The 57,671-nt window shown below is 52.8% G+C and carries 46 protein-coding genes and 2 pseudogenes (2 of these 48 cut by a window edge); 29 read left to right on the top strand and 19 right to left on the bottom strand.

The features are described from left to right. A protein-coding gene (gene ftsY / locus ABIC79_RS22730) for a signal recognition particle-docking protein FtsY (protein ID WP_126125260.1) crosses the window boundary here: on the bottom strand, window positions 1-431 show its beginning. 1,051 nt of this gene lie to the left of the window's left edge; only the first 431 of its 1,482 coding nucleotides appear in the window; its start codon is at window positions 429-431; its stop codon lies off the left edge, out of view. Window positions 432-657: 226 nt separating this feature from the next. Here ftsY and rsmD point away from each other — a divergent pair, with 226 nt between their 5' ends. From rsmD to ABIC79_RS22750, 4 genes are all read left to right on the top strand, one after another. Then, complete coding sequence (gene rsmD / locus ABIC79_RS22735) at window positions 658-1,269, top strand: 16S rRNA (guanine(966)-N(2))-methyltransferase (protein WP_354568580.1); 612 nt, start codon at window positions 658-660, stop codon at window positions 1,267-1,269. Window position 1,270: 1 nt separating this feature from the next. Beyond that, window positions 1,271-1,549, top strand: coding sequence for a DUF1145 family protein (locus ABIC79_RS22740; protein ID WP_013577475.1), 279 nt, complete (start codon window positions 1,271-1,273; stop codon window positions 1,547-1,549). Window positions 1,550-1,758: 209 nt separating this feature from the next. Continuing rightward, complete coding sequence (locus tag ABIC79_RS22745; protein WP_013577476.1) at window positions 1,759-2,385, top strand: lysoplasmalogenase; 627 nt, start codon at window positions 1,759-1,761, stop codon at window positions 2,383-2,385. Between the two features lie 112 nt (window positions 2,386-2,497). Further along, entirely contained in the window at window positions 2,498-4,852 is a 2,355-nt protein-coding gene (locus ABIC79_RS22750) for a zinc/cadmium/mercury/lead-transporting ATPase (RefSeq protein ID WP_119262175.1), read from the top strand. An 18-nt stretch (window positions 4,853-4,870) separates the two neighbouring features. On the opposite strand, the gene tusA is transcribed toward ABIC79_RS22750, so the two are convergent. Continuing rightward, the gene (tusA, locus tag ABIC79_RS22755; RefSeq protein WP_013577478.1) at window positions 4,871-5,131 is read right to left on the bottom strand and encodes a sulfurtransferase TusA; all 261 of its coding nucleotides are present in this window, start codon (window positions 5,129-5,131) and stop codon (window positions 4,871-4,873) included. 238 nt (window positions 5,132-5,369) lie between these two features. On the opposite strand from tusA, the gene ABIC79_RS22760 reads away from it, so the two are divergent. From ABIC79_RS22760 to glpT, 3 genes are all read left to right on the top strand, one after another. Further along, window positions 5,370-6,041: a 7-cyano-7-deazaguanine/7-aminomethyl-7-deazaguanine transporter gene (locus tag ABIC79_RS22760; protein ID WP_013577479.1), complete on the top strand. Its 672-nt coding sequence runs from the start codon at window positions 5,370-5,372 to the stop codon at window positions 6,039-6,041. A 125-nt stretch (window positions 6,042-6,166) separates the two neighbouring features. Next, entirely contained in the window at window positions 6,167-6,733 is a 567-nt protein-coding gene (locus tag ABIC79_RS22765) for a DcrB family lipoprotein (RefSeq protein WP_013577480.1), read from the top strand. Between the two features lie 238 nt (window positions 6,734-6,971). Further along, complete coding sequence (glpT, locus tag ABIC79_RS22770) at window positions 6,972-8,324, top strand: glycerol-3-phosphate transporter (protein WP_013577484.1); 1,353 nt, start codon at window positions 6,972-6,974, stop codon at window positions 8,322-8,324. 49 nt (window positions 8,325-8,373) lie between these two features. Here glpT and ABIC79_RS22775 read toward each other — a convergent pair whose 3' ends face one another. From ABIC79_RS22775 to ABIC79_RS22785, 3 genes are read right to left on the bottom strand one after another with little or no spacing between them, the layout of a single operon-like run. Then, the gene (locus tag ABIC79_RS22775) at window positions 8,374-9,450 is read right to left on the bottom strand and encodes an ABC transporter ATP-binding protein (RefSeq protein ID WP_037035413.1); all 1,077 of its coding nucleotides are present in this window, start codon (window positions 9,448-9,450) and stop codon (window positions 8,374-8,376) included. A 32-nt stretch (window positions 9,451-9,482) separates the two neighbouring features. Then, on the bottom strand, window positions 9,483-10,847 hold the full coding sequence (locus tag ABIC79_RS22780) for a phosphohexomutase domain-containing protein (protein WP_354568585.1): 1,365 nt from the start codon (window positions 10,845-10,847) through the stop codon (window positions 9,483-9,485). A 54-nt stretch (window positions 10,848-10,901) separates the two neighbouring features. Then, complete coding sequence (locus ABIC79_RS22785; RefSeq protein ID WP_121020194.1) at window positions 10,902-11,936, bottom strand: LacI family DNA-binding transcriptional regulator; 1,035 nt, start codon at window positions 11,934-11,936, stop codon at window positions 10,902-10,904. A gap of 267 nt (window positions 11,937-12,203) precedes the next feature. Between ABIC79_RS22785 and ABIC79_RS22790 the strand changes: the two genes are divergently transcribed. The 14 genes and pseudogenes from ABIC79_RS22790 to ABIC79_RS22855 form a co-directional block, all read left to right on the top strand. Continuing rightward, on the top strand, window positions 12,204-13,466 hold the full coding sequence (locus ABIC79_RS22790) for an ABC transporter substrate-binding protein (RefSeq protein ID WP_112197608.1): 1,263 nt from the start codon (window positions 12,204-12,206) through the stop codon (window positions 13,464-13,466). 3 nt (window positions 13,467-13,469) lie between these two features. Further along, window positions 13,470-14,339, top strand: a complete 870-nt coding sequence (locus ABIC79_RS22795) for a carbohydrate ABC transporter permease (RefSeq protein ID WP_112197617.1) — start codon at window positions 13,470-13,472, stop codon at window positions 14,337-14,339. A gap of 53 nt (window positions 14,340-14,392) precedes the next feature. Next, the gene (locus tag ABIC79_RS22800) at window positions 14,393-15,217 is read left to right on the top strand and encodes a carbohydrate ABC transporter permease (RefSeq protein WP_041673250.1); all 825 of its coding nucleotides are present in this window, start codon (window positions 14,393-14,395) and stop codon (window positions 15,215-15,217) included. 12 nt (window positions 15,218-15,229) lie between these two features. Then, window positions 15,230-16,780, top strand: a complete 1,551-nt coding sequence (locus tag ABIC79_RS22805) for an alpha-amylase family glycosyl hydrolase (protein ID WP_241917276.1) — start codon at window positions 15,230-15,232, stop codon at window positions 16,778-16,780. After that, window positions 16,767-17,828, top strand: a complete 1,062-nt coding sequence (locus ABIC79_RS22810; protein ID WP_112197615.1) for a glycoside hydrolase family 130 protein — start codon at window positions 16,767-16,769, stop codon at window positions 17,826-17,828. Before ABIC79_RS22805 ends, ABIC79_RS22810 begins: the two co-directional genes overlap by 14 nt. Continuing rightward, window positions 17,825-18,739 carry a DUF1861 family protein gene (locus ABIC79_RS22815; protein WP_314523704.1) on the top strand — a complete coding sequence of 305 codons (915 nt, stop codon included), beginning with the start codon at window positions 17,825-17,827 and terminating at the stop codon, window positions 18,737-18,739. The genes ABIC79_RS22810 and ABIC79_RS22815 overlap by 4 nt, the downstream gene beginning before the upstream one ends. 218 nt (window positions 18,740-18,957) lie before the next feature. After that, a complete protein-coding gene (locus tag ABIC79_RS22820) occupies window positions 18,958-20,589 on the top strand; it encodes a ShlB/FhaC/HecB family hemolysin secretion/activation protein (protein ID WP_354568588.1) in 1,632 nt (543 codons plus the stop codon). 12 nt (window positions 20,590-20,601) lie between these two features. Further along, the gene (locus tag ABIC79_RS22825; RefSeq protein WP_354568590.1) at window positions 20,602-29,178 is read left to right on the top strand and encodes a hemagglutinin repeat-containing protein; all 8,577 of its coding nucleotides are present in this window, start codon (window positions 20,602-20,604) and stop codon (window positions 29,176-29,178) included. Beyond that, a complete protein-coding gene (locus ABIC79_RS22830) occupies window positions 29,178-29,438 on the top strand; it encodes a hypothetical protein (protein WP_121020197.1) in 261 nt (86 codons plus the stop codon). Before ABIC79_RS22825 ends, ABIC79_RS22830 begins: the two co-directional genes overlap by 1 nt. Before the next feature lie 73 nt (window positions 29,439-29,511). Then, window positions 29,512-31,170, top strand: a pseudogene (locus ABIC79_RS22835) (VENN motif pre-toxin domain-containing protein); the annotation flags it as partial. Continuing rightward, window positions 31,170-31,436, top strand: coding sequence for a hypothetical protein (locus ABIC79_RS22840; protein WP_112152633.1), 267 nt, complete (start codon window positions 31,170-31,172; stop codon window positions 31,434-31,436). The pseudogene ABIC79_RS22835 and the gene ABIC79_RS22840, both read left to right, overlap by 1 nt. Before the next feature lie 73 nt (window positions 31,437-31,509). Beyond that, window positions 31,510-32,493, top strand: a complete 984-nt coding sequence (locus tag ABIC79_RS22845) for a VENN motif pre-toxin domain-containing protein (RefSeq protein WP_240433016.1) — start codon at window positions 31,510-31,512, stop codon at window positions 32,491-32,493. Between the two features lie 298 nt (window positions 32,494-32,791). Continuing rightward, window positions 32,792-33,382: a hypothetical protein gene (locus tag ABIC79_RS22850; protein WP_112152634.1), complete on the top strand. Its 591-nt coding sequence runs from the start codon at window positions 32,792-32,794 to the stop codon at window positions 33,380-33,382. 107 nt (window positions 33,383-33,489) lie between these two features. Then, window positions 33,490-34,308: pseudogene (locus tag ABIC79_RS22855) on the top strand (hemagglutinin repeat-containing protein); the annotation flags it as partial. Window positions 34,309-34,374: 66 nt separating this feature from the next. Here the strand turns inward: ABIC79_RS22855 and yigL are convergent. After that, entirely contained in the window at window positions 34,375-35,184 is an 810-nt protein-coding gene (yigL, locus tag ABIC79_RS22860; RefSeq protein WP_013577502.1) for a sugar/pyridoxal phosphate phosphatase YigL, read from the bottom strand. A 48-nt stretch (window positions 35,185-35,232) separates the two neighbouring features. Then, window positions 35,233-36,225 carry a lysophospholipase L2 gene (pldB, locus tag ABIC79_RS22865; RefSeq protein ID WP_119262181.1) on the bottom strand — a complete coding sequence of 331 codons (993 nt, stop codon included), beginning with the start codon at window positions 36,223-36,225 and terminating at the stop codon, window positions 35,233-35,235. Between the two features lie 122 nt (window positions 36,226-36,347). Between pldB and rhtB the strand changes: the two genes are divergently transcribed. Further along, the gene (rhtB, locus tag ABIC79_RS22870; protein WP_013577504.1) at window positions 36,348-36,968 is read left to right on the top strand and encodes a homoserine/homoserine lactone efflux protein; all 621 of its coding nucleotides are present in this window, start codon (window positions 36,348-36,350) and stop codon (window positions 36,966-36,968) included. A 64-nt stretch (window positions 36,969-37,032) separates the two neighbouring features. Here the strand turns inward: rhtB and rhtC are convergent, their stop codons facing one another. The 3 genes from rhtC to pldA all read right to left on the bottom strand — a co-directional run bounded on the left by rhtC (window position 37,033) and on the right by pldA (window position 40,527). Continuing rightward, a complete protein-coding gene (gene rhtC / locus ABIC79_RS22875) occupies window positions 37,033-37,650 on the bottom strand; it encodes a threonine export protein RhtC (protein WP_013577505.1) in 618 nt (205 codons plus the stop codon). Window positions 37,651-37,687: 37 nt separating this feature from the next. Continuing rightward, window positions 37,688-39,520 carry an ATP-dependent DNA helicase RecQ gene (gene recQ / locus ABIC79_RS22880; RefSeq protein ID WP_013577506.1) on the bottom strand — a complete coding sequence of 611 codons (1,833 nt, stop codon included), beginning with the start codon at window positions 39,518-39,520 and terminating at the stop codon, window positions 37,688-37,690. 128 nt (window positions 39,521-39,648) lie between these two features. Beyond that, the gene (gene pldA, locus ABIC79_RS22885; RefSeq protein WP_013577507.1) at window positions 39,649-40,527 is read right to left on the bottom strand and encodes a phospholipase A; all 879 of its coding nucleotides are present in this window, start codon (window positions 40,525-40,527) and stop codon (window positions 39,649-39,651) included. Window positions 40,528-40,781: 254 nt separating this feature from the next. Here pldA and ABIC79_RS22890 point away from each other — a divergent pair, with 254 nt between their 5' ends. After that, window positions 40,782-41,264 (top strand): thioesterase family protein, encoded by a 483-nt coding sequence (locus ABIC79_RS22890; RefSeq protein ID WP_013577509.1) that lies wholly within the window; start codon window positions 40,782-40,784, stop codon window positions 41,262-41,264. Between the two features lie 48 nt (window positions 41,265-41,312). After that, window positions 41,313-42,227 (top strand): EamA family transporter RarD, encoded by a 915-nt coding sequence (gene rarD / locus ABIC79_RS22895; RefSeq protein ID WP_112197604.1) that lies wholly within the window; start codon window positions 41,313-41,315, stop codon window positions 42,225-42,227. Here rarD and ABIC79_RS22900 read toward each other — a convergent pair. After that, window positions 42,192-43,259, bottom strand: coding sequence for an AbrB family transcriptional regulator (locus ABIC79_RS22900; protein ID WP_013577511.1), 1,068 nt, complete (start codon window positions 43,257-43,259; stop codon window positions 42,192-42,194). The two genes, rarD and ABIC79_RS22900, sit on opposite strands and share 36 nt — an antisense overlap. A gap of 6 nt (window positions 43,260-43,265) precedes the next feature. Continuing rightward, window positions 43,266-44,216: a magnesium/cobalt transporter CorA gene (gene corA, locus ABIC79_RS22905; protein WP_013577512.1), complete on the bottom strand. Its 951-nt coding sequence runs from the start codon at window positions 44,214-44,216 to the stop codon at window positions 43,266-43,268. Window positions 44,217-44,635: 419 nt separating this feature from the next. Here corA and ABIC79_RS22910 point away from each other — a divergent pair, with 419 nt between their 5' ends. Then, on the top strand, window positions 44,636-45,112 hold the full coding sequence (locus ABIC79_RS22910) for a WbuC family cupin fold metalloprotein (protein WP_112197603.1): 477 nt from the start codon (window positions 44,636-44,638) through the stop codon (window positions 45,110-45,112). A gap of 142 nt (window positions 45,113-45,254) precedes the next feature. Here ABIC79_RS22910 and uvrD read toward each other — a convergent pair whose 3' ends face one another. The 7 genes from uvrD to ABIC79_RS22945 all read right to left on the bottom strand — a co-directional run bounded on the left by uvrD (window position 45,255) and on the right by ABIC79_RS22945 (window position 53,680). Next, window positions 45,255-47,417 (bottom strand): DNA helicase II, encoded by a 2,163-nt coding sequence (gene uvrD / locus ABIC79_RS22915; RefSeq protein ID WP_013577514.1) that lies wholly within the window; start codon window positions 47,415-47,417, stop codon window positions 45,255-45,257. A gap of 96 nt (window positions 47,418-47,513) precedes the next feature. After that, complete coding sequence (gene yigB, locus ABIC79_RS22920) at window positions 47,514-48,230, bottom strand: 5-amino-6-(5-phospho-D-ribitylamino)uracil phosphatase YigB (RefSeq protein WP_037035464.1); 717 nt, start codon at window positions 48,228-48,230, stop codon at window positions 47,514-47,516. After that, complete coding sequence (gene xerC, locus ABIC79_RS22925; RefSeq protein WP_112152373.1) at window positions 48,230-49,141, bottom strand: tyrosine recombinase XerC; 912 nt, start codon at window positions 49,139-49,141, stop codon at window positions 48,230-48,232. Before xerC ends, yigB begins: the two co-directional genes overlap by 1 nt. Continuing rightward, a complete protein-coding gene (locus ABIC79_RS22930) occupies window positions 49,138-49,842 on the bottom strand; it encodes a DUF484 domain-containing protein (protein WP_013577517.1) in 705 nt (234 codons plus the stop codon). Before ABIC79_RS22930 ends, xerC begins: the two co-directional genes overlap by 4 nt. Then, the gene (dapF, locus tag ABIC79_RS22935; RefSeq protein WP_013577518.1) at window positions 49,839-50,663 is read right to left on the bottom strand and encodes a diaminopimelate epimerase; all 825 of its coding nucleotides are present in this window, start codon (window positions 50,661-50,663) and stop codon (window positions 49,839-49,841) included. The genes ABIC79_RS22930 and dapF overlap by 4 nt, the downstream gene beginning before the upstream one ends. Window positions 50,664-50,759: 96 nt before the next feature. After that, window positions 50,760-50,963 carry an LPS translocon maturation chaperone LptM gene (gene lptM, locus ABIC79_RS22940; protein ID WP_013577519.1) on the bottom strand — a complete coding sequence of 68 codons (204 nt, stop codon included), beginning with the start codon at window positions 50,961-50,963 and terminating at the stop codon, window positions 50,760-50,762. A 158-nt stretch (window positions 50,964-51,121) separates the two neighbouring features. Continuing rightward, complete coding sequence (locus tag ABIC79_RS22945; protein ID WP_013577520.1) at window positions 51,122-53,680, bottom strand: class I adenylate cyclase; 2,559 nt, start codon at window positions 53,678-53,680, stop codon at window positions 51,122-51,124. 327 nt (window positions 53,681-54,007) lie between these two features. Between ABIC79_RS22945 and hemC the strand changes: the two genes are divergently transcribed. The 4 genes in view from hemC to hemY are tightly spaced (at most 13 nt apart) and all read left to right on the top strand, a layout consistent with a single transcriptional unit that may run on beyond the window. Further along, window positions 54,008-54,949: a hydroxymethylbilane synthase gene (gene hemC / locus ABIC79_RS22950; protein ID WP_013577521.1), complete on the top strand. Its 942-nt coding sequence runs from the start codon at window positions 54,008-54,010 to the stop codon at window positions 54,947-54,949. Next, window positions 54,946-55,695 carry a uroporphyrinogen-III synthase gene (gene hemD, locus ABIC79_RS22955; RefSeq protein WP_037035461.1) on the top strand — a complete coding sequence of 250 codons (750 nt, stop codon included), beginning with the start codon at window positions 54,946-54,948 and terminating at the stop codon, window positions 55,693-55,695. Before hemC ends, hemD begins: the two co-directional genes overlap by 4 nt. A 13-nt stretch (window positions 55,696-55,708) precedes the next feature. Next, window positions 55,709-56,860, top strand: coding sequence for a uroporphyrinogen-III C-methyltransferase (hemX, locus tag ABIC79_RS22960; protein WP_121020200.1), 1,152 nt, complete (start codon window positions 55,709-55,711; stop codon window positions 56,858-56,860). A gap of 3 nt (window positions 56,861-56,863) precedes the next feature. Then, window positions 56,864-57,671, top strand: the 5' portion of a protein-coding gene (gene hemY, locus ABIC79_RS22965) for a protoheme IX biogenesis protein HemY (RefSeq protein ID WP_013577524.1). 389 nt of this gene lie beyond the right edge of the window; only the first 808 of its 1,197 coding nucleotides appear in the window; it begins with the start codon at window positions 56,864-56,866; its stop codon lies off the right edge, out of view.

Consider the following 57,671-nt stretch of genomic DNA (forward strand, 5'->3'; position numbering starts at 1 on the left):
ATTTCTTCTGCCGATTCAACAAATTCGTCTTCAGCGATATCTTCAACAACGGCAGGCTGCGCGGCAACCTGCTCAGTGATGTGAACAATTTCTTCTGCCAGTTCAGCGGCGGCCTGCTCGCGAACCGGTTCAGGTTTGTCTTCCAGCTCAGGCTCTGTCAGCGGTTCGGGTACAATTTCCGGTTCCGGCTCAACAAATGGCTCGGGTTCAATTTCAGGCTCAGGTTGAACGTGTGCGGCCGGTTCAGTTTCAGTTTCTGCTTCAACTTCAGGTTCTGTAACAGCCTCGCGAGCTACCGGGACTGCCGGTTCTTCCGTCAGTTGTTCTTCGACAACCGGCTGTTCTTCGCGTGTTTCTTCCTTCTGCTGCTCTTCTTCCTGACGGCCACGACCGAACCAGGAGAAGAAACCGCGTTTTTTATCTTTTGCCATTTTACAACTTCACTCCTCGCCGTTAATGACTGGCGAACGGATTATTAATAGGGTTATGGTCAGGCAGTCTATCACTTTCCCCTGCGGGCAACACGCCCGCGTATTGAATTCCGCTGGTTTTTCAATCGACAATGTTAAACATTTGCCCATTGCCCGCACACCGGTAGAATAGCCCTCCAAACGATAGGCAACGAAGCCCGACGGCTTTGGATGACACAAGCGAACTATGGCAAAGAAACCCAACACGCCCGCCGCAGGCCAGATCCGAATTATTGGCGGACAATGGCGCGGACGCAAACTTCCGGTCCCTCACAGCCCGGGGCTGCGCCCGACTACCGATCGCGTGCGCGAAACGCTGTTTAACTGGCTTGCGCCAGTTTTACAGGGCGCACATTGTCTGGACTGTTTTGCAGGCAGCGGCGCACTCGGTCTGGAAGCCTTGTCACGTTATGCGGCCAGCGCGACATTGCTGGAGTTTGAGCGCCCGGTTGCGCAACAGTTAGAGAAAAACCTGGCGCTGCTAAACGCCAGTGATGCGAAAGTATTTAACGTCAATGCCCTGAAATGGCTGGCAAAAGCCGGAAGCGCCTTTGATGTGGTTTTCCTCGATCCGCCTTTCCGCAAAGGCATTCTGCAAGACACCCTGAACCTGCTGGAGCAAAACCAGTGGCTGGCCGATGAAGCCTGGATTTATGTCGAAACAGAAGCCGAACATGACACGCTGGATGTGCCTGCCCGCTGGCGCTTACACCGTGAGAAAGTCGCCGGACAAGTTGCTTATCGTCTTTATCATCGCGATGTGACGCCTGAAACCGGCTCACCAGAACAGGAGCAGTAAGATGTTGATCAATATTGGTCGGTTGTTGATGTTATGTATTTGGGCGTTTCTGGCGTTTAACCTGATCCACCCGTTCCCGAAGCCGATCAAATACTTTTTAGACGTGGCAATTGTCTTCATGTTCTTTATGCATGGCCTGCAGGTGATGCTGCTTAAAGCCACGCAGGGCAAGGAAAAGGACACCATCGGGCCGTGGCTGCAAACCCGCATCTTCCTGTTCGGCGTCTTCGAACTGATGGCGTGGCAGAAAAAACAGCCTCCGTTGCCAGCCAAAAAGTAATCCCCGCTTTTACGGCGCGCCCTGCGCCGTAAATTCCCCCTATCCTAAACCAACATTCATCAGACCCGCCGTTACGGGGATTTCTGATTGTCGCCGCCATGCTCTCTCTCCTACACTGAAAGCAAGTTCAGGAAAACAGGATGTGTTTTCCCGCAAGCAGACCCTGACATCGGTTTTATGTTCTGTTCTGAAATATAAAAGGATAAACAATGAGTTGGCCATTCCTCGCTGTATTTTTCTCTGGCTGGTTGTTCGTTGACGCCAGCTATCGTGGCCCGCGCTGGCAGCGCTGGGTCTTTAAACCCGTCACCTTACTATTACTGCTGTTGCTGGCCTGGCAGGCGCCGACACTCAACGTTTACAGCTATCTGATCTTACTGGGTCTGGCGGCGACACTGGTGGCAGACAGCCTTTTACTGCTGCCTGAAGAACGCTTCATGTACGCCATCGGTGCCTTCTTCCTGTCGCATCTGCTGTATACGCTGAGTTTCGCCAGCCAGATGACCATCACCTTCTTCTGGCCGCTGCCGCTGACGTTACTGATCATCGGGGCGATACTTCTCGCAGTGATCTGGACACGGCTGGCGGAGCTGCGATGGCCAGTGACCACTTACATCGCCATGACCCTGCTGATGGTCTGGCTGGCTGGCGAACAGTATTTTGCCCGCAGTACCGACATGGCGTTTTCGCTGTTCTGCGGCGCAGCGCTGTTACTGCTGGGGAATATTTTCTGGCTGCTCAGCCGATACCGCTTCACCTTCCGCGCCGCCGACGCGCTGGTTGCCGCCTGTTATTTCGGCGGGCACTTCCTGATAGTCCGGTCGTTATACCTGTAATATCCCACAGCGGAACCGTTCTGGTTCCGCTGATAAAATACTTGTTGACCTTAGAGCCGACTCCAACGTTTACACTGGGGGTAATTCCACTCGGTTTCGAACCGGAGGCTTTATGATCCCACTGCAAAAAAACAACACCTGTCGCTGCGGATGTCAGGGCAAACATACCCCTGCACTGCGTATCAACAAAATTGGCGCTATTGCGCAGCCCGGCACACATCCGGCTGGCTGCTGTAGCGAAAAACCCCCGCTGGCGGTTTCCGCCTGCTCCACCACTGACAGCTGCTGTGCGCCAAAAACAGGTGAGCACTCACATACATCGGACGATGGCAACGCCGAAGGTTCGCCGGGCGAAGACGAACCCGCCTCACCGCTTTCCGGCAGTCAGCAATACAGCTGGAAAGTACAAGGTATGGACTGCCCTGCCTGTGCCCGAAAAATTGAAAAAGCCGTTTCAGGTATTGATGGTATCAGCCACGCTAAAGTGCTGTTCGCTACTGAAAAGCTGGTGATTGATGCAGGTTTTGATATCACCCAACACGTGCAAAATGCCGTTACCGCCGCAGGTTTTACCCTGCAATCGCTCGACAAACCGCAGGAAAAACCCACCGCCGAACCTTCCCGTTTGCAGGAAGCGCTGCCGCTGATCGCTCTTTCGGTTCTGATGCTACTGAGCTGGGTGCTCGATCATTTCAACCCGCAGATGGGTAACATCGCGTTTATCGCCACGACACTGGTCGGGCTCTGGCCGGTACTGCGTCAGGCGATTCGCCAGACCCGCGCCGGTTCGCCATTCGCCATCGAAACGCTGATGAGTATCGCCGCGATCGGCGCACTCTTTATCGGTGCGACAGCCGAAGCCGCCATGGTTCTGTTGCTGTTTATGGTGGGCGAACGCCTTGAGGCTTTTGCCTCCAGCCGGGCACGCAGCGGCGTAAAAGCGCTGATGGCGCTGATCCCGGATACCGCTGTACGCATTGTGAATGGCAAATCTGAAACCGTGCCGGTCAGCAGCTTGCGTCCCGGCGATATCATTGAAATCGCAGCAGGTGCACGCCTGCCTGCCGACGCTGTTTTACAAAGCGCCGCCAGTTTCGACGAAAGCGCGCTGACCGGCGAATCAGTTCCGGTGGATCATCTGGCCGGTGAAAAAGTGCCTGCAGGCAGCCTGTGCGTTGACCGGCTGGCACGCCTCGAAGTGGCTTCCGCGCCGGGCAACAGCGCCATTGACCGCATCCTGCAACTGATTGAAGAAGCCGATGAACGCCGTGCGCCGATCGAGCGTTTCCTCGATACTTTCAGCCGCTATTACACGCCGGTCATTATGCTGATGTCGTTGCTGGTGATTATCGTGCCGCCACTGGCGATGGGGCTATCGTGGGAAACCTGGATTTACCGCGGGCTGACGCTGCTGCTGATTGGCTGTCCGTGTGCGCTGGTGATTTCGACGCCAGCAGCGATTACGTCCGGGCTGGCAGCGGCCACGCGTCAGGGTGCATTGATCAAAGGCGGTGCAGCGCTGGAACAGCTGGCGCTGATTCAAACCGTTGCCCTGGATAAAACCGGTACGCTGACCGAAGGCAAACCTGAAGTTACCGACGTTTTACTGCTGAACGGCGCCAGCGAAGGCGAAGTATTAAGTCTGGCATCAGCGGTGGAAGAAGGTTCGCATCACCCGCTGGCGCAGGCGATTTTGGCCCGTGCAAAAACCAGTAATCCGCTACCGCTCACGGCGCAGGATCGCCGCGCGCTGGCCGGTTCCGGCGTGGAAGGCCTCGTTTCAGGCCGCAAAATTCAGGTGCTGGCACCGAAAAGTGTGGCTGAAAACAGCCTGACAACTGAAACCCTTGCGCAAATTACTGACTGGGAATCCAGCGGAAAAACCGTGGTGGTGGTGTTGCAGGAAGAAAACGCGATCGGGCTGATTGCCATGCAGGATCGTCTGCGGGATGACGCGGCCGAGGCATTGCAGAAACTCAAAGCGCTCGGCGTGTCGGCGGTCATGCTGACCGGCGACAATCCGCGGGCGGCGAAAACCATCGCTGACCGGCTCGGCATTGATTTCCGTGCGGGCTTACTGCCTGCGGATAAAGTCTCAGCGGTCACCGCGCTGAATGCACTGAAACCGGTAGCCATGGTCGGTGACGGCATTAACGATGCGCCCGCCATGAAAGCCGCGACTATCGGTATTGCGATGGGAAGCGGAACGGACGTCGCGCTGGAAACGGCGGATGCGGCACTGACGCATAACCGCCTGAGCGGGCTGGCGCAGATGATCAGCCTTTCGCGTGCTACACGGGCGAATATCCGTCAGAACATCACGATTGCGCTGGGGCTGAAAGCGATTTTCCTGGTCACCACGTTGATGGGATTGACCGGATTGTGGCTGGCGGTGCTGGCGGATTCCGGCGCAACGGCGCTGGTGACCGCCAATGCGTTAAGGCTGTTGCGCAATAAATCGAAATAAACAACACGGGCTGAGCCATCAGCCCTGTTTTTCTGCCAACCCTTTGCACAGCAAATAGCGGTACGGCACGCTTTCGGTATCCGACGCCAGCAGCGTATGTTCCATAAAACGGCAGAAACCGGGAATATCGCGGGTCGTTGCCGGATCATCAGCGATGATCAATAACGTCTCGCCGTCTTGCATGGTGCGTACCGCTTTACGAACCATCATCACTGGCTCCGGGCAACGCAGACCCAACGCATCAAGCTGATGGTCAGGATTGATAAAGGGGTCGGTCATTTCGTGTCTCAACATCTACATACGTGAATGGGCGGTTGTTTGGCAAAGGCGGATAGTTTAACCCGCTGGTTTTCTGGCGCAACAAACACGGCTCATTGCGCTAAAATTAACCGGTAGACCTGTTGCGCAAACGGTGCGCAAACAGGTACTATGCGCGCCGCACGCCATTACGGGTGCGAAAGTAAAAATTTTCTTGGGTTCCCTCACCCCAATTTATTCATAAAAAAAGGTCACATATATGTACTCTTTTACTGCTCAGCAGCGGTTTTCCGCGCTGATATGGCTTTCGCTATTCCACATCGCCATCATCACCTCCAGTAACTATCTGGTTCAGTTACCCGTTTCCATTTTTGGTTTCCATACCACCTGGGGCGCGTTCACTTTCCCGTTTATTTTTCTGGCTACCGATCTGACCGTCCGTATATTTGGCGCGCCGCTGGCACGACGGATTATACTTTCCGTGATGGTGCCTGCACTGGCCATTTCCTATGTCATCTCGGCGTTATTCTTTGAAGCGCAATGGCAAGGCGTGGAAGCGCTCAGCAGCCTGAATATCATGGTCGCGCGTATCGCCACCGCCAGTTTTATGGCGTATGTGCTGGGGCAAATTCTTGACGTTCATGTGTTTAACCGCCTGCGCCAGAACCGCCGCTGGTGGATAGCACCGGTCGCCTCGATGTTCCTCGGCAATATCAGCGATACCCTGTCCTTCTTCTTTATCGCTTTCTACAAAAGCAGCGATGCCTTTATGGCACAGCACTGGGTAGAAATCGCGATGGTGGATTACACCTTCAAGGTGCTGATCTGCCTGGTGTTCTTCCTGCCGATGTACGGCATGCTGCTGAATATGCTGCTTAAGCGTTTATCAGCACAAGGAAACAACCCGCATTCCGCTATCAGTGCGCACTAAACCGGGTCGCCGGGAAGACACAAATCGCGCCATAATCTGACTTGCATTTGTGGCCTGAATAGGTTGCCATAAAGGCTGTTAAGTCAACATGTAAGCCTGGTGAACAGGCCACTTAAGGAAGCCCGATGCGTAATATCGCGAAAATGATGGGAATGGCAGTACTGATCGCCGGTCTGGCTGCGTGTGACGGTAAGTCGACCGATGCACCTGCCGCAGATAAAGGCGCACCAGCGGCCGCAGCCACGGCAGCCACCACGCCGGTCAGCCTGCTGGACGGCAAAGTCACCTTCTCCCTGCCGCAGGGAATGAGCGACCAGAGCGGTAAACTGGGCACACAGGCAAATAATATGCACGTGTATGCAGACAGCACCGGGCAGAAAGCGGTGATTGTCATTTTGGGTGATAACACCCCGGAATCACTGGACGTTCTGGCGGGTCGTTTACAGGATCAGCAAAAAGCGCGCGATACCAATCTGCAAGTCGTCACCAATAAATCTATTCAGGTCAACGGCCAGACATTGCAGCAGTACGACAGCGTGATCACTTCTGCTGGTCAGAAAGCCTATTCGTCTATCGTTTTGGGCAAGGTCGACAGCCATCTGCTGACCCTGCAAATTACTCTGCCTGCTGATAATCAGCAGCAGGCGCAGACCGATGCGGAAGCCATTATCAGCACACTGAAAATTCAATAATTTCAGACCGTGTGAAAATATCAGGCGGAGCTTAGTCTCCGCTTTTTTTGTTTCTTATTGTCACCCTCGCTCACAAAATCGCCTCCCTCTGTAATAAAAATGTAACATTTCCGTCATAAATCACAGTTCGTTTGTGCGCGAATGGCTAAAATGATGTTCGTTTTGGAACACATTGGCTCCGCCATTTCGTCCGTGGCTCATGATGAGTCCGCCCTGATTTATGCCATCGGAGGCATTTATGCTCAGTATCTTTAAACCCGCGCCCCACAAAGCTCCTGTTGATGAGGCTCACGTCGATCCGCTGTACCGCCGTCTCCGCTGGCAAATCTTCATGGGGATTTTCTTCGGTTATGCGGCCTACTATCTGGTGCGCAAAAACTTTGCGCTGGCCATGCCTTATCTGATTGATCAGGGCTTCTCCCGTGGAGACTTAGGGTTCGCACTGTCCGGGATTTCCATTGCTTATGGCATCTCAAAATTCATCATGGGTTCGGTGTCTGACCGTTCGAATCCGCGCGTATTTCTGCCCGCTGGTTTGATTCTGGCGGCGGCCGTGATGTTGTTTATGGGCTTCGTGCCGTGGGCAACCTCAAGCATTGCCATCATGTTTGTGTTGCTGTTCCTGTGCGGCTGGTTCCAGGGCATGGGCTGGCCGCCGTGCGGACGTACGATGGTGCACTGGTGGTCGCAGAAAGAACGCGGCGGCGTGGTGTCGGTGTGGAACTGTGCGCATAACGTCGGCGGCGGTATTCCTCCGCTGCTGTTCCTGCTCGGTATGGCGTGGTTTAACGACTGGCATGCAGCGCTGTATATGCCTGCCTTCGGCGCAATTCTGCTGGCGGTGTTTGCCTTCATGACCATGCGCGATACACCGCAATCCTGTGGTCTGCCGCCCATTGAAGAATACAAAAACGATTATCCGCCGGACTATGTGAAAGAGTCCGCCGAGCAGGAACTGACGGCGAAACAGATTTTCATGCAGTACATTTTGCCGAACAAATTGCTGTGGTATATCGCACTGGCTAACGTCTTTGTCTATCTGCTGCGTTACGGCATTCTCGACTGGTCACCAACGTATCTGAAAGAAGTGAAGCATTTCGCGCTGGATAAATCCTCGTGGGCGTATTTCCTTTATGAATACGCTGGCATTCCCGGCACGCTGCTGTGTGGCTGGATGTCGGACAAAGTTTTCAAAGGCAATCGTGGTGCCACCGGCGTGTTCTTCATGGTGCTGGTGACTATCGCTACCGTCGTTTACTGGCTGAATCCGGTCGGCAATCCGGGTATTGATATGGCCTGTATGATCACCATCGGTTTCCTGATTTACGGGCCGGTGATGCTGATTGGGTTACATGCGCTGGAACTGGCACCGAAGAAAGCAGCCGGTACCGCCGCAGGCTTTACCGGACTGTTTGGTTATCTGGGCGGCTCGGTCGCGGCCAGCGCCATTGTCGGTTATACCGTGGATTATTTTGGCTGGGACGGTGGCTTTATCGTGATGATCGCCGGTTGTGTGCTGGCTGTTCTGTTGCTGTTACTGACCATGCTGAGTGAAAACAAACACAAAGCGCAGCTGGCTAAAAACATCTGACTTTGATTTATCTTCGTCGTAAAGGCACTGGAAGGTGCCTTTTTTGTTTTTACGCGGCGTCGGGAAGGATGCGCCTGCCTGCTTCATCAAACAGTAAAACACTGGCAGCATTAAACCCGAACCTGAGCGGTGTGTTTTTAGCAAAGGAGAGCTGTTTCGACGATTTCATTTTCAGGATGTGCTCACCAACGCGCGCATATACCAGCGTGGAATCACCCTGCAATTCAGTGAAATCAACCAAAACTTCAAATGCATGATCCGTCACTTCATTCAGGCGCAACAGCTCAGGGCGGATGGCCAGCGACACCATTTGTCCATCCTGCGCCGCCGGGAATTTATCCTCCAGCGGGTACATCGGCTGGCCGTCAATACTCAGCTGGCGGCCGACGACTTGTGCCGGGATCACATTGATTTTCGGCGTACCGATAAAACCGGCGACGAACAGGCTGGCCGGGCAATTATACAGCTCAACCGGCGTGCCAATTTGCTCAATGTGACCTTTGTTAAGCACCACGATCCGGTCCGCCAGTGTCATGGCCTCGACCTGATCGTGGGTCACGTAAATCATGGTGTTTTTCAGACGGGCATGTAGCTGACTGATTTCCTGACGCATCTGCACACGCAGCGCGGCATCAAGGTTCGACAGCGGTTCATCAAACAAAAAAACTTTCGGCTGCTGAACAATGGAACGCCCGATAGCGACGCGCTGACGCTGTCCGCCGGAAAGATTTTGCGGTAACCGGTCGAGCATGTCGTCCAGCCGCAGGATCAGGGCCGCTTCGCTTATGCGTCGGGCAATTTCTTCCGGCGGCGTGCGGATATTTTTCAGACCAAATGCCAGATTCTGTCTGACGGTCATGTGCGGATAAAGCGCGTAGGACTGAAATACCATCGACAGACCGCGCTTCCCGGCGGGTAAATCCGTCACATCAGTTTCTTCAATGTGAATAGTCCCGTCGCTCAGCGCATCCAGCCCGGCAATCATGCGCAGTAACGTTGATTTCCCGCACCCTGACGGACCGACCAGTACCAAAAACTCACCGGAGTGGATCTCCAGAGACAAATCGGGGATCACGACAGTTTTGTCATAGTATTTTTTGATATTTTTGAGTGTTAAGCCTGACATAACGTTGTCCTTTAAAACAAAAAGATGAGCGGTTACGCCCCGGCAAGGGCGAGCAGTTTTCCGGTGATTTCAGTTAACAGCGCGGTGGATTGTCGGGTTTCGACGTTGAGGCGCAGGAGCGGCTCAGTATTGGAAGCGCGTAAATTAAACCGCCAGTTATCGAATTCCATACTCAGCCCGTCAGTCTGGCGGATACTTAGCGCCTGATGTTGGTAATGGTCGCGGACACGGCTGATGGCCTCAGCGGGCTGACTGACGGAGATATTGATTTCACCGGATACCGGGAAAAGGGCTTTACGGGCAGCAATCAGTCCGGACATTTTCCGGCTGCACTGGCTGAGATGTTGTAGTACCAGCAAGGCCGGGATCATCCCGCTGTCGCAGTAACCAAAATCGCGGAAATAGTGATGGGCGCTCATTTCACCGCCGTAAATAGCGTTTTCACTGCGCATTCTTTCTTTGATGAAGGCATGGCCGGTTTTGGTTTCGATGGCGATACCGTGTCTGTCGCTGACAATGTCGCGGGTATTCCAGACCAGACGCGGATCATGAAGGATTTTTTCGCCGGACGAGCGTTGCAAAAACAGTTCAGCCAGCAATCCCACAATGTAATACGCCTCAACGTATTCACCCTGTTCATCAAAGATGAAGCAACGGTCAAAATCACCGTCCCAGGCAATGCCCAAATCCGCCTGATGTTCACGCACCGCATCGCATGTCGCCAGTCGGTTTTCCGGCAACATCGGGTTGGGAATACCGTGGGGGAAAGTGCCGTCCGGCTCATGGTGAATTTTTATTAGCGTAAGGGGAATACCGCGTGCCAGAAAGGCGTGTTCCAGCGCATCCAGCGTCGGGCCAGCCGCACCGTTTCCTGCGTTAACCACCACCCGCAGCGGCCGTCCGAACGGTAACGTTAAATAGCTAAGCAGATGATCCAGATAAGCGCGGCGGTTTGAAAGCTGCTGATACGAACCGGGCTGGGCCACCGCCGAAAACAGATGATTTTCGGCCAGTGCCTGAATATCGTGTAAACCGTTTTCGCTGCTGACAGGTCTTGCATCCCGTCCTACCAGCTTCATACCGTTATAATTGTCCGGATTATGGCTGGCGGTGATCTGAATTCCGCCATCAGCCTGCAGGGAACGGGTGGCAAAATACACCTCTTCGCTGCCGGTCATACCAATATCAATCACGCCGCAGCCCTGATCCATCAGTCCGCGCGCAACGGCCTGCTTGAGAGCCGGTGATGTCAGGCGAATATCACTGCCCAGCACCACCCGTTTTGGGCGATAAAAATGCGCAAATGCACAACCGATACGGTAAGCAATATCCTCGTTTAATTCGCTGCCCAAAACACCGCGTATATCGTAAGCTTTAAAACACGTTAATAAGGCCATATTTCATCCTGAAAATAGACATAAGTACTTGCGTCTTTATGGCCCCACCGGGAATCAGGTAGAACCACGTATAATTAACGTAAACTCAAGGTCGAAGTGAATATTATTTTTCCCCTCCAGCAGCAAGGCCGCGGCTATCTCACCTTTTCTAACCGGATCCTGGGCAATGGTAGTGAGCCCGATTTCATTCTCTGGCCGGGGAATATTATCAAATCCGGTAATCGCGATATTTTGCGGAACACGTAACCCGGCCTGCCGGCAATAATTAATCGCACCTTGCGCAAAGCGGTCAGACAGGCAAATAAACGCGGTTATTCCCGGATTTATTTTAAGTAATTCCTGCGCGGCTATTTCGCCAAACATCTCGTGATGGCTTGTTTCACAAAGAAAGCAATTATCGAGTTCGATATTCCATTCGCGGAAAGTCTCCACACAAGATTTCACCCGGGTGATCATAACGTCATTATCGCCTGAAATATCCTGACTCAATGGCACGACCCCCTTACGCCCCTGCAGTGAAGGAAATGAAATAATGCCGAATTCACGGTGTCCTTTTTCCAGCAGGTGCAGGCAAATTTCCCTCATCGCCCGGTAGTTATCAATGGAGACACTGCTGTGCGGGGGAATTTTAAAATCCGTGGTCACCACAGGCAGATTTTTTGACAATGCCTTAGCGATAATCTGGTCATTATTGTGTGTCGCATTAAGGATATAGCCATCTACCGCAGTGTTAATCACACTGGCCCGCGCGCCCTGTCCGTTATGCAACGGGATCAGGATGATGCTGACACCTTTCCGGTCACATTCACCCGCGATGCCCTGCATGAGCTGCACGTCATGGCTGTCAGTAAAAACATAACTCAGCGTGTCATTGAAGATAATGCCAATCGCATCCGACCTGCCGGTACGTAATGCGCGCCCGATATTATCAGGGCCGTAGAAATTAACGGAATGCGCATAATCAATTATTCGCTTTCTTAAGGATTCAGATAACTTTCCCGGATTATTAAATGCATTCGACACCGTCGTATGCGTCACCCCTAATTCACGGGCAATTGACTTTAAGGTTATCTTACTCAGTTTACACACTCCTGAATACTTTGAATAAATGAAATCCCCCGTCTGAAAAACCCTTAATTCGCCAATATATACTCACAGAAAATAGGCTATTGCAATGAATATATAAAATAAAGTTTAACGTTAAACAAAATCATTTCTGTGACCGTAATAACGTTTACTGATTGTATGTCCATGCTAGCGTTTAAAATAGAAGCCCACTCATAAAAATATAATATAAATAACCATTAAATATAATTATGAATTATTAATAACAACCTAATGGAAATAGGATACAGCATGAAAATAATGAAACTGGCTGCACTTGCAGGTATCACGTTATTTCTTTCGGGCTGCGGGCCTGAGGAGAAAGATCAAACCAGCATTAAAATGTGGATAGCGCCTAATGTTACTCAGGAAGTGTATTGGGGCGAGGTGGTAAAAGAATGGAACAGTAATCCGGCCAACAGGAAGGTGGAATTCACGCCAATACCGGCTGCGGGGAGCTCTGAAGAAGCCATTATGAACGCGCTGGCATCAGGCACTGAGCCCGATATATCCACCAATATTTTTATCGGCTTCGCGAAACAGTTATCCGAACTTAAACAACTCAATGACTACGCCAAAATGCCCGGTTTTCAGGAACTGGTTGAAACCCGACATATGGGGAAAGCCATGGCATCATGGCAGTTCGAAGGGCAGCAAAATGTTATCCCGATTTATATCAGCCCGGTCGTGTACTGGTGGCGCAGCGATCTGCTGGCTGAGCAAGGTTTTGATCATGTGCCGACCACCTATGATGAGATTTACACGCTGTCAGAACGGATAACGCAAAACCAGAAAGGTTACAGTCTGCAAATCACCAGCGGCAAAAACTGGTGGGATCGCTGGTTTGACTTTATTCCGCTGTATTACGCCGCCTCTCAGGGCAGCCCGTATATTCAGGATCACAAATCCAGCTTTGATAACGAAGCCGGACAACAGACCCTCACCTTCCTCAACAAAATGTTTGCGAACAAATGGACCAGCTACGACTTCACCGCCGCAGACGATCCGCTGGCAGCGGGAACCGTGCTGGGCGCGGTACGTGGTCCATGGGATATCGACCGCTATCAGAAACAATTTCCCGAAGTGTTAAAAACCATCCGTATCGGCCCGATGCCGACACAAACCGGCGAACCCGGCGTTGCCACCATGGCTGACAGCAAAGGGATCGTGATGTTCAGTACGTCAAAAGTGCAGGCCGACGCCTGGAAGTTTATTCAATGGGTATACAGCGATCCTAAACATGACCGACGCTGGCTGGAACTCACCGGCATGCCGCCTGCCCGGGAAGATCTGCAAAGTAATCCGATTTTTGAAGAGTATCTGCAACAGCACGCATTGGTTAATGCGATCGCCTCCTACGTGTCGAAAGCGGTTCCGCCAGCACCAGTCACTAAAACCGTTGAAGTCCAGCGGACGATGACGCAAATGATTGAAAATTTGGTGTTTAAAAATAGCCCGATACCCGAGGTGATTCAGGCGTCCTCACAAGAGATCGACAAAACGCTGGAGCAGTAAGTGATGATAAAAATGAAAGAGTCATCACTCGGAGGCCTTCTGGCCTCCACTTACCTCGGATATTCGCTGGTATTCTGGCTTTATCCTTTTCTCTGGCTGGCGGTGCTGAGCTTTACTGACTGGAAATTTATTGGCGCACCGTCTTTTAACGGCGTGAAGAATATTATCGCCGTCATGCAGAATCCCTTATTCTGGACGGCGATGTATAACGTATTTAAATTTCTGGCTTACTATCTGCCCATTGTCCTGGTGTCTTCATTATTATTCGCGTTCGGATTAAGAAAAATAAAATATGGCAAAGCGTTTGTTGCCCTGAGCTTCCTGCTCGCCAATGTTTCATCCGGCGTGGCGTATTCCATTGTATTTTCCAAACTGTTCAGTGAAACAGGACCGATAAATACGTTCCTGATGGACATGTTTGGCGTTAACGTCCCGTGGTTCACCCATCCGAATTTCGCCATGTTATCGATTGCCCTTATTATCACCTGGAAATTTGTCGGCTATTACGGCCTGATTTTTTATTCCGGGCTGATTACTATTCCCAAAGATATTTACGATGCCGCCGATCTCGATAAAACCACGGGCCTCGGAAAAATATGGCATATCACATTGCCCCTGATGAATGCCCAGATAGTCATGGTGCTGGTTCTCGCGATCACAGTAGCGTTCAGTATTTTCACCGAACCCTATCTCATCACCGGAGGCGGTCCGCTGAAAAGCACCACCACGCCAATGGTGGTGATGTATGAAGCCGCCTTCCGGCAGATGCAGCCAAGCTGGGCCGCTACCATGTCAATTATTGTCGCGCTGTTCAGTTTCACATTGATCTGGATATTGCGCCGGTGTCTGGAAAAGAAAATCGAGATCGTATGATGAAGACACAATCTGTGGAGACGGGAGCCGTCGCTCCTGTACAAAAATTTTTACTGAAACAAACAATCAGCTCCGTGGCGATCCACCTGCTGATGTTTGCGCTGGCCATCACCTGGTTATATCCGTATTTGTGGATGTTAATCGGTTCGTTTAAAAATACAGCCGATATTTATACGACATCTCTTTTTTCCGGCCCGCTGTCATTCGATAATTATATTTTCCTGTTTGATGGTACCGGTAAAGCGGAAAAACCCTTTCTGCGCACATTGTTTAACTCCATATTCATTACATTAACCATAACGGTATGCGTCACGCTGAGTTCCTGTTTAATTGGTTATGCGCTGGCAAAAATGGAATTTAAAGGCCGGGATATTTTCAAAAACCTGCTTATCCTGCAAATGGTTTTTCCGGCTTTCATGTTTATTATTCCGCATTTCGTGCTGATGCGTGAACTCGGCATGATTAATTCCTATGGCGCCCTTATTTTACCGTTTGTGATGAATGGCTGGGGGATTTTTATGATCTCGCAGAGTTTTAAAGGCACGCCAAATGACTATATTCATGCCGCAAGGTTAGATCATGCCGGTCTTATCAAAATATTGCTCCATGTCATGCTGCCCCTCAACAAATCGATTCTGGCTATCGTCGCGATTTTTACTTTTACCAGCGCCTGGGACAATTTCCTCTGGCCGCTGATTGTGATGCAGGATGCCAACAAAATGCCGCTTTCAGTGCTGCTGGCAACGTTCAGTAAATCCTATGGCATTTATGTCGGCCCGGTACTGGCGGGTTCGGTAGTGCAAACCTTACCAATCGTCGTTTTGTTTATCCTCTTCAGGAAGCATTTCCTGGAAGGGATGTCGCTTTCACTTAAATAACAGGCCTGAATGATGGACAACCTGAAAACATGGCAGGACCGGGTATTTTATCAGGTGTATTTACCCTCGTTCTGCGACGGTAACGCTGACGGATTAGGCGATTTCCTGGGGCTGGTTTCTAAACTGGATTATCTGGCTGAGCTGGGCATTGGCGGCATCTGGATCACCCCCTTTTATCCCTCTCCGCTGGTGGATAATGGTTACGACATCAGTGATCACTGCGCCGTCGATCCGCGCTTTGGCACAGTAGACCTTTTCGATGAACTGATTGCGGCCTGTCATCAGCGCGATATCTTGCTGGTCATCGACGTGGTGATTAACCACGTTTCGGACCAGCATCCGTGGTTTCAGGCGGCGCTCCGTCAGCCGGACAGTCCGTTCCGTGACTTCTTTTTCTTTCGTGAGCAAACCAACAACTGGACCTCTTTCTTTGGCGGTTCAGCCTGGACGCAGGAACCCGGCGGGACGGCCAGTTACTACCATAAATTCTCGCCTCAACAGGTATGCCTGAACTGGTCCAATCCCGCCGTTGAGCATGAGATCCAAAAAATCTTCGATTTCTGGATAGCGCGCGGCGTCGACGGCTTCCGGTTTGACGTGATTAATTTTCTGACCACTGACGGTATCGGGGAAGATCATCCACCCGTTGAGGCAGGCGCAGAGCCCCCTCATGATAAAGATATCAATCAGCCCGGTGTGCTCAGCGTGGTGAATCGCCTGTGTCGCCATATCCGTGCGCAAGGTGAATTCCTGCTGATTGGCGAAGTGGGCAGTGATGAATTACCGGCAATGGCACCTTATCAGGGCACAGAGTTGCTGGACGTGGTGTTCAATTTCAACCTTGGCAGCCAGAAACGCTTCGATATTGCAGCGATCTTCGCCGAAATACAGGCAATGGAAAACACACTCTCCGGTTTACCGACACTGTTTTTCTCCAGCCATGATATGTCACGCATGATCAGCCGTTTCGGTGAATCACCCCGCGATATTCCCCGCGCTGTAGCCGTTTTTGCCCTGCAAATGACCGCCCGGGGTTTGCCTTTTATCTTCCAGGGAGAAGAAATCGGCATGACCGATTTTGTCCCGCAGAATTTGCAACAGATGCGGGATATTCAGGGAATCACGCACTATCACACCGCTATTTCACAGGGCATGCATGAGGAGCAAGCGCTTACTTATGCATTACCTTTCTGCCGCGATGCCTCTCGTTTACCTGTCCCGTGGACGCCAGCCGATGCCCGTGAAAACCAGATTAACGTCGAAAATGAGAGTAAGTGCTCACAATCAATTTTGACCCGTTATAAGCAGTTGATCCACATAAGAAATACACACCCTTCTCTTCAGCGTGGCCACTATCAGTACCTCACGCTGTTTAAGCAATGCCTGATTTTCCGCCGCCAGCTGGGCGCGGAATGTCTGGAAGTGATGATCAATTTCGGTCCGCCTGTCGTCAACGTGGGCTATGCCGACGGCAATTCAGTCTTGTTTGGCACGGATGAACCGCTGCTGGAAAAAAACCAAATTCTTATCAAAAAGGTAAACCATGAAAATGCTCAGAAGTGAAAAAAATCCGCTGTTAGCACCTGCTGACGTTGCACCTTCCCAGCCCGGCTGGAAGGTCGATTGTGTTTTTAACGCAGGCGTATGTTCGTATCAGGGTGAAACCCTGCTGTTGCTTCGTGTCGCGGAAAGCGTGATCTCAACGGATGCTAATTGTCTGGAAGTGCCGCTTCTGGTGAACCAGCAAAACGTCTGGCGGGCGGGCACGAAACGTTTTCGACGTGACGACCCGGCCTATGATTTCAGCGACCCGAGAATGATTGCGCTGAAAGCTGACCCTTCAGTGATCTGGCTGACCTCGATGTCGCATCTGCGGTTAGCGCGTAGTCAGAATGGCGAAGATTTTAGTGTTGATGCACAGCCCTTTTTGACCGCTGATACGCAATACGAACAATTTGGCTGTGAAGATCCGCGAATTACGCTGATCGATGGCGTTTACTACATCAACTATTCGGCCATTTCGCCGTATGGCATTTCCACCGCGCTGGCGACGACCACCGATTTTGTCACGGTAGAAAAACAAGGCGTGATTTTCTGCCCCGATAACCGCGATGTCTGCTTCTTCCCGGAAAAAATTAACGGCAAATATCAGGCGCTGACCCGTCCTTCACCCAAACATTTTGGTAAGCCGGAGATCTGGATGTGTGAATCACCGGACATGCTGCACTGGGGCAATCATCGCCATTTACTCGGCAGTGCTTCCGGCGACTGGGATGCGCTGAAGCTGGGTGGTGGCGCACCGCTGATGAAAACGACGCGCGGCTGGTTGCAGATTTATCACGGCGTGGATAAAGACCAGCGTTATTGCCTCGGCGCGATGCTGCTCGATCTGAATAATCCGTCCAACATCCTCTCCAGGTCTCCAGTGCCGCTGCTACAGCCTGAAGCGATATATGAGAAAGAAGGATTCTTTGGCAACGTGGTGTTCACCTGCGGCGCATTGCTGGAACAGGATTTGCTGAAAATTTACTACGGCGCAGCCGATGAATGTATCGGGCTGGCGACAATGCCGCTCGATGCCTTATGGGCGCATCTCGGATTGCCGCTGTGAGCAGGGTTGAAACATTACTCCGGCAATTTCGTACTCTGAAATTGCCGGTACCCGCCGGAGAAAAAATCCAGTTCTCCGGCGCAGGAGACGACGATGTTTATAACCTGACCGCTCCGTTTCAGTGCGGTGATACTTCGGTCATTGCGGCCCGTGTCGAGCCCAGAAACTCCGAGTTATCACAGGTAAAATTTTTTGCATTTGATGGCGTCCGCCAGTGCGAATTACTGCCCGACGCGCCGGTCTTCGCTCTACAGGATCCGTTTTTTGCCCGGATCGGCGGGGAGTTTATTTTTGGCGGGGTGAGTGTTGAACCGGCGGATGACACCAGCGGGAGACTGCGCTGGAAAACCGTGCTGTACCGGGGGACCGATTTGTATTCCCTGCGCCCATTTTTTATCGGGCCTGAGGGCATGAAAGACATCCGTCCGGTGGGTTTACCGGACGGAAAAGTATTACTGTTTACCCGTCCGCAGGGTGAAACCGGCGGACGGGGTACCATCGGCTATATTCTGCTGGATTCACTGGAGGATCTGACCCTGGGCAAGATAGCTCAGGCGACATTGTTGCAGGGACAGGTCGCCGCCGAAGAATGGTGCGGCGTGAACGCAGCTTATGTTCTGGATGGCCACCAGATCGGTGTGCTGGGACATGTCGCCCGTTTCGATGCGCAGGGGCACCGGAACTATTACGCCTGCTCGTTCATTTTCAACTACCAGACGTATCACCGGACAGCGCTGAAAATCATCGCTGAACGCAACCAGTTCAAACCCGGAGCCGCCAAACGTGCTGATCTTGAAGACGTTATTTTCCCCGGCGGCCTTTGCATTACTGAGTCATCCGTGCCCCGGTTATATTGCGGAACCAGTGACTGTGAAGCGCAATGGATTGGAATTAATAATCCTTTCCTATAACGGAATAAGATAATTTACGGGTGAATTTCACTAAATCACTTATCAGCACGACTCCGAAATAAATTCACCCGCCCTCAATACCATTAAAAAATTTGATTTATTTGTCGCCACGAAACATCATATTAAAATCCGTATCAAAACATTACTCCATTAATTATCCATGGGATAAATTTGTCTTGTGTAAATATTCACTCCTTAAATATATTCTGCCCATTTTAATGGCTGGCGTCATTACATCCGGCGTTGCGGCCCCCCTGAATCCGGCAGACCGAGACCTGATCCGTCAGGAACAACAGGAATTATTAAGGCAAAGCCAGCAACAACGTGATGATCTACAACGCAGTTTTTCTCCCGTTTCACCCATCGAATCACACATAGAAGAAAATAATGGCCCCTGCTTTTACATTCATAAAATATATATAAATAACGCAACACTTCTTTCTGATAAAAAACAACGCGAGATTAATAAACCTCATCTTAACCAATGTATCGGGATGAACGGAATTGCGGAGATAACCCGTCAAATCTCTGACTGGTATATTCACCAGGGATATATAACCAGCCGGGCTTTTATCACCGAACAGGATTTATCTCAGGGTGAATTACATATTTCGGTACTGGAAGGACGTCTTGAGAAAATTACCCTCGAAGGCATGTCAGCGACACAATTAAGAATGGCTTTCCCGGGACTGGAAGGTGGCATTCTTAACCTGCGTGACATCGAACAGGGTATGGAGCAAATCAACCGGTTGCGCAACGATCCGGTGCAAATAGAGATCCTTCCGGGCAAGAAATCAGGCTATTCCATTGTCAATCTCACCGCCTCGCCGGAATTCCCGCTCAGTTTCTCACTTAACTTTGATAACAGCGGGCAGAAAAGTACCGGTACCGGGCAATCTGGCGGCTCGCTGACGGCCAATAATGTGCTGGGTATTGCGGATAAATGGTTCGTCAGCGGCGGGCGCAGCAGCGATTTTTCATCCACGCATGACGCACAAAATGTTCAGGCCGGGCTGAGCATTCCCTACGGTTATAACCTGTTTGATTACAGCTATAGCTGGAGCAACTACCTCAGCACCATTGACAACAATGGCTTTGGCTGGGCATCGACCGGCGACAGCATCAGCCACCGTTTTACCACCTCGCGGGTGTTATTCCGCGATGGCGATATCAAAACCGGTGCCTCCATCGGACTGACACATCAGATCAGCAATAACTATCTCAATGATGTGTTGCTCGACAGCAGCAGTCGCAAGCTGACCAGCCTGCTGTTTGGCCTCAACCACACGCAAAAAATCTTCGGTGGCGTCGCAACTTTCAACCCCACTTTCAGCCATGGCGTGTCCTGGCTGGGTGCGGAAGACGATAACGGCAAAAATGATGATTTGCCGAAAGCCGGATTTAAAAAATGGAGCCTGAACGGCAGCTTTCAGTTGCCGGTGGCTGAAGATTTATGGTGGCTGACCAGCGTCTACGGTCAGTGGTCGCCGGACAGGCTATATGGCAGCGAGCGTCTGACCATCGGTGGCGAAAGCTCGGTACGCGGCTTTAAAGAGCAATATCTTTCCGGCGATAACGGCGGCTACTGGCGTAACGAGCTGAACTACAGACTGTTCACATTGCCGCTTATCGGCCAGGTCAGCAGCGTGGTCGCACTCGACGGTGGCTGGCTGCAAAAAGATAACAAAGACCCGTGGGCGTCCGGCACGTTGTGGGGAGCCGCTGTCGGGCTTTCTACCACAAATCGTCACTACTCCAGCCAGTTTACCGTGGGTACACCGTTGCAATATCCGGACTGGTTAGCGCCTGACCACCTCAGCATTTATTACCGCATCGCGTTTGTGATTTAAGGGAAAACGATTATGGATAATCATCAACAACCAATGTGTTTTGCTCAACGCATACTGAGTTATTTGATCTGTGGCTTGCTGGCAGGACAACCTGTTTTGCCGGTGTTTGCCGCACCGGCGCCTGCAAATAGTGCTACAGGTATCGATAAGGCCGGAAACGGTGTGCCGGTAGTGAATATCGCCACACCTAACGGAGCGGGGATTTCCCATAACCAGTTTCAAAATTACAACGTCGGTAAAGAGGGGCTGATCCTCAATAATGCCACCGGCCAGCTAAACCAGACGCAGTTAGGCGGGCTGATTCAGAACAACCCCAACCTGAAAGCAGGCCAGGAAGCGCGCGGCATTATTAACGAAGTGACGGGCGCGAACCGTTCACAACTGAACGGTTACACAGAAGTCGCAGGAAAAGCGGCCAACGTGATGGTTGCTAACCCGTATGGCATCACCTGTAACGGCTGCGGGTTTATCAATACACCGAACGCCACGCTCACCACGGGTAAACCGGTGTTCGATGCGAGTGGCAACTTACAATCCCTTGATGTCAAAAAAGGTTCCATCACCGTTGAAGGCCAGGGGTTGAATGCCAGCCAGTCGGATGCGTTGTCAATCATCTCGCGGGCCACCGAAGTGAATGCACAAATTCATGCTAACGCGCTGAATGTTATCGCCGGCGCTAACCGCGTGGATAAAAATGGCCGCGTAACGGCGATGGCCGGTGAAGGCGCAGCACCCGTGGTGGCGGTGGATACCGGCGCGCTCGGCGGCATGTACGCCAGTCGTATCCGCCTGATTTCCAGCGATAAAGGCGTGGGAGTTAACCTTGGCAACCTGAACGCCCGTCAGGGGGATATCACGCTGGATGCCAGCGGCAAACTCACCGTGCAAAACAGCCTTGCCAGCGGCAGCCTGAATGCCAAAGGGGAAAGCGTTACGCTGAGCGGTGAACATAAAGCCAGTGGCAGTATGAATGTCAGCGGGCAGGACATTGCACTTAACAACGGCACCTTTGCCAGCGACAACAATATCGCCCTTAACAGCGATGGCAAACTGACGTTAAGCAACAGCCGTTTGACTGCCGGAAACGACCTCAATCTCAACGCACAAGATTTAACACAGGATGGCCGCAGCAGCGTCAATACGGCGCGTGATATTTCAGCACAGGTGGCGGGGACGATAACAAATCAGGGCCAGCTGATAGCCGGTAATAACGCCGCCATAAGCAGTGGTTCCCTGTCCAACAGCGGAAAAATTGCTGCCAAAGGCACTACCTCGATAAGTACCGTAAAAACACTGAGCAACGCAGCGGGTGGAGAAATTCTTTCTGATGAAGCGCTGGTTGTGTCTGCGGAAGATATCCGGCAAAACGGGACCTTATCAGGCAAAAAATCACTGGCAATAGATGGCCAGTCACTGACAACCGCAAAGGGTTCACTGTCGACCAGTCTGGGCAATGTTTCACTGAAAACCGGTGAAGCAAGTCTGGGCGGGGATGTTATCGCCCACGGCGATCTTAGGGTGCAGGCGAATAAACTGACCAGCCAGCGTGACGCGCAGCTCCAGTCTGATGGTACGCTCACGCTGACAGCCACGGATGCCACGCTTTATGGCACTCAGGTGGCACAGGGTGCACTCACGCTTACGGCACAGAATCTGATTCATGGCGGCGTAACCACTGCGGCGAATCTCACGGTAAACAGCGGACACTTTAATAACCTGAGTGACGGCTTGTTTTTAAGTCAGGGGCATCTGGATATCAGCGGGAATACCGTTCTCAATGCCGGACAGGTAATGGGGAACAGCCTGTCACTGACGACCCAAACATTCAGTAATGAGGGCCTGTGGCAGGGAACTTCTGCGCTGCACATGACGGCAGATGAACTGCGCACAGGCAGCACCAGCCGCACGCTGACCGCAGGCTCACTGACCCTGGATGCGGGTTTACTCAATACCGCAGGCACCCTGCAGGGGCAAAATGTTGTTATCACCGCCCGTGACTGGACGAACACAGGTTCCCTGCTTGGGACGGATAAACTGGATGTTTCGCTTGCCAGCACACTGAGTAACGACGGTGACATCTTAAGCCAGGGCAACGCCAGCCTTGCCGCGCAAAACATCGCTAATCAGGGCTCGCTGCTGAGTGACGCAGATCTCACCCTGACGGGAGAGTCGCTTGATAACCGTGGCGCATTGCAGGGCAATAATCTGGTGATAAACGGCACGTCGCTGAATAACAATGGCGACATCATCGGCGTCAACGGACTGGTAGTGGCGCTGACCGGAGCATTTATTCAGCAACAGGACAAAACGCTGTTAACAGACGGAACCCTGGGGCTGAGTGCGGCGACAGTCAATAATGCCGGGCAAATTCAGGGTACGGATATTGCGCTGATCAGCGATTCTGTCGACAACAGCGGGCGTATTCAGGGGAACAATGACCTCGCATTCACCGGTAATCTGACCAACCGCGCTGCCGGTATTGTCCTGAGCCAGAACACCCTGAACCTCACCACGCCAAATCTCGTGAACTACGGCCTGATTCAGGGCGGCGGCACGACACGTATTGATGCCTCAGCGTCCGCACGTAACGACGGTAAAATCCTCTCCGGCGGTGAACTCACGTTTAACACGGCGAGCCTGACCAACAATAACTGGCTACAGGCCACATCTGTATTGCTGAATGCCGCTGCAATCGATAACTCAGGGACGGTGTTTAGCACCTCGAATCTGGCGATTCATGCCGACCGGATTGACCACAGGGCCGCAGGTAAACTTTACAGCGGCGGTAACTTACTGCTGACCAGCGGCGTTTTCGAACAGTTGGGTCAGGTGGTTGCGCTGGGTAATTTAACCCTGAAATTAACCGGTGCTTTTACGGGTAAAAACGTGCTGGCGGCAGGCAACGTGCTGGATATCACCAGCAATGGCGCGATAAATAATCAGAGCGTGATGCAAGGCCAGGCGGTGAATCTGACTGCCGGAACGACGCTCACTAATAACGGACAAATCACCACCGGCAGCGGTGCAAGCATCCTCTCCGCAGGCAGTATTTCGATGAGCACCACAGGCACATTACAGGCCGGTGGCGACGTGGTACTGAACAGCCGTGAGAATATTACGGTGGCCGGTTTTATCGGCACCGCGGGCTCACTGACCCTCAATGCCGCCAGCAGTATTCTCAATACCGCCCTGCTGTATGCGGGCAACAATATGTATCTGCTGGCCAATACCATCCGCAATAACCACGGCGATATTCTGGCCGGTAACAGCCTGTGGATGCAGCGCGATATGGCGGGCAATGCAAACGCCGAAGTGGTGAATACTTCGGGGAATATCGAGACGGTAAATGGGGATATTACGATAAATACCGGGCATTTAGTGAATGAGCGGGAAGGATTAGTTGCTCATGTCACCGAAGAAACAGATTTAGCCGGACAATACTCATGGCTTACGTCGATTGATGCAGATGTCCCGCTAAGCTATCTGGATAGTATCAATTACGATTATGGCTACTACCGCGCAGATACTGGCTGTGGTAATGGTTGTGCCGGGGCATATTGGTCTCGTCCTGCCCCTTATAGCAACAGCGCTGAATTACAGTTTGCCGTTTCCCGTTCACAGGTCATTGTCGAGAGCAATGGTTCACCCGTTGCGCATATCTCTTCTGGCCGCGATCTTCTGCTCCATGCGGATGTACTGGAGAATAATGCCAGTCATATTTTAGCGACTAACAATGCCATTCTTAGTGGTAATACGCTTAATAACCAGTCATGGATAGAAAGCATTGAAACTCATTATTTGTCATATGCTTATGGTGGAAGTGAGTACGCAACGGAGTCCAGCATAACCTCTCAGAACGGCACTGGGGGCATGAATTCAATCTATTTTGTCACTACAGGGGATATCCGAACAGAGAGTACTGACGGTGATATATTCCGCTCCGTCATCCAGGCTGGCGGCAACGTCATTGCCAATTTTACCCAGGACATCAGCAACACCACCACCACGGCGAATGCCGGGGGCACCAGCAACATCATCACTGCCCCGACGCTAAATACACTCAGCCAGCCTGATGGCGTTCAGCAGCAAGATCTCGCCAACGCAGATAGCGCGGACATCACCTCGCCGCAATGGTACGACAGCCTCACCGATGCGGTTGCTAACATTGCCGGGGGCAACAGCTTGTATCCTTTGCCGTCGGATAATAACGGCTATTTTGTCCCTTCAACCGATGCGAACAGCCCGTATCTGATCACCACGAACCCGAAACTCGACGGGCTGGGGCAACTCGATCAAAGCCTGTTTGGCGACCTGTACGCATTAATGGGGATCCAACCCGGTACGGCTCCGCGTGAAACTAACAGCCAGTACACCGACCAGAATAAATTCCTCGGTTCGGCGTACTTCCTCGACAAACTTAACCTGCATCCGGAATACGATTATCGCTTCCTCGGTGATGCGGCATTCGATACGCGCTACGTCAGCAACTTTATGATCAACCAGACCGGCAGCCGCTATATCAGCGGCCTCGGTTCTGATCTCGAGCAGATGCAATACCTGATGGATAACGCGGCAGGTGCGCAGCAGTCGCTTGGACTGGCCTTTGGTGTAGCGCTGACGGCTACGCAAATCGCCGCGCTCGACAGCAGTATCTTGTGGTGGGAATCCGCCAGCATCAACGGCCAGACGGTAATGGTGCCAAAAGTGTATCTGTCACCAAAAGACGTGACGGTGAATAACGGCAGCGTGATTGCTGGCAATAATGTCGGACTTTCAGGCGGCAGTGTCACCAATAGCGGCAGCACCCTCGCCGCAAACAAAAACCTGTTTATCGGTAGTCAGAGCAGCATCAGCAACCTGAATGCTGGCCTGATGCAGGCAGGCAGTGCACTACAACTGGGCGCGCTGGGCGATATCAACAACATTGGATCCGCGATATCTGGCAAAACCGTCCAGCTTGAGAGCACAGGCGGCAGCATTAATAACATCACGCAAACCGAACAATGGCAGGCAGGCGGAACGGGCAGGCGCGGCGAGTCTGTCAGCTTCAGCGAGACACAAAGCGGCCCGATGGCGGGGATCATGGCTCAGGACGACATGATCCTGAGAGCCGGACAAGATATCAATATTACCGGCGCACTTGTGGCAGCAGGCGACGATCTGCTGATGCTGGCAGGCAATGATCTGAACCTGAATGCCATAGAAACCAGTCAGAGTGCCAGTCGTGGCAAAAGTGAAACCCACAGCACTGACAACGCCCGCACGACGATAACCGCAGGCGGCGATCTGACGCTGGTTGCCGGGCAGGATATCAACAGCCGGGCCGCAGGACTCGCCGCAGAAGGTGACGTGGCGATGCAGGCCGGTCGCGATGTGAATCTGATGGCGATAGAAACCACCGACGGCAGCAGCTACAAAGCGAAGAAAAAGGTCGAAATCAACGAATCGGTACGCCAGGACAGCACTGAAATCGTCAGCGGCGGCAACACCACAATCGTTGCCGGACGTGACGTCAACAGCAAAGCGGCACAGGTAATTGCCAGCGGCGATATCGGTATTGGCGCAGGCCGTGACATTAACCTCGAAACCGCCACTGAAAGTGATTACCACTTCAAAGAAGAAACCAAAACTAAAAAAGGGTTCATGAAAAAAACCACCACGCACACGGTGGAGGAAGACAGCGCAACCCGTGAAGCAGGCACCCTGCTCAGCGGCGATAACGTAACCCTCGTCGCCGGAAATGATTTGCTGGTGAAAGGCTCAGCGGTGGTCGGCGACGGCAATGTCAGCCTGAATGCGGGCAACAATATCGACATCGTGGCGGCGACCAACACCGACTCGACATACCGTCTCAAAGAGAAGAAAAAGAGCGGCATGTTCAGCGGCGGCGGCATTGGCGTCACCATTGGTACCAGTAAATCACGCTATGAAACGAACGATGAAGGTACCACGCAGAGCCAGAGTTTCAGCACCGTCGGCTCGACGGGCGGCAACGTCAGCATTAACGCCGGTGCCCAGGCCCATATCGGTGGCGCAGATATTATCGCCGGGAAGGATTTACGCATTAAAGGCGACAGCGTGCTGATTGAACCGGGCCGCGATGCGCGCACCCACGATGAATCGTTCGAGCAGAAACAGAGCGGGCTGGCGATTGCCCTTTCGGGTGCGGCAGGCAGTGCGGTAAACAGCGCAGTCACGACGGCGCAGTCGGTGAGTGATGAAAGTGACGACCGGCTCGCGGCGCTGAAAATCGCACAAGGCGTGATGAGCGGCGTATCGACCGGTCAGGCGATGGAGGTGGCGCAGGCTACCACCGGCGATGCTTCCACGGCGTTTGGTATCAGCGCCTCGCTGGGCACGCAGTCGTCCAAATCGGAGAGCCACAGCGGACAGAACACGGCCACGGGCAGCACGCTGACGGCGGGTGATAACCTGTCAATAACCGCGACGGGCGGCGATATCACGGCCATCGGCAGCCAGATTAAAGCCGGGCTGGACGTGGCGCTGAACGCGGCAGACGACATCAATCTGATTTCCTCGCAGAACACACAGTGGCTGGAAGGAGAAAACAGCAGCAGCGGCGGCGCAATAGGAATGGGCATCGGCATGGGCAAGGACGGTGCCGGAATTAACATCTCCGCCAGCGGCAACGCCTCCAGGGGCAGCGAGTCGGGCAACGGCACGCAGCATAACGAAACCACCATCGACGCAGGCAACCGCATCAGCATTAACAGCGGCGACGACACCACGATGGCCGGTGCACAGGTGAGCGGCAACAGCGTGGTAGCGGATATCGGCGGCGACCTGACCATCAGCAGCCTGCAGGACAGCGATTATTACGACAGCAGCCAGAAGAGCATCAGCGGTGGTGCCAGCTTCTCCTTCGGCACCATGACCGGTTCGGGCGGCATCAGTGCCGCTAATGACAAAATGGACAGCGACTACAACTCGGTCACTGAACAGTCCGGTATTTTTGCCGGTGACGGCGGCTTTGATATCACGGTGGGCGGGCATACGCAGCTCGATGGCGCGGTGATTGCCAGCACAGGTTCGGCGGATAAAAACAGCCTCGACACCGGTACGTTAGGCTTCAGCGACATCGGTAATAAAGCGGAATACAGCACCGAACATCAGGGCGCAGGCATCAGCACCGGAGGCAGTATTGCCGAGAACTTTATCGGCAATATGGCGAACGGCGTACTGGTGGGTGCAGGCGGTGAAGGTGAGGCTTCCGGCACCACCAAAGCGGCGATTTCAGCAGGTACCATCAACATCCGCGATACCGAAAACCAGCAGCAGGACGTGGCTGATTTAAGCCGTGACGTGGAACATGCCAACCGCAGCATCAGCCCTATCTTTGATAAAGAGAAAGAGCAGAAGCGGCTGGAAATCGCGCAGGCGCTGGGGGACGCAGGCAGTCAGGCGGCAGATATTGCACGGACGGCGGGCGAGATTAAAGGGCTGGAAAAAGCGAAAGCCGCGCATCCGGAACTGAGTGGCAAAGACCTGCTGGAGACAAAAGAGTACAAAGATACCCAGAAACAGTACGGTACCGGAAGTGATATCCAGCAAGGTATCAGCGCAGCGACGATGGCACTTCAGGGGCTGGCGGGCGGCGATATGACTGCGGCACTGGCAGGCGGTGCGGCTCCGTATCTGGCGGAGCAAATCAAGAAACAGGTCGGCGAAGATAACGTTGCCGCTAATGCCATCGCCCATGCGATTGTCGGCGGTGTCATCGCAGAGCTACAGGGGCGTGACGCCGCAGCGGGTGCAGCAGGCGCGGCCACCGGCGAGCTAATCGCACAGGTGCTTTATCCGGGCGTGAAACGCGAAGATCTGACGGAGAACGAAAAGCAGAAAATCGTGGCGCTGAGTACGTTAGCTGCGGGTCTGGCGGGCGGAATTGCGGGTGATGATACCGCGGGCGTTATTGCCGGTGCACAGGGTGGGAAGAATGCGACGGAATACAATCACTTTAATCTTCCCTCAGGGATGATGGATTATATTGATACAGCAGGCTCGTGGAATCAGTTTGCGGTAGATAATAATCTCTCGCCCGAGCAGACACAGGCAGGGCTGGATAAAATAGCGAAAGGGGATTTGCCGGAAGGGGCGAATATCACCAAAGCGATAGTCGAAGGCTATCAGGATGGCGTATTTATGGCCGGTGCGTTTTATCTTGGTCCGACAATAGCCATAGGAAAAGGCATTGCCGGTGCGGTGATTGGTGGCGGTGCTAATTCTGCATTCCAGTATATGAATATGGCACCGGGCAGTGAGTTCAGTTATTACAGTGCAGCGGTTGCGGCAGGAGCAGGTTATCTGGCTCCGGGTTATAAAATCGGCGGAAATACGCTGATTAATATGGGCGGCGCATTTATGACGGATGGACCGAGTTTGTCTGGTCAGGGCGGAGCCATTGCGGGTTCTGTGTTCGGCGGGGGATTTGGGAAATATGCGCCTGATTTGCTGGCACCATACATAGGGCTGTCTTATTCAGGTTTAATTGGTGACGCTGGCGGGGCATTTACCTTTGAAACGGTAAATGATGCATTTAAGAAAGCAACTCAAAAAGGAGATAAGTGATGTTGAAGAAAATGACTCCTTATATTTTTATATTGATATTTTTATACATTACAGGATCATTTTTTCTACTAGGATTACTGGCTCGAGGTGTCATTGGATTGATATATACAGCTTCATTAAATATATCGATAGAAGATGTTTTAAAAACTTTAAAAATGAGTGCAGTCGCTGGCATCATTCTGTCTGTTGGAGCTTTCGTCTTTAATCGAATAGATATCTACAACGCCAGTAAAAAGCTCCCAACCGAGCCTGATAAATGACTTTCACAAACGCATATCCCGGTTGCCTGCGCCGGGATATTTTCCCGCTCACTCAGCAAACCGGATCACCGCTATGGACAGCGACTACAACTCGGTCACTGAACAGTCCGGTATTTTTGCCGGTGACGGCGGCTTTGATATCACGGTCGGCGGGCATACCCAGCTCGATGGCGCGGTGATTGCCAGCACAGGTTCGGCGGATAAAAACAGCCTCGACACCGGCACGTTAGGCTTCAGCGACATCGGTAATAAAGCGGAATACAGCACCGAACATCAGGGCGCAGGCATCAGCACCGGCGGGACTGTTGCAGAGAACTTTATCGGCAATATGGCGAACGGCGTACTGGTGGGTGCAGGCGGTGAAGGTGAGGCATCCGGCACCACGAAAGCAGCGATTTCTGCGGGTGATATCACCATCCGCGACAAGGAAAACCAGCAGCAGGACGTGGCGGATTTAAGCCGTGATGCGGAACATGCCAACGGCAGCATCAGCCCGATATTCGACAAGGAGAAAGAGCAGAAGCGGCTGGAGATTGCGCAGGCGCTGGGCGACGCAGGCAGCCAGGCAATGGATATTGCACGGACGGCGGGTGAGATTAAAGGGCTGGAAAAAGCGAAAGCCGCGCATCCGGAACTGAGTGGCAAAGACCTGCTGGAGACAAAAGAGTACAAAGATACCCAGAAACAGTACGGTACCGGAAGTGATATCCAGCAAGGTATCAGCGCAGCGACGATGGCGCTTCAGGGGCTGGCGGGTGGTGATATGACTGCGGCACTGGCAGGCGGCGCGGCTCCGTATCTGGCGGAGCAAATCAAGAAACAGGTCGGCGAAGATAACGTTGCCGCTAATGCCATCGCCCATGCGATTGTCGGCGGTGTCATCGCAGAGCTACAGGGACGTGATGCCGCTGCGGGTGCGGCAGGTGCCGCTACCGGTGAGCTAATCGCCCAGGTGCTTTATCCGGGCGTGAAACGCGAAGATCTGACGGAGAACGAAAAGCAGAAAATCGTGGCGCTGAGTACGCTGGCCGCGGGGCTGGCGGGCGGACTTGCAGGTGATGATACGGCGGGTATTATTGCTGGGGCGCAGGGTGGGAAGAATGCAACGGAATACAATCACTTTAATCTTCCCTCAGGGATGATGGATTATATTGATACAGCAGGCTCATGGAATCAGTTTGCGGTAGATAATAATCTCTCGCCCGAGCAGACACAGGCCGGGCTGGATAAAATAGCGAAAGGGGATTTGCCGGAAGGGGCGAATATCACCAAAGCGATAGTCGAAGGTTATCAGGATGGCGTATTTATGGCCGGTGCGTTTTATCTTGGTCCGACAATAGCCATAGGAAAAGGCATTGCCGGTGCGGTGATTGGCGGAGGGGCTAATTCTGCATTCCAGTATATAAATATGGCACCTGATGGTGAGTTCAGTTATTACAGTGCAGCGGTTGCGGCAGGAGCAGGTTATCTGGCTCCGGGTTATAAAATCGGCGGAAATACGCTGATTAATATGGGCGGCGCATTTATGACGGATGGACCGAGTTTGTCTGGTCAGGGCGGAGCCATTGCAGGCTCTGTGTTCGGTGGGGGATTTGGGAAGTATGCGCCAGTTTTAGTCGGTAAATTTGGAAATGAGTTACCTGGTTTTGCTTATGATATTAGTGGTTCATATATTTTTGAGTATGGGAATGATGCTACTAAAACGTTAATAAAAAAGATTGAGGGTAAATAATGTCCTTAATAAATAAAGTTAATTATTTAATGTTGTTTATATATTCCATGGTGTTTTTTTCGGTACTTGGCATTGGATATAGAACTATCATTGCTCTTATATCTTTATGGGTTATTGGTGAATTTTCTTATGATTGGCATCAAGTCATTATTGGATTGAAGATGGCTGTTGTAGCTGGTTTTGCAGTCACTTTAGCTGCATTCATATTCAATAAAATCGAAGAATACAACACCCATAAAAAACCCCCAACCGATCCTAATGAATGACTTTCACAAACACATATCCCGGTTGCCTGCGCCGGGATATTTTCCCGCTCACTCAGCAAGCCGGATCACCGCCATGAACAGCGACTACAACTCGGTCACTGAACAGTCCGGTATTTTTGCCGGTGACGGCGGCTTTGATATCACGGTCGGCGGGCATACCCAGCTCGATGGCGCGGTGAATGCCGCCATTGCAGCGGCGCAGGGCAGAGATGCAGCGGCAGGAGCGGCGGGAGCCGCCGCAGGTGAACTGGCGGGTATGATAGCGCTGGACACTTACGGCAAACCCATCAGCGAACTGACGGAGCAGGAAAAACAAAAAGTGCTGGCCTTATCGACGCTGGCAGCGGGTCTGGCGGGTGGTTTAACCGGAGACAGCACGGCAGACGGTATGACAGGCGCGATAGCGGGGAACACCACAGTGAACAACAACCTGTTAGGCGGTGGTACGGAGGCAGGCCAGGAAGCATTTATCCGTCAGCACGGTATTGATATGGCAAGTTGTGCTGATGCACCGGGTTCGGCAAGTTGCCAGAAGGCGCAGAATGAGGCAAATGCAGTGGCAGGCGCAATGGCGACCGCAGGGCTGATTTATCTGCCTGGAGGAATGCAGATGACAGGTGCTATTGGCGGCAGTGCTAATGCAGCGATCCAGTATGGCGTGAATGGTGAAATCAATCCTACAGATGTGTTGATAGCTACTTATGTGGGAGCATTTACGGCGAATACGGGACTGTGGGGAACTGTGGGTTGGAATGCAGCAGGTGGTGCGACATCAAGTTATCTGAAGGGAGATGATCCGTGGGCTGGAGGGGCTATAAGCGGCGGTGCTTCAGGCCTAGGTTATGGGATCGGTAAGTTTGCGCAGGGACCTCTGAACAAAATATTTAATCCAACTTGGAAAAACTATGAATGGGTTGATATGGGAATGGGCATATCAAAACCATTACCACCAAGTGCTATTCCTGGCATAGCGGGTAATACAGGAGCAGCAATTGCAACAGAAGGAACTGGTGCCATTATTAACGAGCAAATAAATAGTCTTAAGGAGAAAAAGTAATGAATGCGAAGACTGTATTTTCTTTATTTATTTTCAATATAATATGGATATTAATTCTTCTTTCTATGACTGTGATTATTTTTTTAATGCTTAGAACATTTGTATGGTTATCTTTTGGTGGGGATTTTCTTTTTTCACTGGAAGATATCCGAAGAGCTTATCGTATTAGTCTATTTGCTGGGCCTATTTGTGGGTCGGGTAGCTGGTTTATCTACTATCGTCATTACAGACATTACAGACATTACAAGTAAGTAAATCCTGACCAACAACGCTGGGATCGGATTAGACAGAAATGTTTATGAAAAACAGGGTATTAATTTTTAACATGGATATTTATATGAAAAGTAATTCGTTTTTTTTGATGATCGTGATTTTTCTTTCTGGATGTACTGTGGATATGAGCAGTTCTATGCCTGATTATCAGGGCAACGATACTTCTTTTATTCGTGTCGACAATAGTTTTCAACCAACACTTTTCAGGCTGGAAAAAATGTTACCTGCTGCGGAATGTATGAAATCAGAAGGTGTGTATGGACTTACATCAAAAGTAGCCGTGATGGGAATAAAAACCAGCTATTCAAAAAGAGTAACTGGGATCGCATCTCCGTCAACGCAATTCTCAAATCGGGGATATTTGGAATATACCATTCAAAGTGGGAAAGTATATAAAATATGGTGGCACTTTGATGAAAAAAGTATGTATGGCATAGATCTTGGTAGAACTTTTGAAAGATCATTTACGGCAGAAGATGGTCATAGTTATGAAATCCAAACAAAAGGTAATGATGTTGTTATCTATGATATTTCTGAAAGGAAAGAAGCAGATTATGTAAGCGTTAAAGAGTGCCAATATAAAAAAACAATGTTGGGGAAGAAAGAATATCTATGAAGTAATAATGACCCATCTTTATTTTCGTGGAGAACCGCACAATTTGCTGGCAGCCGTTGCAACTCAAAAGCCAGAGTTTCAGCACCGTCGGTTCGACGGGGGGAACGGCGCTGGCGCAGGCCACCACCGGCGATGCTTCCACCGCCTTTGGTATCAGCGCCTCGGTTGGCACGCAGTCGTCCAAATCCGAGAGCCACAGCGGACAGAACACCGCCACGGGCAGCACGCTGACGGCGGGTGATAACCTGTCAATAACCGCGACGGGCGGCGATATCACGGCCATCGGCAGCCAGATTAAAGCCGGGCTGGACGTGGCGCTGAACGCGGCAGACGACATCACCCTGATTTCCTCGCAGAACACCCAGTGGCTGGAAGGAGAAAACAGCAGCAGCGGCGGCGCCATAGGGATTGGCATCGGCATGGGCGAGAGCGGTGCCGGTATCAACATCTCCGCCAGCGGCAACGCCTCCAGGGGCAGCGAGTCGGGCAACGGCACGCAGCATAACGAAACCACCATCGACGCGGGCAACCGCATCAGCATTAACAGCGGCGACGACACAACGATTGCCGGTGCGCAGGTGAGCGGCAACAGCGTGGTGGCGGATATCGGCGGCGACCTGACCATCAGCAGCCTGCAGGACAGCGACTATTACGACAGCAGCCAGAAGAGCATCAGCGGCGGTGCCAGCTTCTCATTCGGCACCATGACCGGTTCGGGCGGCATCAGTGCCGCTAATGACAAAATGAACAGCGACTACAACCCGGTGGTTGAGCAGTCCGGTATTTATGCCGGTGACGGCGGCTTTGATATCACGGTCGGCGGGCATACGCAGCTCGATGGCGCGGTGCTTGCCAGCACAAGTTCGGCGGATAAAAACAGCCTCAACACCGGCACGTTAGGCTTCAGCGACATCGGCAATAAAGCGGCAGATACAGATCCCAAAGCAGGACAACCGCCCTGCTTTGGTTCTACGACTTTGCTTCAAAACCGATTAGCTTTCTTCAGACAAATACATCTTACGCAGGTAATGCGGTACCGCGTCGTCGGCGTTGGATCCGATGATTTCTGCATCCGGCATGGCGGCTTTCAGACGTGGCAACGAACCGCTCATCAGACAACCTTTACCGGCCATGCTCAGCATTTCCAGGTCATTGAGACCATCACCAAAGGCGATGCAATCCTTCAGGGAATAGCCCATCAGCTTGGAGACATATTCCAGCGCATGCCCTTTCGATACGCCGCCTGCCATCACTTCCAGACATACCGGCAGTGAGAAGCTGACATTCACACGGTCGCCCCAGCGCGCATTGATCGCTTCTTCCAGTGGCAACAGTTTTTCATGATCTTCACAGGTGAAATACACTTTGCAGATACCGTCAGTTTCCAGCAGACCCGGTTCATACAGTTTGTATTTGAAAACGGATTCGCGGAAAAAATCATCCTGATCGGCGCGGTCACGGTTCATGTACCAGTCATCGTTGCGATAAACGTTGGTCAGAATATCCGGATTGTTATGCATGATGCCGAACAGGTCTCTGGCGATGTCTTCATCCAGATTGTGCGAGAAAATCAGGTCACCGTCGGTGTTATGCACGCGCGCACCGTTGGAGGTGATCATGTACGCACTGATTTCCAGATTGTCGCGCATCTGCGCTACATCGATATGGTGACGCCCGGTGGCGAACACGAAATGCACGTCGCGCTGGGTCAGCAATTTCAGCGTCTCTTTGGCGAACGGGCTCAGGGTATGATCAGGTGATAGCAGCGTGCCATCTAAATCGGAAGCAACAACATGGTACATAGCGTTAGGTTCTAACCTCTGATGGAGTTGTGCGCGGCGAACCGCGGATTAATGCTGTCGCGCAAAAAAGCGCATGATAGCGTCCAGCGCCTGTGCCCTCAGGTCGTCCCGTTCAAACAGGATCTCATGGCGCGCGCCTTCAATGACCAGCGGTTTTTCCCCTTCACAAGGGTGTCCCGCAACGGCCATGGCCTGACAAAAAGCAAGATGGGACCGGTTATCCACCACACGGTCTTCGCTCGCCTGCAATAACAGAACAGGGGTGGTGATTTTTTCGGCTTCTTTCAGGATATGCATCCCCGCCTCAATCCCTTCACGTACCCAATGATAGGTTGGCCCACCGACCTGCAGCTCAGGGTAATCGGCATAAAAACGCAGGTTACGGCGATAACGCTCACGGCTGTGTGTCAGGCGGTTGACCACAAACGGTAATGGCCGCCAGTGACCGGTGCCCAGCGCATAGCCGTCACGGCGTAGCGGACGATTCTCCGCCCAGTTGAGGATCCGGCGGGAAATCCAGCCCGGCATCGGCAAATAAATGCCGGTCATCGGCGCGAGTAACGCCGCTGCATCAAACTTGTCCGGATTTTTCGCCAGAAACAGCGCCAGGATCGCACCGCCCATGGAGTGTGCCAGCGCGAACTTTTTCGCGTACTGACGTGGGGCAATCTCCAGCTGATAAAAGCTTTCGAAATCCTCAACATAATCGTCAAAATGCTTAACGTGGCCACAATGCGGATCGTCGAGCATACGCCCGGAACGCCCCTGACCACGGTGATCGACAATCATGACATCGTAGCCGCAATGGAATAAATCGTAGGCTACTTCAGGATATTTTACGTAGCTTTCTATACGACCCGGTGACACCACGATGACTTTATCATGCGCGGGGGAACAGAACCGGACATAGCGGATCTGGACATCGTCAACGCCGCTAAACTCGCCTTCTTCGCGCGTACGCCAGAAATCCAGCAAAGGTCCGGTCGCGAAGGCGGAAAACTCCTTCTCTCGTGTTAACCACTTCCCAAAATTCACAGGCATTCAATGATCCAAAGTCGTCAGGCAGGGAGGAGGAAAAGTGTTATTTGTGAGTTATAGCGCAATTATAAACAATGGCGTATTGTGCCATAAAACAACATAAAACGTATTCAGGGAGTCTCGCAATGACACTTGACTGGTGGTTAACCTACCTGCTCACCACTTCTATTTTAAGTTTATCCCCCGGCTCCGGTGCCATTAACACGATGAGTACGGGCATCAGCCACGGCTATCGCGGGGCGGTGGCGTCAATCGCGGGGTTACAACTCGGGTTATCCATCCACATCGTACTGGTCGGTATCGGGCTGGGCGCACTGATCTCATCATCGCTGCTGGCCTTTGAAATTCTCAAATGGCTGGGTGCGGCGTACTTAATCTGGCTGGGTATTTGCCAGTGGCGCTCTGCCGGGGCGATTGATCTGAGCGCGCTCGCCAGCAGTATGCCGCGTCGCCGTTTATTCAAACGCGCCATCCTGGTGAACCTGACCAATCCAAAAAGCATTGTGTTTCTGGCCGCGTTATTCCCGCAGTTTATCATTGCGCACCAGCCTCAGGCTGCACAATACATGGTACTCGGCGTGACCACCGTCGTTGTCGATATTATTGTGATGATCGGTTACGCCACGCTGGCCACGCGCATCGCCGGCTGGGTGAAAGCCCCGAAACAAATGCAGTTGCTGAACCGCATTTTCGGCTCACTGTTTATGCTGGTGGGTGTGTTGCTGGCAAGTGCCAGAAAGGTTTAACGCCGCAAAATGCAAAAAGGGTTCGGCATCAACCGAACCCTTTTTTATGCGCAAAATGCGTTGATTAACGATTCACGATAAGCGCAACACCAAAGCCTGCAAACACCACGCCTGCCACGCCATCAATCCATTTTGCTAAACGCTGATATCCGCGACGCATTTTCGGCAGGGCAAAAACCAACGCCACTAGCGAGAACCAGGCCAGGGTTTCCACCACAATCAGCAGAAATATACCCAGACGCTCGCCACCACTGACACTGTCGCCAACGAACATAGAGAACACGCTGCCGAAGTAAATGACAGCTTTAGGATTCGAAAGATTGGTCAGCAGCCCGCGCATAAACGTGCGGCCACGGGCAGGCAGCGTTACCGGAGTGTCGTCGCCGTTTTGTTTTTTAGCACGTGCTGATTTCATCAACTGCCAGCCCATCCAGCACAGATACAGGCCGCCGCCGACGGTGATGATCTGATGCAGCCAGGCCATTTTTTGCAGAATTAAATGTAATCCCATCAGCGCAACCGCTGCCCACACCAGTACGCCGAGCGTAATACCAATCACACCCATCATGGCTTCTTTACGCGACCGGCTGGCGGCGGTTTGTGAAACAAAGAAAAAGTCCGGCCCCGGACTCATCAGCGCGATCAGATGAACCATCGCAACCGTCAGGAATAGCATCAGCATGATTAACTCTCTGTGTTATGTGTAGGAAACAGAATTCTTATTCGTCGCCGTTATCGATGTGATCGCGGATCATCGCCATAAATGGCCTGCCGAATTTCTCCAGCTTACGCTGACCAACACCCGTGATGTCCAGCAAATCGCTCGCGCTGACGGGCAGATGTTCAGCCATTTCCAGCAGCGTCGTGTCGTTAAATACCACGTACGGCGGCACATTATTGTCATCCGCCAGTGACTTACGCAGTTTACGCAATTTAGCAAACAACTTACGATCGTAATTCCCGCCGTAAGTTTTCTGGCTGGCACTGCTTTTAATTTTCAGCGTCTGAATCCGCGGCACGGCCAACTGCAACGGGATTTCGCCCCGTAAAACCGGACGCGCCGATTCCGTCAGTTGTAACGCCGAGTGCATGGCAATATTTTGCGTAATCAGCCCGAGATGGATCAGTTGGCGAACCACGCTGGTCCAGTGTTCGTTGCTGTGTTCTTTGCCGATGCCATACACAGTCAGCTTGTCGTGGCCGTATTCGCGGATACGCTGGTTGTTCGAACCACGCAGCACTTCGACCACGTACCCTAAGCCAAAACGTTGTCCGACGCGCGCAACGACCGACAGCGCTTTCTGCGCATCCAGCAAACCGTCATAGCGTTTTGGCGGGTCAAGACACACATCGCAGTTACCGCAGGCGTTCTGTTTGCCTTCACCGAAGTAATTGAGCAGCACCAGACGGCGGCAGGTTTGCGCTTCCGCAAACGCATTCATGGCATTCAGCTTATGGCGTTCAACATCCTGCTGAGCGCCCGCCGGTTTCTCTTCCAGACAGCGGCGCAGCCAGGCCATATCAGCCGGATCGTAAAGCAGCACCGCTTCGGCAGGCAGGCCGTCACGCCCTGCCCGGCCCGTTTCCTGATAATAAGACTCGATGGTGCGTGGAATATCAAAGTGCACCACAAAACGCACGTTAGGTTTGTTGATGCCCATCCCGAAGGCGACGGTGGCGACCACAATTTGCAGGTCGTCGCGCTGGAAACCTTCCTGCACGCGGGCGCGGGTGTCGTTATCCAGCCCGGCGTGATACGCGCCGACGCTCAGCCCGCGGCTTTGCAGACGGGCGGCTGTGTCTTCCACTTTGGCACGGCTGTTACAGTAAATAATGCCGCTTTTACCGCGCTGATCCTGCACAAAACGAATCAGCTGATCGAGCGGCTTAAATTTTTCCACCAGCGTGTAACGGATATTCGGGCGATCGAAACTGCTGACCTGAATCAGCGGATCGTTCAGCTCCAGCAGACGGACGATATCGTTACGTGTGGCCTCATCGGCGGTTGCGGTCAGGGCAATCACCGGCAGTTGCGGATAACGCAGTTTCAGCTGGCCGAGCGCGCGATATTCCGGGCGGAAATCGTGGCCCCATTGGGAAATACAGTGAGCTTCATCGACGGCAAGCATCGCCGGATTCCACTGTTGCAGCTGCTCGAGGAAATCGCCCATCATCAGGCGTTCCGGCGCGATATACAGCATTTTGATACGTCCCGCACGGCAACCGGCCATCACTTCCAGCTGTTGCTCACGGGTTTGCGTTGAGTTCAGGCAGCCGGCTTCAACGCCTGCGGCCATCAGCTGGTCGACCTGATCTTTCATCAGCGAGATGAGCGGCGAAACAACCAGCGTCAGGCCGTCCATCACCAGAGCGGGAATTTGATAGCACAGCGATTTACCGCCGCCTGTTGGCATCACTACCAGACAATCCCGGCCAGAAAGGGCGGTATTGATGATAGTTTGCTGGCCTGGTCTGAATTGCTGATAGCCGAAGGTATCGCGTAATACCTGATGAGCCAGCTCTTCTTTGTTTATCACTGCCGCCGTAGACACTCAATTCCCCAACTGTTCAAACCACCCGGCTAAGCCCTAAAGCCGCCGGGGCTGTACTGCACCGACATAATATAACCTAAATAATTCCGGGTGCGGCCAACGCAACTGCAACCAGAAGTATGGCGCAATTACATGATGTCGTTAAGCATAATACCCACACCGATACGGGTCTGCTTATGGTTGTAGTCGATCAATGACTCGCCGTAGCCGCTAAATACCTGAGTATAGAAGCGAACCTGTTTGGAAATCGGGTAGCTCCAGCCAGTCGTCGCACCGCCGTAACCGGTATTCCAGTTGTAACGGCTTTCCACGCTGAACACGCTGTCACCCCACGCATAACCGACTTTCAGGCGGTAATAACCCATGTATTTGTTGATGTCCGGGTTATCGTCGTTTTCATCGCTTTCAGGGATGCGGTACCACGGTTTTAAATCCACCTGCCAGTTACCGTTTTGCGCCATGAAACGGGCATACACGCGGTTCCAGCTGCGGGACGTCGGATCTGAGCGGCCGTTAGACTGATGGCTGACACCATATTCTGCTTCGCGCAATGTCCAGCCGAGGAAATCGTAATCCGTTGCCCAGGCGAGGAAAAGCTGTGGCTCGTAGTTGGTCTCACGAAAAGGTGAAGACTCGCCGCTGTTGGAAAGCTGCCAGAATGATTTTTGCGTGTAAGACGCGCCGAGCACCGAATTATCACCCGCAATTCCACGCCACAACGGGAACGCCAGGCTGAGCTGGAACTCGACTTCATCATGACGTGCTTTATCTGCCCAGTCGTAAGACTGAATGGCTTTCTTGTTGATATTGCTGGTATCAGTGTAAATCAGGTAGTTTTGTTCGTAAGGATATAATGTGAACGGGTTGTCGTGCTCCTGCAACATATTCGCAATAATACTTCCGCGTACCGCAGGTTTATCATGCACTTCCTGCACAGTGGCCTCTGCGGCGTGTCCCAGCATTGGCATCGCCAGCATGGCGGCTCCGACAGCCCAATTTTTACGCATTATTCCTTACCCTCACCCTAAAGTTATCGACTGATTATTTTTGAAAATATGCCGTCTGCCCGGCCAACCACGCGCTGACTAAAATCCGGAAATCTCAAAGCAGGGCATTTTACACACAAATACATTTCTAGATGAGTACTGAATACATTTATCCTTCGCTGTGTAGAAATCCTTCCTGCCCGCACCTAAAATCAACACTTCGTTAACTTTTTCGGCGAACATACTGTCCACCCGTTTTCGTCAGGAATTTATTCATGTCTGCTTCATCTCTCAGCCACGAGGCTGCCCTGCAACTGATCGGCAATATTTTCGTTTACGATATGCCGTTTAACCGCGAACTGGGCCTCGAGCTGAAACGTCTCGACTGCGACTACGCAGAGTTAAAATTTACCAACCAGACAAAACTGGTGGGCAATGCCGCACAAAAAATCCTGCACGGCGGCGTAATTGCTGCGGTGCTGGATGTCGCCGCCGGTCTGGTCTGTGTGACCAGTTCACTGATCCGCCGCGACAAACCTGATCACCCGTTACTGGAAGCCGAAATGCGTCAGCGTTTATCCAAGATGGGCACCATCGATTTACGCGTTGATTACCTGCGTCCGGGCCGTGGCGAGTATTTTATTGCCTCCGCCAGCCTGATCCGTGCCGGGAACAAAGTCTCCGTGGCGCGCGTGGATTTACACAGCGACACGGGCATTCACATCGCGACCACTACGGCGACCTATATGGTGGGCTGAGATCAGGTAAACTCCGCTTCTTTCCTTACTCTTTTTTCAGGTACCCACATGGACGCACACCGTACCCGGCAAGGTGTTATTTTTGCCTTTATCGCCTATCTGATCTGGGGGATCGCGCCAGCGTATTTCAAGCTCATCAAACAGGTTCCGGCGGATGAAATTCTGACTCACCGGGTGATCTGGTCTTTCTTCTTTATGTTAGTGCTGCTCTCCGTCAGCCGCAGCTGGGGCGATGTCCGCCGGGTATTGGCACAACCGAAGAAAATCGGCATGTTACTGATTACCGCCCTGCTTGTCGGTGGGAACTGGCTGATTTTTATTTGGGCAATTAATCATAATCACATTCTGGAAGCCAGCCTCGGCTACTTTATCAATCCGCTGGTGAATGTGGTGCTTGGCATGCTGTTTTTGCGTGAACGATTCCGAAGTTTGCAATGGTTCGCCGTGGCGCTGGCTTTCGCCGGGGTGCTGGTGCAGGTGTGGGTATTTGGTTCCGTGCCGGTCATCGCCATCGGGCTGTCCCTGACATTCGCCTTCTATGGCCTGCTGCGTAAAAAAATAGGCGTAGATTCGCAAACCGGGATGCTGATTGAAACCCTCTGGTTGCTGCCGGTGGCCGGGATTTATCTGTTCTTTATTGCCCACAGCCAGACCAGCAATCTGGCAGCGAATCCGTGGTCTCTGGATTTATTGCTGATGGCGGCCGGGATTATCACCACCATTCCGCTACTGTTCTTTACCGCCGCCGCTGCCCGGCTGAAGCTCTCCACGCTGGGCTTTTTCCAGTATCTCGGGCCAACGCTGATGTTCCTGCTGGCCGTGGTGTTTTACGGTGAAACCGTCAACACCTCACAACTTATCACCTTCGGCTTTATCTGGGTGGGACTGCTGTGCTTTATCAGCGATGCGCTCTATACGCAGGGGCGTTTACGACGAGGAAGAAGCGGACACAGCGCTGCGTGAGATAAAGCGCGCCATCGCGGGACCGGTGGCCAGGATGGTGATCAGACGCAGCGTCTGCATCGCCATCACAAAACCTAAATCGGCGTGGCTGCCTGCCGCAATAATCGCCACGGTGTCCAGCCCGCCCGGGCTGGTCGCCAGATAAGCCGTCAGCATATCGACGTGCAAAAGTTTGGTCAGCACCCATGCCATGCCCCCGCAAATCAGCATCAGCCCGATAATCGAGGCAATCATCTGAGGCAGCGTACGTAAAGCCAGTTTGAAAATCGGACGTGTAAAGCGCAGCCCGACACTCCAGCCAATCAGCGTGTACGCCATCGCCAGCAGCCATTCCGGCACTTCTAAGGTCACCGTTCCGGTGGAATGCAAAACCGCGCCGACAATGGCCGGAAGCAGCAGCGCGCCGGAAGGGATACGCAGGCGCGGCCCCAGCCAGACACCGGCTACTGCCAGAAATAGCGTGGCAAAGAAACGCCAGGTGAGCGGCGGAAACCAGACCACTGCCGCCGCCAGCGATGCGCTGTCGCCCATAGCCATACGCGCAACAAATGCGGCAGCCGTGGCAACAAACAACACGCGCAGATACTGCATAAACGCCACCAGACGGACATCCGCACCGAAATCACCGGCCATCGCGACCATGGCGCTGGCACCGCCGGGTGATGAACCCCACGCGCCGGTCGGGCCGGGTAACTGGCTAAAACGTACCAGCAACCAGCCGGAAAGTCCGCTGGCAAGCAGCGTCGCCACCAGCACCATCAGCACCAGCGGCCAGTCATTGAGTAACGGTGGCAGAATCGAGGGCGACAGACTTTGCGCGATCATACAGCCCAAAATGCCCTGCGATATTTTGAAGAACAGCGGATGAATACGCACGCTGGCACCCAATAAACCCATGACGACGCCGACAATCATCGGCCCGAGCAGGAGCGCAGCGGGAACGTGGAAGGTCTGAAAAATAATGCCCAGAATCAGTGAGGAAACGACGAGGATAAACCACTGCCCCGCCGGAACCATCCTTTCCATCAGCATGGTCGGTTATAACCAGTTTTTACGTTTGAAGTACAGGTAAGGCGCCAGCCCGGCGAGGATCATCAGCGCAATCGCGCCCGGATAACCGAATGACCATTTCAGTTCCGGCATGAATTCAAAGTTCATCCCGTAACTGGAAGCCACCAGCGTTGGCGGCAGGAACACCACCGAAACCACCGAGAAAATCTTAATAATGCGGTTCTGTTCGATGTTGATAAAACCCATCGCCGCCTGCATCAGGAAGTTAACTTTCTGGAACAGGGATTCGTTGTGCGGCAACAGGGATTCGATATCGCGTAATACTTCACGCGCCTGCTCAAGCTGACCTGCGGGTAAACGAGCCTTACGCACCAGGAAATTCAGCGCGCGCTGGGTATCCATCAGACATAAACGCACTTTCCAGCCGATATCTTCCAGTTCTGCCAGCGTGGAAAGTGCAGCATCGTATTCGTCGCCCTGATGCCCTTCCATGATCACGCGGCTGAGTTTTTCCAGATCACTGTAGATATTTTCAATTTCATCCGCCAGTTGCTCTATTTTAGTTTCGAACAAATCCAGCAGCAGTTCATAGGCGTTGCCGTCAACCAGCGTCTGGTTGCGGGCACGCATACGGTAGAGACGAAATGCCGGTAATTCGCGCTCACGCAGGGTATACAGACGACCTTCGCGCACGGTAAATGCCACGGTGCTGTTGCCGGCATGATCTTCGGCATCTTCATAGTAAAAGAAGGAGTGAATGTGCAGGCCGTCTTCATCTTCAAAGAAACGTGCAGAAGCTTCGATGTCGTCCAGTTCAGGACGTGTCGCCAGGCTTTGCCCTAATTCACTTTGAACGCGCTCACGCTCCAGCTCGTCAGGTTCGACCAAATCCACCCACAATGAGGTTTTGAGATCGTCTGACTCGTCCAGCTCTAAACGGGATAAGCGGCTGTTTTCTAATTTAAAAGCACTCAGCATGTGCCCGTTCTCCCAAAAATGACAGAAAGTGGACAACGCGTTGAAGCACAAAAAATCACGGGGTGAGAATTGTCACCGGCGTAATTCAGACCAAATTCAGATCTGACTCACAGCGACAGAACGGGGGTCGCTGACAACCACTAAGGCCATCAGCAAAGAGGAGGGCCTTAGAAGTGGTACCTAATGAACAGGTTATTGAGCCAGTATCTACTGGGTGTGTCCAAGGCGAAGTTCCTCATTGATAATAGTGCGCGCATGTTACGCCGGGAATAAAAAGACTGTCAACCGCGAACAAATCTATTCTGGCAACATTTATGCATAAATTTCAGGCTGGCCTGATAACCTTACCGGCTTATCGGATGGTGCTTTTTTGGCTACACTCAATGCCCTGATCTCCCCTCACTTTTCAGATACCCAAAATGATTAAGCAGATAAACCAAGATACGTTATGCGACCTGATCACCAAGGCGGCGCATTCACCGCGACTGCGTCAAAATCTGAATATGCATCCGGCGCCTGAAGATGACGTTCAGCGTCTGGCCATCGCCATGGAACCCGGCACTTATGTGCGCATTCACCGCCATCCACACACCTGGGAAATGCTGACCGCCCTGCGTGGTCGCTTTCTGGTACTGATTTACGATAACAGCGGCGAAGTCACCGACCGCCTGTGGCTCGGCGCAGAAACCCGTCTGCTGGAAATCCCGGCCAATACCTGGCACAGCGTGCTATCTCTCGACGAAGGCGGCGTGATTTTTGAAGTGAAACACGGTGCGTATCAGCCAGTTCAGGAACAGGATTATCTGCCAGGCACCGCGCCGGAAGGCGAAGAAGGGGTCAAAGAAATGCTGGAATGGTATGCGAAAGCCGAAGTGGGTGAAACATTTAGCCTCTGACCTTTCGGCTCCTCCCCCTGCGAAGGGGGAGGATGGGAGGGGGTTTTACAGACAAAACAGGAGATTAAGCGCGCTTAAACGTTGGTTTTTGACCTTAATACCCCACCCCAACCCTCCCCTTCGCAGGGGAGGGAGTTAAAAATCAGACGGCTTCGAGGCGGGCGTAGGCGGCAACCAGCCACTTAATCCCTTCGCCCGGGAACGCCACCTGCAGACGGCTGTGTTCGCCGCTGCCTTCCATATTGACGATAGTACCTTCGCCGAATTTAGGATGCACAACGCGCTGGCCGAGTTTGAAGCCGGTGTCGCTGACGCTGGTTGGCGTGCCGACGCTGCGGTTGCTCATCGGGCGTGACACACTGGCGCGCATCCTGACTTCTTCGACACAATCTTCCGGCAGTTCGCCGACAAAACGTGACGGGCGATGAGACACTTCTTTGCCGTATAAACGGCGGGTTTCCGCGTAGGTCAGGGTCAGTTTCTGCATAGCGCGGGTGACGCCGACATACGCCAGACGGCGTTCTTCTTCCAGACGTCCGCCTTCTTCCAGCGACATCTGGCTCGGGAACATGCCCTCTTCCATGCCGACGATAAACACCTGCGGGAACTCCAGCCCTTTGGCCGAGTGCAGTGTCATCAGCTGCGTAGCGTCCTGATTGGCATCCGCCTGCCCTTCGCCTGCTTCGAGCGCGGCATGCGACAGAAACGCCTGCAGCGGCATCAGATCTTCGTCTTCATCCTGATAGCTGAACTGGCGTGTTGCTGTCACCAGTTCCTCTAAGTTTTCGATTCGCGCCTGCCCTTTTTCGCCTTTTTCCTGCTCATACATGATGAACAGGCCGGAATCTTTAATCACCCGGTCAGTCTGCACGTGCAGCGGCATATCTGAGGTTTCATGCGCCAGTGCGTCAACCAGTTCGGTGAAGCGTTGCAGTGAAGATGCCGCACGACCTGCCAGCACTTTTTCCTGCAACAGCGCGCGGGTGGCCTGCCACATGGTCATCTGACGATCACGTGCTGTCTGGCGCACCACATCCAGCGTGCGGTCGCCGATGCCGCGCGTCGGTGTGTTCACCACGCGCTCAAAAGCGGCATCGTCATTGCGGTTCGACATCAATCGCAGATACGCCAGCGCATCTTTGATTTCCTGACGGTCGAAGAACCGCTGACCGCCATAAATACGGTATGGCATCGCCATCTGCAATAAGGCTTCTTCCAGCACACGCGACTGGGCGTTGCTGCGGTAAAGAATGGCGCAATCTTTCAGCGCACCGCCGTTGTCCTGCCAGGTTTTGATGCGGTTAACCACAAAGCGCGATTCATCCAGTTCGTTGAATGCGCAATAGAGTGAAATCGGTTCGCCTTCGCCGTCCTCGGTCCACAGGTTTTTACCCATACGGCCATTGTTGTTTTCAATCAGTGAGTTGGCGGCTTTCAGGATGGTGCTGGTTGAACGGTAGTTCTGCTCCAGACGGATGGTTTGTGCATTCGGGAAATCTTTCAGGAAGCGCTGGATGTTTTCAACCTGCGCACCGCGCCAGCCGTAAATCGACTGGTCATCATCACCCACGATCATCACATTATTGTTGTCACCTGCCAGCAGGCGGATCCACGCGTACTGAATGCTGTTGGTGTCCTGGAATTCGTCCACCATCAGGTTGGTAAAACGTTCGCGGTAATGCTGCAAAATATGCGGCTTGTTCAGCCAGAGTTCGTGGGCGCGCAGCAACAGCTCGGCAAAATCCACCAGCCCGGCACGGTCACAAGCTTCCTGATAGGCCTGATAAATGCGTAACCAGGTCGCTTCAACGGGATTGTTGTAGGTTTCGACATGCTGCGGGCGCAGACCTTCGTCTTTTTTGCCGTTGATGTACCACATCGCCTGACGCGGGGGCCATTGTTTATCGTCGATGTTCAGGGCTTTGATCAGGCGTTTGATCAGACGTATCTGGTCATCACTGTCGAGGATCTGGAAATCCTGTGGCAAATTGGCGTCTAAATGGTGTGCACGCAGCAAACGGTGCGCGAGGCCATGGAAGGTACCAATCCACATGCCGCCCTGACTGGTGCCGATCAGCTGGTCGATACGGTGGCGCATTTCTGCCGCCGCTTTATTGGTAAATGTGACGGCCATAATAGAATACGGCGAGCACTTTTCTACCGCCAGCAACCACGCTATGCGGTGAACCAGCACGCGGGTTTTGCCACTGCCTGCTCCGGCCAGCACCAACAGATTGCTGCGCGGCGCGGCCACGGCTTCACGTTGTTTTTCATTCAGGCTGTCGAGCAGGTCAGAAACGTCCATAGGCACCGTTTGTCAGATGAGAAAAGCACTCACGCGAAAATTATCGCCGCGAATGCATTTCCACTGTGAATTTATACAGAGTAATTTAAGAAGGGATTATAGCAATGCTGTCAGCGATGCCAACTGCGAAATCTCAATATGCGGTAACAGACGGGCATCGTTAATGTGCATCAGGTCGCCTTCGCGCAAATTAATCCAGCATGATTGCATCCCGCAACGCACCGCGCCCGCGACGTCTGTCGTCAGGTCATCGCCCACATGCAGAATGTTTTCCAGCGGGATATCCAGCTTCATCGACGTTTTTTTATACATGTCGGCGTAAGGTTTGGCACGGCCATGATCGCCCGCCCGCAACGTAAACTGGAAATATTGCGCCAGACCACAGGCGTGCGGATCGGCATTGCCGTTAGTGATAGCAACCAGCGGCCAGCGTTCGGCCAGCGCCGCCAGCGCGTCGTGATTTTCCTGCGGAACATAAATCCTGCTGCGCCACTTCGCGAAGGTTTCCATTGTGGCTTTGGTGCCCTGCTCAGCCTCACTGCGACTCAGACCCGCGCGGGTCATCGCCAGCAAAACCGCCTGACGGCGCCATTCGGTGACGTCGTGATAAATCTCCGCGTCCTGCGCCAGTAATTCTGCACGCATCAGGCGGACAGTATCCGGTGCCATATCCGTCAGCGCCGGATGGAAACCCTGCATGAATTTCAGCGTTTCGGTATCGGTACGGCGGATAACGTCGTAATTGTCATACAGCGTGTCGTCTAAATCGAAGGTGATCGCTTCAATGCGTTTCAGCGGACGATAGAACTTCATCAGGATTTTCCTCGTTTTGCGCGGGGATGCGCGGCGTCGTAAACCGTCGCCAAATGTTGAAAGTCGAGGTGGGTATAGATTTGGGTGGTGGACAGATTCGCGTGCCCCAGCAATTCCTGTACCGCGCGCAGATCCCCGCTGGATTCCAGCACGTGCGTGGCAAAAGAATGTCGTAGTTTATGCGGATGAATATGGCTGTTAACGCCCTGTTTCACGCCCCATTCAGCAAACCGTTTTTGCACGTTGCGCGCAGAAATACGGCTGCCTTTGCTCGACAAAAACATCGCGTCATCCTGCGGATTAAAATCAGCGCGGCGTTCCAGCCAGTGTTCGAGCCAGGTGACAGCCGTTCGCCCGATCGGCACTTTGCGCTCTTTGCTGCCTTTACCCAACACGCGCACTTCGCCGGAGGCCATATCGATATGTTTGCAGTCGATACCCACCAGTTCCGAAAGACGCAGCCCGCCGCCATACATCACTTCCAGCATCGCGCGGTCACGCACGGAAAGCGGATCATTGAGATCGATGTCCAGCAGTTTATTCACTTCATCGACATCAAGATTTTTTGGCAAATGCTTGGGTGAACGCGGCGTGGAAATGCCTTTGGCAGGATTGGCGCTTAATACGCCCTGACGCACCAGCCAGTCAAGAAAGCTGCGCAGCGAAGACATGCGCAGCGCCAGACTGGATGGCCCCAAACCGGCGCGTTTACTGCGCGCCAGTAACATGCGGACTTTTGGCGCATCCAGTTGCTGCCAGTGGGAAATACCGATCTCGCCGGAGATGACGATCAGGGCTTCTAACTGGCGGCTGTAATTGGTGGTGGTAAGCGGACTGAGCTGGCGTTCAACATGCAGGTAACGCAGAAACGCCTCGACTGCAGGATAGAGAGGCGATTCGGTGTGATTCATACGCGTTCGATCCAGCGTTCCAGCAGGCCAGGTAACATTTTTGCCAGTTGGTTGAGTAGCACCGTGCCCATTCCTGGCTGATAATGCTGGGGATCACGGCTGCTGAAAATCAGCACGCCCAGCTCACCCTGTTCGCCCATCAGCGACAGTGCGACGGAACCCACGGCTTTCGCCTGCGGCAATAACAGCAGTAATTCCGGACCGTTCAGGCCGCCGAGATAATGCGGCGTTTCGCCCAGACGCTGGATGCGCATGGATTCAAACGCGCTGCGGCTCACCGCAAGATGAGTGAAATCTGATGGCGCGCCGATGCGCCAGCCTTCACTGAACAAGCGCACATTGGCGCCCGCCAGCCCCAGACTGCGTGCCCAGCGTTGCAGGCGGTTAAGCATATCCTGCAAACTGCTGGCCGCCGCGAGCGTGGCCTGAAGCTCGATCATCCGCCCGAACAACGCTTCGTTGACCGAAGCCTGCTCCATCAGCAATGTAATTTCTTCTTCAAGCTGGGCAATCTGATGACGCTGACGTCCGAGTTGCCATTCAACCAGCGAAATACTGCCTTTCACCGGATGCGGTACGTGCATCTGCTCGACGCTGCGCGCATTGCGAATAAAGAAATCCGGGTTTTGCAGCAGATATTGCATCACGCTGTCATCGTCGAGAGCTATTACCGGTTCAATCTGGTCATCAAGATTGTTCATAGATGAATAAATCCGTCGTAAACATGAGTGGCAGGTCCGGTCATATAAAGCGGATGACCCGGCCCTTTCCAGCGAATGTCGAGGCTGCCTCCCGGCAGTTCCACCTGAACTTCTTCTGCGAGTAAACCTTGCTGAATGCCAACCGCCACAGCCGCGCAGGCACCACTTCCGCATGCCTGTGTTTCACCGGCACCGCGCTCGTACACGCGCAATTTTACGCTTTCCGGGCTGAGGATCTGCATGAAACCGACGTTCACACGCTCAGGAAAACGGTCATGACTTTCCAGCATCGGTCCGAGAACCTCGACTTCTGCTGTCAGCACATCATCCACCTGTAATACGCAATGCGGGTTTCCCATCGACACCACACCGCAAAATACTGTGCGCTCTTCTGCACGCAGAATATAGGTCTTTTCCGGTTTCGCTGCACGGAAAGGCACCTGTTGCGGCTCGAAAACCGGCTCGCCCATGTTGACCTGCACTTCTTCATCTTCGGTGACAGTCAGCACCATGCGGCCGGTCTGCGTGCTGACGCGGATATCACGTTTGTTTGTCAGACCTTTAATGCGGACAAAGCGGGCAAAACAGCGCGCACCATTACCACACTGCGCGACTTCACTGCCGTCCGCGTTAAAAATACGGTAATGAAAGTCTAATTCGGGATCGTAAGGAGGTTCCACCACCAGTAACTGGTCAAAACCTACGCCACGGTGACGGTCAGACAAACGACGGATCAACTCGGGAGAAAAATAGACATTTTGAGTGACGGCATCAACGACCATAAAATCGTTACCCAGGCCGTGCATTTTGGAGAACTGCATAACTGACTCCGTTTACCGCTGGTCAAATCCAGTCGCGATGATCCTTTAAGAAGAGGGTTCTGCCAGCATGGCACGAAACCCCCGACAATTTGCTGGTCAATCTCTGGAGTTCGTCGTGAGGCTTTCTGGTGATACCCCTTTTTCCTGCGACGAACCATCGTTCGCCGTACCCGGAACATTGCTGGTTTTTTGCGTGGCTGATTTTTCCGGCGGTGGGAAATACAACGGCCCTTTAAGTCCGCAACCGGAGAGAGAAAAGAGTATTGTCGCGGCCAGAGACCAGCGTAAAGCGTTTTTCATTTTATGAATGCCCGTAATTCATGCGACCAAGCTCTCTATAATCGCAGGTGGATCATGAAAAGCAACAGGAATCGACAAAACCCCCGGGCACATTTTCAGGGTTTAAAGCGCAGGAAAGCCGGATAATCTGCCACATGTCCGTGATATGGACACCTTTTCTAATGCAACTGGAATTGCTGCTTCAGCCGCGAAGGTTCGACGTCGCTTTCAGGCAAGGTGGCGCAGGCGGCAGAGAGGGCATTGCTGCGAAAAGGGATCACCTGAATCCGGTCATCGAGCGACACAATTTGATAGAACTGCGGCAGGTTGAAGTTAATAAAGCTTGAGCCGTAGGTAAACCGGTCATGGGAAGATGAGTAGAACCGGCTGACATCGCGCACCAGATCCTCTTTGCTGCCTTCGCAGTGGTGATAGACCTCAACACGGTTGGATTCATCAAGAATGTAGATATTAAAGCCGATGTCATCAGAACTGTCTTCGAAGAAGAACTGAATGATCCCTTCGCTGGCGTAGCCGTCAATCACAGCGGGGAGATGCGCCTGATCGGTCTGCAATTTCACCGACAAACCGTGCAGTTTGTTGTTGGAAATCGCGCCATAGAATTCGATCGCATTCTCCAGCTTTTGCACAGAAACGCTGAGACGTTCAAAGAACAGTCCCCAGGTTTGCCCGGCAACACGCACGGCTTTGAAGCGCCCGGGTTCGAGTCGTTTGCTCGACAGGCGAAGCTCAATACATTCCGACACCAGTTGCTGAATCCGCGTACGGATAAGGCCACGTAAATGCTGACTGTAGCAGAACACTTCTACCGATTCCGGCGGTGCAGCATCCTGATGCATTTTGCCCAGAATAGTTTTCAGCGCTTCAAGCACCGCCTGTTCACCGCTGAAATGCAGCGTACGCACTTCATTCCATGAGTTGCGATAGAGCAGGTCAATACTGCCGACCATGCATTGCTGATTCTGCCCGAAACTGAAAACATCCAGCTTACGGAAATCAAAATGCACCACCTGATTGCGGAAAGCTGCGGTCGGATCGTGTTCCAGATTAACGATAATCGCTAAGTGCCGAATTTCGCACGGGCTGTACAACGCTTTTGGCGTCGGTGCCGCCAGGCGCAGCGGGAAGTTGTGCGAAACATCCGCCACCAGTTCGCGCAGTTTGGCGATATCACACAAGCTGCCGCTTTTAATATGCAGACGTGTCGTGGATGTCAGCAGACCGTTGAAATAGGCCCACGCCACCAGTTTATTCAGATAGCGGTTATATTCCAGCGGCTGGTGGCTGACGATAGATTCCATCGACGGCGACTGATTATACAGATACCAGCCGGTGCGGTTCGCACGGCCAATCGGCACATGAATAAAGGTTAAATCGCTTTCTGACAGATCAGGTGAAATCTGCGGATTCACCAGCGTGACTTTACCCGGCAGCGCTTCAAACGCGGCGTACAACTTACGGGTCAGCACGCCGATATCCTGCGGGCTGGCACTGACGCTTAAATTGTTGCGACGGGCAAAGCGGATCAGGTTGCGATAGCTTTGCATCATGGCATCGAGCAGTTCGTTATGCGCTTCGCGCACACGCTCGATTTTCCAGTTCGCCCGGTTATCCAGCATAGCCAGACGTTCTTCATCCCATCCCCATTCAGCCACCAGTTGACTGAGAATTTCACGACGCCAGCCAACCGATGCCCGTGCACGGGAGAGTTTTTCGCAGACTTTTAAATAGAAACAACGGCGGACTAAATCAAGGCGGGTGAAATCTTCAATCTGGGTGAGATAACGGGTCACGCGGTCGAGCATCATACAATAGGAATCAAGCCCGAAGCAGACGATCTCACCCTGATGCAGGCGTTGTTTAATATCCATCGCCAGCAATTGCGTTTTAGGGTATTCCCAGGAGTATGTTTCCAGCAGCAACGTTTTGAGCACCGCTTTATAAGGAGAATCGATACTTTTATACAACTGCCACAAACTCGCGCCGAAATACTCCTCCGCTGACAGCGTACTGAGGCCACCGAGATCGAGCCATTCGTTTGGCGTCAGTGCGCCCTGTGCATACAGCGAAAGCACATATTCGTCGTAATGTGCTTCTTCTTCACCCGGCACCATATTCCATAGAATACGCTTACCGGCCAGACGGACGGCGGTACGGTAGAACTCGTCGAGCAATAAGATGTGCTGTGTTGAACCACAGTCTTCACCACCCAGGCTGCCACTTTCATTGTGGCGGAAGCGGTTTTCGTCGATCAGGAAGAAGCTGACTTCTACGCCCAGCGAGGCCGCCCATTTTTCTAACAGGCTGCATTTTTGCTGTAAGCGGTTACGCTCTTCGTTATCGAGCCAGGACTGATGGCAGACCCAGATATCCAGATCAGAGCTTTGACTCTGGCCAATGGAAGAGGTGCTGCCCATGGAATACACGCCAGTGATAGGCAATTCACCTTTCACAAGAGGTTCGAGCGCGCTGCCCCATTTATCTTCAAGGTCAGTCAGGTAGGTTTGTTGGGATTCATCAGGCGTGAAAACACAGATACCATGCGGAACCTTACCTTCAAGGTATCCCGGCATCAGAGGGTGATGTTGATGTAAAAAGACAGGAAGCAGCTGGTAGACCTGTTGAAACGCAGGACCCATTGCTGCCAGTGCGCGATCTACTCGTAACTGATTGATCGCATCCAATCTTTGCTTCAATGTCTCGATGTAGAGGTACAAGACGTTTCGCCTGATTATGTGTCTGGAAAGAACCCCGTTCCAAATCCGTCATTTATCGTGATGCTTATGCTTTGAACAACCGCGATTGTGCAAATAGTTGACGAATAATTGCTGGAAACGTGATCAATTTAACACCTTGCTGTTTGACCGTAAAGAAAGTAACGCACCACAATTACTCTTCCGCTTCTCTGGATTTTACCGTCTGTTCCGAAACGGAACAAATCTCTTCAACACCCGTTAACCTTCTTTTACGAATGGCTTCTTACGCTGACAGCTTTCTATTGTCAGTGGTAGGATGGGCACAGAGACAGTTAAACGGTATCAAACATGTTAGACAAAATCATTCGAATTGCCACCCGCCAGAGCCCGCTGGCTTTGTGGCAGGCACAATATGTTCAAAGCCGGCTGATGGCCTGTCATCCCGGTTTGCAGGTGGAACTGGTTCCAATGGTGACCAAAGGCGATATCATTTTAGATACCCCGCTGGCCAAAGTGGGTGGCAAAGGTTTGTTCGTCAAAGAGCTTGAACTGGCGATGCTCGATGGCCGTGCGGATATCGCCGTGCATTCCATGAAAGACGTGCCGGTAGAGTTCCCGGAAGGTCTGGGACTGGTCACTATTTGTGAACGCGAAGACCCGCGCGATGCTTTCGTCTCCAATCAGTACGCCAGTCTGGCGGATTTGCCACAAGGCAGTATTGTCGGAACATCGAGCCTGCGCCGTCAGTGTCAGTTGCGTCAGAAACGTCCTGATCTGATGATCCGTGATCTGCGCGGCAATGTGGGCACCCGCTTATCCAAACTCGATAACGGTGAATACGATGCCATTATTCTGGCTGTCGCTGGCCTGAAACGTCTGGGTCTGGAAAACCGCATCACTTACGCACTGACACCGGAAGAGTGTCTGCCCGCTGTAGGACAAGGTGCCGTCGGTATCGAATGCCGCCTTGACGATCAAACTACCCGCGACTTGCTGGCACCACTGGCGCACCGTGAAACCACGTTACGTGTGCAAGCTGAACGGGCAATGAATATGCGTCTTGAAGGGGGATGTCAGGTGCCAATCGGCAGCTATGCCGAGCTGGAAGGTGACGAGCTCTGGCTTCGTGCGTTGGTCGGCGCACCGGATGGCAGCCAGATGGTGTGTGGAGAACGTCGCGGTCCGGCCGCTAACGCGCACCGCATGGGTGTCGACCTGGCAGAAGAGCTGCTCGCCAACGGCGCGCGCGAAATCCTGCATGAGGTCTATCAGGGGAACGTGCCTAAATGACCATTCTGGTCACCCGCCCCTCTCCGGCAGGAGAAGCACTGGTTAGCCGGCTGCGCGCTCTGGGGCGGGTTGCCTTCCATTCCCCGCTGATTGATTTTGCACCGGGGAACCAGCTCGCATCGCTTCCGAACCTGCTATCCTCATTAAATCAGCAAGATCTGGTGTTCGTGCTCTCGCAACATGCCGTCAGTTACGCTGACCGGGCTTTGCGCCAGTCCGCCACAAACTGGCCGGACACCGTGAATTATTTTGCCATTGGTCGCACCACTGGCCTGATTTTCCACCGGGTCAGCAGCCTGCCGGTTCTCTATCCTCAGGATGGCGAAACCAGCGAGACGTTATTGAATCTTCCGGCATTGCAACGCATACAGGGTAAAAAAGCGCTGATATTACGCGGTAATGGCGGACGGGAGCTGTTAGCCGAAACGCTGACAGAACGCGGTGTCGATGTCACCTACTGCGAATGTTATCAGCGCAGCCCGGTTTACTACGATGCCAGTGAACAGAGTGCACTCTGGCAACGGGCCGGAGTTGATACGCTGGTCGTGACCAGCGGAGAAATGCTGCAACAGTTGTACCAGTTAGTTCCTGATTACTATCGAAATTCATGGTTACTGCGCTGTAATCTGGTGGTGGTCAGTGAACGTTTGGCAGCCCTTGCACGCCAGCTTGGCTGGAGCGCAATTCGGGTTGCTGAGAATGCAGACAATGATGCGCTGATCCGCGCATTACAACTACCTGACTAAGGGATGTGCCAAAATGACGGAACAAAAAAATCCTTCCGCGCCGGATGAGAATGTTGTTGTCTCCCCAGCGGTTGAGAGCCCCCAGCCAGACGCTTCCGACCTGGACAAGACGCTGAAAACGTTGCAGAAAAAGCAACGCACCGTGCCGGTACTGGGTGCTATAGCAATTGTATTGGTGATCGCGCTTGGCGCCGGTCTCTATTATCACGGCCACCAGCAGTCGCTGGCGCAGGTTGCCTCAGATGAAGCGCTTTCTGAACAACTCGATGCGCTGCAAAAAACCCAGCAGCAGGACAAACAACAAATCGCTGATCTGCTCGCTCAGCAGCAAAAAACCCGGCAAGAGGCCGATCGTCAGCAGGCTTCGTTTGGTCGTCAGCTAAATGAGCTACAAGACAAAGTCGCCAGCATTTCCGGCAGCGATGCCAAAACCTGGTTACTGGCGCAGGCCGATTATCTGGTGAAACTCGCTGGCCGCAAATTGTGGAGCGATCAGGATGTCACCACCGCTGCCGCACTGCTGAAAAGCGCAGATGCCAGCCTGGCCGACATGAACGATCCGAGCCTGATTGACGTGCGCCGTGCGCTGAACGAAGACGTGGGCAGCCTTTCTGCCGTTGCGCAGGTCGATTTCGACGGCATCATTCTCAAGCTGAATCAGCTATCGAATCAGGTGGATAACCTGCGTCTGGCCGACAATGATACTGACGATTCCCCGATGGACAATGACAGTTCCAGCTTGTCCAGCTCTCTGACCGAATGGCGTCAGAACCTGACCAAAAGCTGGCACAACTTTATGGATGACTTCATCACCATTCGCCGCCGTGATAGCAGCGCAGAACCGCTCCTGGCACCGAATCAGGATGTGTACCTGCGCGAGAATATTCGCTCGCGTCTGCTGATTGCCGCACAAGCCGTTCCGCGTCATCAGGATGAAGTCTACAAACAGTCGCTGGAAAGCGTCTCAACCTGGGTTCGCGCCTACTTTGATACGTCCGATCCTTCGACCAAAGCGTTTCTTGAAGAACTGGACAATCTCAGCCAGCAATCTGTTTCGATGGACGTGCCGGAGGAGCTGAAAAGCCAGCCGATGCTGGAAAAACTGATGCAGACCCGCGTGCGTAACCTGCTTCAGCAGCCCGCCGCCGCCACGCAGGGGGAATAACACATGTTACGAGTTTTCGTGTTGTTCCTGATTGTGTTTGCCGGGATTATTGTCGGCCCGATTCTGGCCGGCCATCAGGGCTATGTCCTGATCCAAACCGACAATTACAATATTGAAACCAGCGTCACCGGTTTAGTCATCATGCTGATCGTGCTGATTGTGGTGCTGTTCTTGATTGAATGGATCCTGCGCCGCGTTCTGCGTACCGGTGCCCGTACCCGCGGCTGGTTTGCCGGGCGCAAAAGCTCTAAAGCGCGTAAGCAAACTCACGCAGCTATGCTCAAGCTGGCGGAAGGCGATCATCGTCAGATGGAGAAATTGCTGGCGCGCAATGCTGATCACGCCGAACAGCCGGTGGTGAACTATTTACTGGCAGCGGAAGCGGCGCAGCAGCGCGGCGACGATATCCGCACCAATCAGTATCTGGAGCGGGCGGCAGAAATCGCGGATATCGACCAGATGCCGGTCGATATCACCCGCGTACGTATCCAGCTGGCCAGAGGTGAAGTTCACGCAGCACGCCACGGCGTTGACCGTTTGCTGGGTCAGTCGCCACGTCATCCGGAAGTTTTACGTCTGGCAGAGCAGGCTTATCTTCTGACCGGCGCTTACGGTTCACTGCTGGAGATTTTACCGTCGATGGCGAAAGCCGATATTCATACCGACGATGAAATTCGTGTGCTTCAGGAGCAGGCTTATATCGGCATGATGAATCAGCTGATGGCTGAAGAAGGCAGCGAAGGCCTGAAGCGCTGGTGGAAAGATCAGAGCCGTAAAACCCGTCATGAAGTGGCCCTGCAGGTCGCAATGG

This window comes from Rahnella sp. 2050, assembly GCF_040544515.1.
Classification (GTDB): domain Bacteria; phylum Pseudomonadota; class Gammaproteobacteria; order Enterobacterales; family Enterobacteriaceae; genus Rahnella; species Rahnella aceris.

What these genes read in the sequence shown, in the direction of transcription:
- rsmD (WP_354568580.1), top strand. Translation starts at nt 658, where the DNA reads ATGGCAAAGAAACCCAACACGCCCGCCGCAGGCCAGATCCGAATTATT.
- ABIC79_RS22740 (WP_013577475.1), top strand. Translation starts at nt 1,271, where the DNA reads ATGTTGATCAATATTGGTCGGTTGTTGATGTTATGTATTTGGGCGTTT.
- ABIC79_RS22745 (WP_013577476.1), top strand. Translation starts at nt 1,759, where the DNA reads ATGAGTTGGCCATTCCTCGCTGTATTTTTCTCTGGCTGGTTGTTCGTT.
- ABIC79_RS22750 (WP_119262175.1), top strand. Translation starts at nt 2,498, where the DNA reads ATGATCCCACTGCAAAAAAACAACACCTGTCGCTGCGGATGTCAGGGC.
- tusA (WP_013577478.1), bottom strand. Translation starts at nt 5,131, where the DNA reads ATGACCGACCCCTTTATCAATCCTGACCATCAGCTTGATGCGTTGGGT.
- ABIC79_RS22760 (WP_013577479.1), top strand. Translation starts at nt 5,370, where the DNA reads ATGTACTCTTTTACTGCTCAGCAGCGGTTTTCCGCGCTGATATGGCTT.
- ABIC79_RS22765 (WP_013577480.1), top strand. Translation starts at nt 6,167, where the DNA reads ATGCGTAATATCGCGAAAATGATGGGAATGGCAGTACTGATCGCCGGT.
- glpT (WP_013577484.1), top strand. Translation starts at nt 6,972, where the DNA reads ATGCTCAGTATCTTTAAACCCGCGCCCCACAAAGCTCCTGTTGATGAG.
- ABIC79_RS22775 (WP_037035413.1), bottom strand. Translation starts at nt 9,450, where the DNA reads ATGTCAGGCTTAACACTCAAAAATATCAAAAAATACTATGACAAAACT.
- ABIC79_RS22780 (WP_354568585.1), bottom strand. Translation starts at nt 10,847, where the DNA reads ATGGCCTTATTAACGTGTTTTAAAGCTTACGATATACGCGGTGTTTTG.
- ABIC79_RS22790 (WP_112197608.1), top strand. Translation starts at nt 12,204, where the DNA reads ATGAAAATAATGAAACTGGCTGCACTTGCAGGTATCACGTTATTTCTT.
- ABIC79_RS22795 (WP_112197617.1), top strand. Translation starts at nt 13,470, where the DNA reads ATGATAAAAATGAAAGAGTCATCACTCGGAGGCCTTCTGGCCTCCACT.
- ABIC79_RS22805 (WP_241917276.1), top strand. Translation starts at nt 15,230, where the DNA reads ATGGACAACCTGAAAACATGGCAGGACCGGGTATTTTATCAGGTGTAT.
- ABIC79_RS22810 (WP_112197615.1), top strand. Translation starts at nt 16,767, where the DNA reads ATGCTCAGAAGTGAAAAAAATCCGCTGTTAGCACCTGCTGACGTTGCA.
- ABIC79_RS22820 (WP_354568588.1), top strand. Translation starts at nt 18,958, where the DNA reads ATGGCTGGCGTCATTACATCCGGCGTTGCGGCCCCCCTGAATCCGGCA.
- ABIC79_RS22825 (WP_354568590.1), top strand. Translation starts at nt 20,602, where the DNA reads ATGGATAATCATCAACAACCAATGTGTTTTGCTCAACGCATACTGAGT.
- ABIC79_RS22830 (WP_121020197.1), top strand. Translation starts at nt 29,178, where the DNA reads ATGTTGAAGAAAATGACTCCTTATATTTTTATATTGATATTTTTATAC.
- ABIC79_RS22840 (WP_112152633.1), top strand. Translation starts at nt 31,170, where the DNA reads ATGTCCTTAATAAATAAAGTTAATTATTTAATGTTGTTTATATATTCC.
- ABIC79_RS22845 (WP_240433016.1), top strand. Translation starts at nt 31,510, where the DNA reads ATGAACAGCGACTACAACTCGGTCACTGAACAGTCCGGTATTTTTGCC.
- ABIC79_RS22850 (WP_112152634.1), top strand. Translation starts at nt 32,792, where the DNA reads ATGAAAAACAGGGTATTAATTTTTAACATGGATATTTATATGAAAAGT.
- yigL (WP_013577502.1), bottom strand. Translation starts at nt 35,184, where the DNA reads ATGTACCATGTTGTTGCTTCCGATTTAGATGGCACGCTGCTATCACCT.
- pldB (WP_119262181.1), bottom strand. Translation starts at nt 36,225, where the DNA reads ATGCCTGTGAATTTTGGGAAGTGGTTAACACGAGAGAAGGAGTTTTCC.
- rhtB (WP_013577504.1), top strand. Translation starts at nt 36,348, where the DNA reads ATGACACTTGACTGGTGGTTAACCTACCTGCTCACCACTTCTATTTTA.
- rhtC (WP_013577505.1), bottom strand. Translation starts at nt 37,650, where the DNA reads ATGCTGATGCTATTCCTGACGGTTGCGATGGTTCATCTGATCGCGCTG.
- pldA (WP_013577507.1), bottom strand. Translation starts at nt 40,527, where the DNA reads ATGCGTAAAAATTGGGCTGTCGGAGCCGCCATGCTGGCGATGCCAATG.
- ABIC79_RS22890 (WP_013577509.1), top strand. Translation starts at nt 40,782, where the DNA reads ATGTCTGCTTCATCTCTCAGCCACGAGGCTGCCCTGCAACTGATCGGC.
- rarD (WP_112197604.1), top strand. Translation starts at nt 41,313, where the DNA reads ATGGACGCACACCGTACCCGGCAAGGTGTTATTTTTGCCTTTATCGCC.
- ABIC79_RS22900 (WP_013577511.1), bottom strand. Translation starts at nt 43,259, where the DNA reads ATGCTGATGGAAAGGATGGTTCCGGCGGGGCAGTGGTTTATCCTCGTC.
- corA (WP_013577512.1), bottom strand. Translation starts at nt 44,216, where the DNA reads ATGCTGAGTGCTTTTAAATTAGAAAACAGCCGCTTATCCCGTTTAGAG.
- ABIC79_RS22910 (WP_112197603.1), top strand. Translation starts at nt 44,636, where the DNA reads ATGATTAAGCAGATAAACCAAGATACGTTATGCGACCTGATCACCAAG.
- uvrD (WP_013577514.1), bottom strand. Translation starts at nt 47,417, where the DNA reads ATGGACGTTTCTGACCTGCTCGACAGCCTGAATGAAAAACAACGTGAA.
- yigB (WP_037035464.1), bottom strand. Translation starts at nt 48,230, where the DNA reads ATGAAGTTCTATCGTCCGCTGAAACGCATTGAAGCGATCACCTTCGAT.
- xerC (WP_112152373.1), bottom strand. Translation starts at nt 49,141, where the DNA reads ATGAATCACACCGAATCGCCTCTCTATCCTGCAGTCGAGGCGTTTCTG.
- ABIC79_RS22930 (WP_013577517.1), bottom strand. Translation starts at nt 49,842, where the DNA reads ATGAACAATCTTGATGACCAGATTGAACCGGTAATAGCTCTCGACGAT.
- dapF (WP_013577518.1), bottom strand. Translation starts at nt 50,663, where the DNA reads ATGCAGTTCTCCAAAATGCACGGCCTGGGTAACGATTTTATGGTCGTT.
- lptM (WP_013577519.1), bottom strand. Translation starts at nt 50,963, where the DNA reads ATGAAAAACGCTTTACGCTGGTCTCTGGCCGCGACAATACTCTTTTCT.
- hemC (WP_013577521.1), top strand. Translation starts at nt 54,008, where the DNA reads ATGTTAGACAAAATCATTCGAATTGCCACCCGCCAGAGCCCGCTGGCT.
- hemD (WP_037035461.1), top strand. Translation starts at nt 54,946, where the DNA reads ATGACCATTCTGGTCACCCGCCCCTCTCCGGCAGGAGAAGCACTGGTT.
- hemX (WP_121020200.1), top strand. Translation starts at nt 55,709, where the DNA reads ATGACGGAACAAAAAAATCCTTCCGCGCCGGATGAGAATGTTGTTGTC.